A 54,783-nucleotide genomic window follows, 5' to 3' on the forward strand; every position below is an offset into this window, starting at 1 on the left:
CCCTCCGCTGCGACAACGGTGCCCGACGTGCACCTGAGCCAGCATCGCGGCGAAGGCGGGCCAAAAGCTCGCCGCAATATCCCAGCCCTCAACACAGCCCCAGCATCCCGCATGGGGCTTTTTCGTATTCTGCACTCGTTAGGCAATAGAATCGCCGCTCACCCGGGAGGCGCGGATGCCTGAACCGATCCGAATGCGCAACTCGGTTCTTGACGGTGCATCTGGCCGAGGATGCCTCAGCGCTTCGGTCGCTCACAACCAGAATACCCCGAGCGCGAAGATCGCCAGGACAAGCGCGGTCGCCGTCACGGGGCCACCCGCGATCACGAAGTCTCGGAAGCGATAGCCGCCGAGGCTCATGGCGAGTGTGTTGTTGTGGTGCCCGAAGGGCGTCATGAAATCGATGGAAGCGCCGATCGCCACTGCCATGAGCAGCGGCTCGGGCGCGGCACCTGTTCGCGCGCTGAGTTCGAGGGCGATGGGAGCGAGGATGATTGCTGTCGATGCGTTGTTGACGAAGGGCGTGATGATGACGGCGACGACGAGCATGGCGACGGACAGATAGAGGTCGTGTGTGCCCGGAAGCAGGTCGATGATGCCGGTAGCGATGAGATCGGCGGTGCCTGTCTCGTAGACGGCGTTGCCAAGCGGGATCATCGCTGCCAGCATGATCAGGATCGGCCAGTCAAGCTCCGCGAGCGCCGTGCGCAGATTGAGATGGCCGCCGATCAGCATGGCGAGGATCGTGCCGCCGAATGCGATTTCGGGCGGCACGAGGCCACTCACCGCACACGCGATGCCGGCAGCGAAAAGAACCAGGGGCATCATGGAGCCATCGGATGGGCCGGCCGATCGCCTCGCAGGCGCAATCAGCAGCGCTTCGGCCTCATCCACGGCAGACAGGATGGCGGCACGATCGCCCTCGACATAGAGAATGTCGCCCACCGACAGGCGCATGTCTGACAGGCGCCCCTCGACGCGCGTGCTGCGGGTCGCGATAGCCCGTACCGTGACGGAGAACTCTTCGAAGACGGCAGCGGTGCGCGGCAGCGACCCGACGAGGAGAGACCCCGGGGTCACCACCATCTCCGCCATCTCCTGCGCCCGGATGGAGCCCGTCCAGCCGACTTGGCCCGCGTCGATCATCCGCTCCAGGCGACTATGCGCGATGCGCAGGACGCAGAGATCGCCTGCAGCGAGACGGATCGTGTCCGGCCGTCCAAACACGTGCTGGCTGTCTCTGATGACGGCGAAGATCTGGACCTCGTGCGATGCCTGCAGATCGCGCAGTGTAGCTCCGATCAGTGTCGAGCCTGAGGGGATCGACACTTCCGTCGTCAAGGCCCGATCCACCGAGCCAAGCGCGGCCTGATCGATCCGAAACCTGGCGATACGCGGTGCCGACCAGAGCGCCACGACGACCAGACCCGCCAGAGCGACCGGCACGCCGACCCAGGCGAAGTCGAAAAAGGCAAAGCCGGCCCCCGTGTGCTCAAAGAGAGCGTTGCTGACAAGCAGGTTCGCCGGCGTGCCGATGACGGAACCGAGGCCGCCAAGAAGGGCGGCGAAGGAAATTGGCATGATCAATTGCCGCGGGTCCATGCCCGTCGAACGGGCGACGCTGAGCGCGATCGGCAGCACCATGACGAAAGCGCCAATATTGTTGACGAAGACCGAAATCGCCGCCGTGAGGGCGCAGAGCGCCATCGTGATCCGCAGCTTGCCGACCCCAAGGCGCTGAATGCGCGCAGCAAGCACTTCGATGAGCGGGGTCCGTCCGATGACCTGGACGATGATGAGGATCTCGATAACGGTGAGGACCGCCGGGTTGGAAAGACCGGAAAAGATCGTCTCGGCTGGAACGATACCGATGAGGAAGGCAAGGCCGAGGCCGCAGAGAGCGGTGACTTCGATCCTCGGCCGCTCCAGTGCAAAGCATCCGAGCATGCCAAGCAGGATGGCGATGATCCCGACCTGTTCAGAACTCATGCTTTCCCCTCGCTGCTGGCGGCGAGGGTTACAGGGCTTCAGGGCAACGGCAAGTCCTAATCGGCGTTCAGCGTGCCGACGGCATGGGACGCAATGATTGCCGCCATCGCGCGGGACTGGTCGACGATCTCGCGGATGCCGGTGATTTCCAGAAGCGCCCCCTGACCGAGCGGCCCAAGCGCGAAGAGGTCCGATTGTGGCCGCCCGTCTGCTGCGTGAACGCGCCCGTCGGGTGTGACATCGATCCCGGCACCGGCGCGCGGGCGGCGCGCCAGCCCGCCCTCCTGCAGGCTTTTCATCAGCGGCGTTCGCGCAGCCGATTGATGGCCGCTGCAATCGATGACGAGGTCCGCCGTCACGCGCCGGCTAGTGCCCGTCCGTTGATCCTTCAGGACGACCAGGTTTTCTGCGACCTCCATCACCGCGGCGCGACGAATGCGCGTGTCGTTCCGTGAAAGCTCCCGTTGCAGGCGTATGGCCGAGGCTGGGGGAAGACGATGGCGATGAGAAAAATAATAGGGCTTCAGATGCCGGAGAAACGCGTTCTGCTCTGCCGTGCCGAGCGCTTGCCATGTCTGTCGTGCAATCGGGCGAAATCCGTTCATCAGGCCTTGCCAGCTCTGACCTCGGGCAACGGCCTCGCGGGCTTGCCGGCGAAAGGCATGGAGGATGTCGCTCGGCCGATCGTCGTCGGCATCCGGCCTGAACGGGATGGCCTGAACGGCGCGCTCCGTGTGCGGCGCCGGCAGAATGCCGCGGCGAGACACGAGGTCGATCGTGCCTTGAAAGCCCATGTCGCGAAGCCGGAACAGCATGTCCACCATGGTCAGGCCAGTCCCGACGAGGACGGCGTGACAGCCATGGTCCAGATCATTTTCGTCAAGCTTTGAGAAGGCGGCTCGACCAAAGCGTGCCTTCGGGCTGAAGACGCCATAGCCGGTCGCGATGACGATGGCGTCGACACCTAATTGTTCGGAGCCGGCCGTCACGACGATGCGGCCATCCGCATTGCGTTCGACAGCGGTTGCCTGCGCCTGGATGAAGCGGCTCGCCAGCGGTGCGTGGCCGAGAGCCTTCATCGCCCGCTCCGAGACATAGTCGCCATAGGTCGCGCGGGGCATGAAGGTGTCGCCGAGCTGGTCCGGCGAAGGTGAGCCGACTGGATCGCGGGCACTGAGCCAGTTCAGAAAATCATCGGGCCGATCGGGAAACAGGCTCGCATCGCGGCTGCGCACATTGAGCAACTCGCCGGCCCGCGCCCGGCCATAGGCCAATCCCTTCCCGAAATCGGGCGACGGATCGATCACAAGCAACTCTGCCGGCGCAGTAATCGTATCGGCAATCGCAACGGCGGCGGCAGCGCCGGTGAAACCCCCACCGACGATCGCAACCCGGTAAGGGCTCGACGACGATCGGGAACCAGCTGCTGCGCCGCCGCTCATGCCGCTAATTGCCGCTTGCTCCATCATTGCGGTAGAGCCGCCACCGCTTTGGCTTGAAGGCCACGCGGCCCGTTTCGCCGATTGGGTAATCGGCAGGCACCTCGATTTCGACGCGCGTCCGGTCGCCGCCGATCTCCAGTTCCAGATGGCGCGTTCCAGCGACGCGCCGCTGCGCCGCGACGGGGCCGGCAAGACCGCCGCCGGGGGGGTCGGTCAATATCTCGATGTCCTGCGGACGGAAATACAGGGTCGCCGGTCCGTCGGCTTCGCCGGACACGTCAATACCGAGCGGCCGGTCTGCGAGCCATGCCTGACCGGTTTCGATCCGGATCGGCAGCGCATTGGATTCGCCGATGAAGGAAAACACGAAAGGCGACGTCGGTCGGTCGTAGATGTCGTCGGCGGTTCCCACCTGTTCGATCCGGCCCTGGCTCATCACCACGACGCGGTCGGCAAGTTCCAACGCTTCTTCCTGATCGTGCGTGACGAACACAGTTGTATGCCCGGTCTGGTCGTGGATCTCGCGAAGCCATTTGCGCAGGCCCTTGCGCACCTGGGCGTCGAGCGCACCGAATGGCTCGTCGAGCAACAGGACGCGGGGCTCGATAGCAAGCGCGCGCGCCAGTGCCACGCGCTGGCGCTGGCCGCCGGACAACTGGTTCGGATAGCGTTTCTCCAGTCCGGGCAGCTGGACGAGATCCAGGAGCTCGAGCACCCGCCGCTCGATCTCGCGCTTGGGCGGGCGGATCGCAGCAGGGCGCACATTGAGCCCGAAGGCGATGTTGTCGAGCACCGTCATGTGCCGGAAGAGCGCGTAATGCTGGAAGACGAAGCCCACATTGCGGTCCTGCACGGAGCGGTGCGAGGCATCCTCGTCGCCGAAGAAGATCGCGCCGTCCGTCGGCTGTTCCAGCCCGGCGATCAGACGCAGCAGGGTCGTCTTGCCTGATCCGGAGGGGCCGAGCAGTGCGATCAGTTCGCCAGATCGGATGTCGAGCGACGTTTCATGCAATGCAGGAAAGCGGTCGAATTCCTTCCGGACCTTGTCAATTCTCAGTTCCATGAATGCTGTTCCTTGTCGCGATGAGGCGTCAGTGGCCGACGCTGTCGCGGCTGTATCGAAGTTCGAGAAGGGCCTTGAGGACGAGCGTTACCAGCGCGAGCAGCGCAAGCAGCGAAGCCACGGCGAAGGCGGCCGAGAAATTATACTCGTTGTAGAGGATCTCGACATGAAGCGGCATCGTGTTGGTCTGGCCGCGCAGGCGCCCCGAAATGACCGACACGGCGCCGAATTCGCCCATCGCGCGGGCATTGCAGAGCAGAACGCCGTAGAGCAGGCCCCATTTGATGTTCGGCAGGGTCACCCGCCAGAAGGTCTGCCATCCATTGGCGCCAAGCGAGATCGCAGCCTCTTCCTCGCCCGTTCCCTGGTCCTGCATGAGCGGGATGAGCTCGCGCGCGACGAAGGGAAAGGTCACGAAGATCGTGGCCAGCACGATGCCGGGCACTGCAAAGAGGATTTGGACCCCGTAGGACTGAAGATAGGGGCCGAGAACGCTGCCTGCGCCGAACAGCAGGATGTAGATCAATCCGGCGATGACGGGTGAGACCGAGAAGGGCAGGTCGATCAGCGTGATGAGAAACGCCTTGCCCTTGAATTCGAACTTCGCGATTGCCCACGCTGCGGCGACGCCAAAGACGAGATTGAGCGGCACCGCAATGGCTGCGACGAGCAAGGTGAGCTTGATGGCCGCCAGCGCATCCGGCTCGCGAAGCGCCGCAAGCGCCGCACCGAGACCGTTGCGCAGCGCCTCGGTGAACACCGCGACCAGCGGGATCACCAAGACCAGCGCCAGGAAGCTGAGCGCGATCCCGATGAGGATTGCCCTGGCGATCGGCCGCTCCGCGACGGGATCGCTCCAGCCGCGGCGCCGATCTGCAGCGGCGGGGGTGATGTCAGTTGCCATAGCCGAACCGCCTCCTGCTCCAGGCTTGAATGAGATTGATCGCCAGAAGAACGGCAAAGGAGAAGATCAACATGATCAAGGCAATGGTGGTCGCACCGGCGTAGTTGTATTCCTCCAGCCGGATGACGATCAGCAGCGGTGCGATTTCCGAAACGTAGGGAATATTGCCCGCAATGAAGATGACCGAGCCATACTCGCCGACTGCCCGACCGAAGGCGAGCGCGAAGCCCGTCAGTATCGCGGGCGCGAGCCCAGGCAGGATGATGCGGCTGATCGTCTGGAAGCGGTTTGCGCCGAGCGTCGCGGCAGCTTCTTCGACTTCACGGCTGATTTCTTCCATCACCGGCTGAACGGTCCGCACCATGAAGGGCAGGCCGATGAAGATCAGCGCGATGACGATACCGGTCGGCGTGTAGGCCAGGCGGATGCCGTAGGGCGCAAGATACTGGCCGATCCATCCGTTGGGAGCATAGAGCGCTGTCAGCGCGATCCCCGCAACGGCCGTCGGCAGCGCAAAGGGCAGGTCGACGATCGCATCGAGGATGCGGCGGCCGGGGAAACGGTAGCGCACCAGAACCCATGCGACGATCACGCCGAAAACGGCGTTGATGAGCGCAGCGATGAGCGAGGTGCTGAAACTGACCCGCAGCGCCTGAACAACGCGTGGATCGGTTGCAATTGTCCAGATACCCGACCAGCCAAGGGCCGCGGACCGAACGCCGAGGCCCGCAAGCGGGATGAGGACGATGAGGGTTAGGTAGGTCAGCGTGAAGCCGAGCGTCAGACCAAATCCTGGGATGACGCTCGGCTGCTTGAACCTCCAACCGGATGCGGTTGCAGATAATGCCATCGTTGATTATTGGCCCGGACGATAGATTTCGTCGAAGACGCCGCCGTCACCGAAATAGAAGGGCTGCGCTTCACCCCAGCCGCCGAAATCCTCGATCGTGACCAGCTCGACGTCACCGAAGCGTTCGATGTCTTCGGCTGCTGCTGCCTCCGGACGGAAGGGGCGGTAGAAGTGCTTGGCGGCGAGCGCCTGGCCTTCGTCCGAATAGAGATAATCGAGATAGGCTTCTGCGAGTTCGCGGGTGCCTTTCTGGTCGACGTTGCCGTCGACGATCGCGACCGGTGGCTCGGCCAGGATGGAGATCGAAGGCGTCACTATATCGAAGGCGTCGGGGCCGAGTTCTTCGATCGCGAGATAAGCCTCGTTTTCCCAGGCGAGCAGAACGTCGCCGATCTGGCGCTGCACGAAGGTTGTCGTCGAACCGCGGGCACCGGTATCGAGAACAGGGACGTTGCGGTAGATCTGGCCGACAAACTCCTTTGCCTGGTCCTCATTGCCGAAATCGGCCCGCGCCCATGCCCAGGCCGCAAGGAAGTTCCAGCGCGCGCCGCCCGATGTCTTCGGGTTCGGGGTGATGACCTCGACGTCGTCGCGGATCAGATCGTCCCAGTCTTCGATGCCTTTCGGATTGCCCTTGCGCACGAGGAACACGATGGTCGACGTGTAGGGGGCATTGTTGTTTTCGAGCGTGCCGCGCCAATCGGCCGGAATCTTGCCGGACTCCTCGGCAATGGCGTTGATATCGGCTTCAAGCGCGAGCGTGACGACATCGGCGGCCAGTCCGTCGATCACCGTGCGGGCCTGAGCGCCGGAGCCACCATGCGACATCTGGATGGTGACGTCGTTGCCCGTGTCAGCCTTCCACTTCGCAATGAAAGCGGCGTTGAATTCGCGGTAGAGTTCGCGGGTAGGATCGTAGGAGACGTTGATCAGGGTCTCCTGCGAAAACGCCATGCCCAGCGCTCCGAACTGGACGGTGCCGGCCAAGAGGGCGGCAGTGAAGATCTTAGAAAACCGAGTGCGCATAGGAACCTCCGAGTGGATTGCCTTTAAACTCTATCGGTTTGGTCGTGTATAAGAACGCAGTTTTCCACTGTTGGCAATCTGCTGCGGGAAACGCTTTGCCGTTCAGGCGAGCTTTCGCGCAATGAATGTTTCGGCAGGCACGCTCAGGCTATCGGCGATGGTCGTGCTGTCCAGCACGCCACGCGTGGCAACCGCAACCTTCTCGAAAACGCGCCGAACTTCGCATGTGGCTTCGTCTTTGCAGTCGTCACAGCGCTGATAGGCGATACGGCTGAGGCACGGGAGCGGCGCGAGCGGTCCATCGATGATGCGCAGGACTTCGCCAAACGAAATCTCCGATGCGTCTCTCAGCAGCAGATACCCGCCCATCTTGCCGCGTCGGCTGACGACGATGCCGTGGTGTTTGAGGTCGAGCAGGATCTGCTCCAGGAATTTCTTCGGAATGTCCTGTTCCTCGGCGATCTGTCCGATCATCACGGGCTCGTCTGGCGCGGCCCGCGCCAGCGCCACCAGCGCCCGCAGCGCATATTTGGCTTTTTGAGAGATCATCGAAGGTCGCCTTTCGCCGTAGCTATAATGGATCGGGCGCGTTCGGCAAAGGCTCGGCGCGCAGAGTGTATTTGAGCCAACAACGAACCTCGTGAGTTGTCGGATTGGTCAGATGGAACATGCGGGTGGGCTGTTGGTTGGGTCGCAAATCGTCCAACCAGGAGTTTCACTGATGACCTATCGCTCGGACACAGTCATAGGCGACGATCTTCCCAGACAGGGAACGAACCGAATTGGTCAAAGAAGCGGCCCGATCTTCGAGGGCCAGGACATTGCCGGCGCGGCTGTGGCCACGCTGATGATGCTTGGTCCGCTGCTTGCCTATTCCATCGGCCTCTGATGCCTGAGCCGTTTTCGTCGCGACTGCGGTGTTTTGATTCTCCTTGGTACAAGGTGAAGGTCGAAGCCGCCGCCAGCCGAGCAAGCGGTAGCTTCGTCCGAACGGATACCCAAGCCCATGGGTAGACCGCTTGGCTCGTTCGACCCATGCCGGCCTCAACTGACGCCTGTCATCGCTATTCCCGCCCGAAACGAAGAGGCCAGGCTGCCGCGCGTGCTCGATGCGTTGGAGCGGCAGTGTCTGCCGACCGATGATCGGCTCCCGGTACTTCTCTTGATCAACAATTCGAGCGACGGCTCCTTCCAGCTTGCGACGAGGCTCGGCGCCCGACTAAAGCAGCTCGACCTGACCGTCCGAGCGGTAACCTTTGCGCCTGATGAGGCGACCGTGGGGATGGCCCGTAGGACTGCCATGGATCATGCGCTGGCCTTGGCGCCATCGGGATCCTCCGTTCTGCTCATGACCACGGATGCAGACGCGGAGCCGGACCCAGGCTGGGTCGCCGCAAATCTGAAAGCCGCACATGCGGGCGCTGATCTCGTGGCGGGGAGGATCGTAGCGGATCCATCGGAGGAAGCGCTGCTCGGGATCGGGCTGATCAGGCGCAGCCGTTCCTTCGACGCCTATTGCCGCACGCGCAGCCTTTTGGGCTCCCTTTTGGATCCGATCGATCACGATCCCTGGCCCCACCATCGCTTCGAAATGGCGGGCAGCTTAGCCGTTCGCGGCGATGTCTACGCTGCGGTCGGCGGGCTTGACCCGCTGGCTTACCGCGAAGACCTGGCCTTCGTCTCGAAGGTAAGGGCATCTGGGTATCGGGTCCGGCACAGCGTCGATGCGGTGGTGACGGTATCTGCGCGCACATGCGGCCGCGCACCGGAAGGCATGTCCCAGAGCCTGGCGCGCTGGAAGGTCGAGGCGGAACGCGGAGATCCGCTGCTCGTGGAGGATCCCGCCAAGACCGTGGCGCGTTTCCTGTTGCGCCGGGAATTGCGCGCCGCGGACAGGTTCGAGATCATCGCCTGCCTGCAGGCGGCCGGCATGACCCATGTGACCCTGCCCTCAGGCGAGCGCGCCGCAAGAGCCGTTGCCATTGAGCTGCTCGCAAAGGACGATCTCGATGCATGCGAAGTTCCGGTCGAAGTTGCCCTTATCGAGTTCGAGCGGGTCATGCGCGGATATGCCGAGTGCGCAGCAACCGAAGAGCTTGTGTATGCCGGTTGATCTGGCGGGCTTGGCCAAGGCGATCGGTGCCGGTTCGGCGGAATGCGATGCACAGGGCAGTTTTCCGGAAGCGGCATTCGCGGCACTGAAGGAAGCCGATCTTCTCGCGCGACCACCGGTGGACGCCGACGCGACGCCTGAACTGCTCAGGCTTCTGGCAGCTATTGGCCGCGGCGACCTGAGCACGGGCAGGCTTTACGAAGGGCATGTCAACGCGGTGATCCTTGCGCGCCAGTTTGCGCAACGCGCCGCGCTGGACAGGGCCAATCGGCTGCTTGCTTCGGGAGGCTGGTTCGGTGTGTGGAACACCGATGCGCCGCAGGATCCGTTGAAGATCGAAAACGGCATTCTATCCGGCAAGAAGAATTTCGCCTCCGGCGTGGAGCGATTGAGCCATGCGATCGTCACCACCGGCAGCATGGCGGAACGCATGATGTGGCTCGTGCCCGTGGAAGGTTTGCCGGTCGATCGTTCGTGGTGGAAGCCCCTGGGCATGCGATCGTCAGGCAGCCACGTGGTCGACTTCACCGGACTGCGGGTTCAGGACGACTGGGCGCTCGGATCGCTTGGCGACTATACGCGCGAACCCTGGATTTCGGCCGGCGCGATCCGCTTTGTGGCGGTCCAGGTGGGCGGCATGCACGCTGTTCTGGATGTTACGATCGACCACCTTCGGTGCTCGTCCCGCTCGGACGACCGCCTTCAGCAACAGCGCCTGGCGACGATGGCGACCGCTGTTGAGACCGGGTATCTGTGGCTCGATCGCGTAGGGCGCGAGTGGAGGCAGACAGGCTTTGCGGACACGGTGATCCCTGCCACGGCGGCGGCGCGCGGTGCGGTCGAAGCCGCAGCCATGCTCGTGCTCGACCTGGCTGAAAAATCCGTCGGCGCCGCAGGCATGATTGCCCCGCATCCGCTGGAGCGGCTGGTCCGCGACCTGCGCACCTATCTGAGACAGCCGAACCCAGACGGGGCGGCCGACATCCTCGGCAAAGCGGTCGCCGAACGGACGTGGGCACCAGGAAGCGGAGGTGTGGAGCCATGAGCCGATTTGCCGTGACCGATCTCGACGGGCCGATTCTCGTCGTCGCGCCCCACCCTGACGACGAAACGCTTGGCTGTGGCGGTCTGATCGCGCTGGCGACCGAGGCCGGAATGACAGTCCACACGCTGTTCGTTACCGATGGCAGCGCGTCGCATCCCGCGTCGCAGACATATCCACCGGATGTGATGGCCGAAATCCGTGCGGGGGAAGCGGAAGAGGCGCTCAAGCGGCTCGGCGCAGAGCACCAGCCGCGCTCATTCCTCAAGCTGCGCGATGGGCGGATGCCTTTTCCCGGCAAGGGTGCCTACCGCGATGCGGTGGATGTCGTTTCCGAACTCGTCTCGGGATCGAGGTTCAAGACCGTCGTGGTGCCATGGCGGCGCGACCCGCACACGGATCATCGCATCAGCTGGCGCATTGCGATGGATGCGGTTCGGGGCAATGGGATGGAGGTCACGCTGCTGGAATATCAAATCTGGCTCGCAGAAAACGGCCAGGCAGAAGACTGGCCGGGCGATGGAGAGGTCGCGGCTGCATCACTCGACATCTCCATGGTGATGGATCGCAAGCACCATGCGCTCGAAGCGCATCGGTCTCAATTGGGCCTGGTGGTCCATGACGATCCGAGCGGCTTTGCGCTGTCAGCAGAGACCATTGCGCGGCTGGTCGGCCAGACTGAGAACTATTGGGTCAGCCGATGGCCCGCCCCATAAACCTCGACGGCTTCGAAGACCTGTTCCAACGCGATCCGGATCCCTGGGACTACGAAACCTCGGCATTCGAAGCGCATAAGCGATCGGTGCTCTTGAGGTACGCCGGGCTTGGGCCGCGCGGTCGCGTGCTCGAGCTGGCCTGCGCGAACGGGGTCACGACGCAAGCACTCATGAATGTGGGCTTGCGCGTCACGGCGTTGGACGGATCGCAAACCGCGATCTCCCAGGCGCAAGCGCGGCTGGGCAAGATCAGTCGTCTGCGGCTGCTGCATGCAAATCTGCCGGAAGGCATGGCGAAAGAGCGCTTCGACCTGATCGTCGTTTCAGAGATCGTCTATTATCTCGGTAGCATCGCAGCCCGGCGCCTGGCCGCGAGCGTGGCAGATCGCGTCGCACCCGGAGGACGGGTGGTCGTGCTTCACCATCACCTCAACTTTCCAGATGCGTCGGTCAATCCGGAACACGCCCATCGGGATTTCGTCAGGCTGCTGCGAAAAAGGATGACGCTGATCCGCTCGGCCCGCACCGGGCGCTTCTGCGTCGCGGCGCTGGTGGCCGGACATCGCCATTGAGCGAGCGTGCTTCGGTCCCAAAAGAAAAAGGGCGGCATCTCTGCCGCCCTTTCGTGTGTCTTACGACTTGGACCAGTGGTCCCGCTTCAGATCGAAGCGATCCGCGTTCATGACCTTTGTCCAGGCCTTCACGAAGTCACGCACGAACTGATCTTTCGTATCCTCCTGCGCATAGTGCTCGGCGAGCGCGCGCAGCTGCGAGTTCGAACCGAAGATGAGATCCACGCGGGTACCTGTCCACTTGACCTCGTTCGACTTGCGATCGCGACCTTCGAAGACGTCCTGCGCTTCCGAAACAGCCTTCCAGGCCGTGTTCATGTCGAGCAGGTTGACGAAGAAGTCGTTCGAGAGCGTGCCGACCTGATCGGTGAAGACACCGTGCCTGGAGTTGCCGTGGTTTGCGCCGAGAACGCGCAGGCCACCAACGAGCACCGTCATCTCTGGCGCCGTCAGCGTCAGAAGCTGCGCACGGTCGATCAGGAGTTCCTCGGTCGGGATGGAGAAGTCGACCTCGAGGTAGTTGCGGAAGCCATCGGCCTTCGGTTCCATCGGCTCGAAGGACGCTGCATCGGTCTGCTCCTGCGACGCATCCATGCGGCCCGGCGTGAACGGCACGTCGACATCATGACCGCCATCGCGGGCTGCCTTCTCGACCGCTGCCACACCGGCCAGCACGATGAGGTCGGCGAGCGACACTTTCTTGCCACCCGTCTGCGACGCGTTGAACGACGACTGGATGCCTTCCAGCGCGCTCAGCACCTTGGTGAGCTGTTCCGGGTCGTTGACTTCCCAGTCCTTCTGCGGAGCCAGGCGAACGCGAGCGCCATTGGCGCCGCCGCGCTTGTCCGAGCCGCGGAAGGTGGAGGCCGATGCCCAGGCGGTCGAGACCAGCTCGGAAACCGTAAGACCCGTAGCAAGGATCTTCGACTTCAGGTCCGCGATGTCTGCATCATTGACCAGCTCATGGTCGACGTCCGGGATCGGATCCTGCCAGATCAGCACTTCCTGCGGCACTTCCTCGCCGAGGTAGCGCACGCGCGGACCCATGTCGCGGTGGGTGAGCTTGAACCAGGCACGCGCGAATGCGTCGGCGAACTGATCCGGGTTCTCATGGAAGCGCTTGGAGATCGGGCCGTAGATCGGGTCCATCTTCATCGCCATGTCTGCGGTCGACATCACAAGCTTGACGCGGTTGCCCGAACCATCGACCTGCGGTGCGTGATCCTTTTCGGCAAGATCGCGGGCATGCCACTGCCAGGCACCGGCCGGGCTCTTGTCGAGTTCCCATTCATAGCCGAACAGAACGTCGAAATAGCCGTTGTCCCACTGGATCGGGTTGGCCGTCCACGGGCCCTCGAGGCCGCTGGTGATCGTGTGGATGCCACGGCCGCTCTCGAACGTGCTCGTCCAGCCGAGACCCTGATCGGCAATGTCGGAGCCTTCCGGATCCTTGCCGACCAGCGAGGCATCGCCGGCGCCGTGCATTTTGCCGAAGGTGTGGCCACCCGCAACGAGTGCGACGGTCTCTTCGTCGTTCATGGCCATGCGGCCGAAGGTCTCGCGGATATCCTTGGCGGAAGCCAGCGGATCGGGACGGCCGTCCGGACCTTCCGGGTTCACGTAGATGAGGCCCATCTGAACGGCGGCCAGCGGGTTTGCGAGCTCGCGCTCACCGGAATAGCGGCTCTTTGCGGCATCAGAAGGCGCCAGCCACTCTTCTTCCGTGCCCCAGAAGATATCCTGCTCGGGCTCGAAGACGTCTTCGCGGCCACCTGCGAAACCAAACGTCTTGAAGCCCATGGATTCCAGGGCGACGTTGCCGGTCAGGATGAACAGGTCGGCCCAGGAGATCTTGTTGCCGTATTTCTGCTTGATCGGCCACAGGAGGCGGCGTGCCTTGTCCAGATTGGCGTTGTCCGGCCAGCTGTTCAGCGGTGCGAAGCGCTGCGTGCCGGAAGAGGAGCCGCCACGGCCATCGCCCGTGCGGTACGTGCCGGCGCTGTGCCATGCCATGCGAATGAAGAACGGGCCGTAATGGCCGTAATCGGCCGGCCACCAGTCCTGCGAGTCCGTCATAAGCGCCGTCAGATCCTGCTTCAGCGCCTTGTAGTCGAGCTTTTCGAACTTCTCGGCATAGTCGAACTTCTCGCCCATCGGATTTCCGAGCGGGGAGTTCTGGTGAAGGATGCTGAGGTTCAGCTGGTTCGGCCACCAGTCCCTAAGCGTCTTCGCCTGCGAGAGCGAGTGGATGACCGGGCATTTGCCGGCCTTATCGACTTTGGCGTCCATATTGTGCGTCCTTCCCTGAATGGCGTGAGCGTCTTACGTCTTGCGTGACACCGCTTGTGAGCGGCGCGTAAACGAGCGTTGCAGGATGTGCCTTCGGAGCCTGAGGCGATGGGCACGGTCCTTTCTCTGGTGGCAGCGTCGTACCAGAGAAGTTCGATCAAATAAATTTGGAATTTCTGATTGTTGCGATAATCTAGGGTTATGAAAAACCTCACGCTCAAGCAACTGCGCTATTTCGAGGCGCTCGCCCGGCACGGGCATTTCGGCCGTGCCGCCGATGCCTGTTCGATTTCCCAGCCGGCGCTCTCTGTCCAGATCAAGGAGCTTGAAGAGGGTGTCGGAGCCGAGCTTTTCGACCGCAGCGCGCGCCAGGTACGGCTGTCGCATGTCGGCAAGGCATTCGCGCTTCGCGTGCGCGACATTTTACGATCGGTGGATGAACTAGGCGACCTGGCGCGGGCATCTCAGGCGCAACTGGTGGGACAATTGCGGATCGGCATCATCCCGACGGTCGCGCCTTATTTGCTGCCGTCGGTCATGGAGCGCCTGTCCAGGCTGTACGAGGGGCTCGACATCCATGTGCGGGAAACGCTGACCACAACGCTGGTGCAGGACCTCGAAAACGGCAGCCTCGACACGGCGATCGTCGCGCTGCCCGTGTCCGAGCCCTCGCTGACGGAGGTCGCGCTCTTTTCAGAGAAATTCGTGCTGGTTCGGCCGCGGGCGGACGCGGACAAGCCTGTTCCCGATCGCGATGCTCTAAAGGAGATGCGACTGCTTCTTCTGGAGGAGGGGCATTGCTTCAGGGACCAGGCGCTCTCTTTCTGCAATCTGCATGCCGCCCCGCCGCGTGAACTGCTCGAAGTCGGCTCGTTGTCGACCCTGGTGCAGATGGTAAGCGCCGGCATCGGGGTGACGCTGATCCCGGAAATGGCTGTTTCCGTCGAGACGCGGTCGGCCGATGTGGCGATCAATCGCTTCGAAGGCCCGCAGCCCTCTCGAACGATCGGCATGGTTTGGCGCAAAACGAGTCCGCTCGGGCTTCAGTTGCAAAAGATCGCGGACATCGTACGTCTGGCCGGAAGTGACATTCAGCAGAGCGCTGAACAGAACGGCTAGGTGAGCGGCCCCATTGCCGAACTGGCAACCTAGGTTTGATCCAGTTCGGCAAGACGCTGCCTCACGGGCTCCAGAAGCAGTCTCATCTCCGCCGCATGCGCTGCGAAGTCGCCAAAAGCAGCTGTCGGTACTGCGCCCGGATCTTCCTGATGATCGACGGGGGGATAGGGCTCGTCCATTTCTCTCACGAGCTTTTCCAGTGCAGCGCGTTCGAAATCGAAATTCGCGAAGAGCCACAGCAGAAGACGCCGTTGTGCCTCGATCCGACCCATCAATGCGTCATGCGTTTCGATCATCGCCGCCACCTCGCTTCCGTGATGTGAAGAGAACTGCATGTGCGCGCGAGGGTTCCGCGCAACTCCCGATATGAAAAAGTCCATCCGGCTGGCTGACCGGATGGACTTCGATCGAATGGGAGGATCGCACCGTTTCCCGGGCGATCCGATGTCAAGGTCAGTTGCCTGAGAGCGTGCGTGGCGTCGGCGAGGGAGACGGCGTCGACGATGTCGTCGAAGTCACCTTCGGGCCGGACGTCTCATTGGATGCCTGAGGCGCGGTTGTCGACGAGGTAGCAGGCTTGTCGTCAGCCTTTGTGTCGACCTGCGACTTCACTTCCGCCTTTGCAGCGGAGTAGGCATCGTCGGCAACATGCTTGGCTTTTTCATAGCCTTCGCTCACCATGTCCTTGGCGCGATCCTGCGCTTTCTGGCTGGCGTCGCCTAAATACTGCTCCTCGGTGCGGGTCGTCGGTAACATAGCCGCGATCGCTGCACCGACGGCAAGGCCGATCGCGCCAAGCACGAGCGGCTCGCGGTCGAGGACGTCGACGAAATTGCGGCGCATGCGCATGCCAGCTTCGCTTACACGGTCGGCCGCATGAGACAGGCTCTCACCCGCATCGGATAGCCCGTGGCTTGCCGTATCGCGCACCGAGCCCCAGGCAGCCGAAGCGCTGTCGGCAGCATCATGGGCCGTGCGCCTTGCTGCGTCAGCCGATGCGCCGAGTGCGCCTGATGTCTTATCCAGTACACCCGACGAGGAATGGCTGCTGGCGGACGAATGCGTGCCGGTGCGGCCCACTGTGGAACCGCCTGTCGCGGAGCCGCTGAGGCTGCTCGCCGAAGACGTGTCGTAGTCGGTTGAGGAGAAATCGGTCGACGTGGGCCGGCCTGTGCCGCGGTAGCCCGTGTTGGATGAGCGCGACAGCGACGGTGTACCTGAACCCATCATGAGCCAGGCCAAGCCGCCACCAATCAGCCCGAGGGCGAGGGGATTGTCGCGGACCTGTCGCTTCAGGTTGCCCACGAACACATTGGCGTCGCCTGCCTTGAAGTAGTCGACGACCTCGTCCATCAGCTGGCCGGGCGAGACCTTGGCCTTCAGATGCTCAGCGGTGTTGGCGATCTCGGCGCGAACGCGCTCGGCGTCACGCTCGATATCGGCGGGTGAATTCGTGTTCATCGTGCTTGCTCCTGCGCCAGATCGGCGTCTTTGCGCAATTGATGCGCTGTGCGATTGGGGGCGAGTTCGGATGGCGACATGTTGGTCGAGCCGCGTTTGACGAGCATGGCGCCAACGGCCGCGACGAGCACCCCAACCAGAAGGGAAGCCCAGCCGACGCCGAGGCCGAGATTGGCCAGACCGACGATCAGCGCCTGCAGCAGCACGATCAGTGCAGCAAGCAGGAGGAGGGCACCCGCAGCGACTTCCATCGCTCCGTTGCCGACCTTGTGGGCGCTCTCGTTCAATTCACTGCGCAGCAGCCGACCCTCGGTCTGAACGAGCGTCGAGAGTTGCTGCACGAGATCGGACACGAGGGTCGCGATCGAACGGTTGTCTCTGTCGTCGATCATCGCTGAAACCTCTCGCTGCCGGTCGTAGACGTCATGCCGCCGGCCTGGCTGCCGTAACCCGTTGTCCGCGTATTGGAACCGGTGGTGCTGGTGTGGCTGTCGCTGGAGGGCGCGGCTGTGGCGAAGCGAACGAGCGCGAAGCCGGCGAGCATGGAACCCGCCAGAAATCCGATCGGATTTTCACGACCGAAGCGACGGACGGAATCGACCATTGCGCCAGTAGACTTGCCTTCAAGCGAGCGCGAAAGCTGCTCGAGACCGGAAGCCGCATGGGACACCATCTCGGCGGCCGGTCCGGCCTGCTTGTCCTTCAGTGTTTCGCTTGCGCTTTTCAGCGCGTCGGCAAAACCGTGCATGTGCGATGCCGCGTCGCCCTTGATCGACTCGGCCTTGTCTTCGGCAAGCGCGCGCGCTTTGTCGCCGACGGATGTCGCTTCGTCCTTGATCGTGTCCGTGGCCGACTTGAGCGACGACGGAGCCGCGGTTCCATGTCTGCTTGGGTTCATCGTGTTGCTGGACAGGCTTGGCCCGGCATTGCCGGAAATCTTGTCATTATCGTCCATTGTCTGCTCCTGCTTCTGGGGCGTCACGGCCGGCGGTTCCGAACGTGTGCGTCCTTTTCAGTGCAGGGCGAAGCTCTGGAGGCCGCGAATGTTCCCTTGCCGGTAACGAGTTTATTTTTGCGGGTTTGTGGAACGCAATTCGATCGACAGGAGCGTGCGGAGGGAGGAAAAAGATCATGCACCGCGTTGGGAGGACCGAAATGAACGTTAGCTGCTGTCGAGTGGTCTGGTTGATGACTGTCCTTGGCCTCGCGTCGGCTTCGACCGGAATAGCAATCGCCGACGGTATTTCGAAGGATGTTGCCGCGCCCTATCCCTTCATCGGGAAATGGGACTGCGAGGTTGCGGTCATGAGTTTCACCGAAACGACCTACAACAATGGCTCTGAGGATCTGCCGATCATCGAGATCCAGGAGGGGACGGACGGGTCCTACGCGCTTTTCATCGAGGACGATTATTTCATCTCCCTCTCAGGCTTCACGGGCGAAAGCATGGGTTGGCTGTCATCCGCGACCGGCGACAATTTCAACTGCGTGCGCATCGACTGACACTGCGACCAAAACCGCACTTCGCGCCCTGCGCCTTGACCCTGCTGCTCACGGGCGCGAAAACGCGTCTCGAAGATGTGGACCAGCAGGGAAGGACTGCAGCGGATGACGACGGATAGCCTCGAGCCTAGTGGCGGCAGTTCGCAATCGGACGGCGAGCGCCCGCTTTTTCGACGTGCCGATCTATCCGTTTTCCAGCCGAAGCCCGACCGCTTCTACGATGTCGCCTACTCGCAGACCATCCGCGCGATGGTGCAGGCCGTGCTCGAAGCGGAAGCACCGGTGCGCGACGACGTGCTTGCCCAGCGCATCGCACGCGCCCATGGCTGGCAGCGAACCGGAGCGGCGATCCGCAGCCACATCGAGCGCCACCTCAAGACTGTGGAATCCTCGACCGAAGAGGGTGGCCGCTTTCTATGGCGTGATGGTCAACAGAACGAGCCGATCGCCTATCGTCACCACGCCACTGAGGACGACAGGCGATCCGTCGGCGACATCGCGCTCGTCGAGCTCGCAGCGTTGGTGCGCGAGAACCCCAAGCTCGTCGAAACCGAAGATCCGGCATTGGCTTTTTCCCGCATGATCGGGTTGAGCCGGCTGACCGCGCCGAGCCGTGCGCGACTGGACGCGGCCATCGAACAGGCGCAAAGTCGGTAATCAAGAGGATACATACTGATATGCGCGCAGACGCTCGCCCGATCATCATCACTGCGCTGGACATTCAGGACAGGGGCGGAGAGATCGTGCTGAGTTGCGCGGCGGCGGATGGGCAGGACCTCGTGCTGCAACTGAACGACGAACTGGTGTCGAAGCTGGCTGCTGCCCTGGAGGCGCGGGACAGGGCGCGCGTTGCCGGGCAGGAATGCCTGCATCCCGGCGAGCTCAACGCTTCGAACGACGATTGATCGCTCAAACGGTCTGAACGCGGCCAAGCGGCTGGATGATGGTCCGGCCATCCACTTCGGCGATATGGGCGGTGATGCCATAGATGCTGCCGAGCATCTCGTGGCTCAGCACGTCTTCGGGCAGGCCGTCGGCCTTGATCGTCCCAGCGTCGACCAGAAGAATGCGGCTGCACCAGCGGGCGGCCAGCGCCAGATCGTGAATGCAGACGAGCACGGTCGTACCGGCTGTGGTCAGATCGGTCAGCACCTGCATGAGATCGATCTGATGCCCGGGATCGAGCCCGGCGGTCGGTTCGTCCACGAGAAGCAGCGGCGCCTCCTGGGCAAGCGCCCGAGCGATCAGCGCGCGGGCGCGCTCGCCGCCCGAAAGCTCGGTTGCCGGCACGGCGCGCAGATGTTCCACGTCCATCCGTGCCATCGCGCGATCAATCGCCTCGAGATCCGTATGTGCAAGCGGTGCGAAGGGCTTGCGGTGCGGGGTGCGACCGAGTGCGACGAGATCTGCGACGGCGATGGGCCAGGCGATCTCACGCTCCTGCGGAAGATAGGCAATGCGCCGGGCGCGTTCGCCGGCTTTCATGCGCCGCAGATCGACGCCATCGAACTCCATGCTGCCATCGCTGGGCAACAGGCCGACAAGGGCACGCAGAAGCGTCGATTTCCCCGCGCCATTGACGCCGACAAGCCCGATTAGTTCGCCCTTCGTTGCGGTGAAGGAGACGCCGTCGAGCACCGCCCGCCGTCCGAGCCGCACCGACAGGTTTTGAACGACAAGCCCGCTCATGCAGCGCTCCTGCGGTGCTTGATCACGAGCCAGAGGAAGAAGGGAGCACCGATGGCAGCGGTCAGCACACCGAGCTTCAAGTCGCGTTCAGGCGCGATCAGGCGCACGGCCACATCTGCCGCCAGAAGCAGGCATGCGCCGCCGAGCGCACTTGCCGGCAGCAAGCGTGATGGCTGCGAACCGACGAGAGGGCGCAGAAGGTGCGGGACGATGAGCCCGACGAAGCCGATTGCTCCGGCAACGGCCGCCGCCGCTCCAACGCTCAGCGCCGTGCCGAAGGTCGCGAGCACGCCCAGCCGACGCATGCTTGTTCCCATGCTCGCTGCAGTGTCCGGCCCAAGCGTCAGCGTGTCGAGCATGCGGCCAAGACCCGCGAGCAAGGCCCCGCCGGCCAGCATGAAGGGCGCTGCCAGATAGACATGGACCATCGATCGATCGGCAAGCGAGCCCAGCATCCAGAAGACGATTTCGAGCGCGGCGAACGGGTTGGACGAGAGATTGAGCACCAGCGAGGTCATCGCTCCCGCAAGGCTCGAAAGCGCGACGCCCGCCAGGATGACCGTCAGCGCGCTGCCGGTCCTGCCAGCAAACAGATGCAGCGCGAGGACGGAGGCGAGCGCGCCTAAAAGCGCCATCAGCGGCAAGGACAGCGCAAAGGCCGCTGCCAGGCCGCTATGGATCGCGATGACCGCGCCGAGCGAGGCCGACGCGCTGACGCCGAGCAGCCCGGGTTCGGCCAGCGGATTGCGCAGATAGCCCTGCAGCACCGCCCCGGAAAGCCCGAGCGAGGCACCGATCATCAGGCCGAGCAGCGCCCGTGGCAGGCGGATTTCCCACATGACCAGTGTCAGCGCGCTTTCGTCGGGCGAGACGAGCACGCGAAGGCTGTCGACCGGCGAGAGATCGGCCGGCCCCGTCAGAAGCGACAGGAAGAACAGCATGAGCACGAGCAGAGAGAGCCCGCCGAGCAGAACCTTGGTACCGGCAGCGCGTCTCATGGCCGGCCATCCGCGATGTCGGCTGCAGCATTCTGCAGGAGTTCGATCGCATCGAGGGTGAAGGGCCCGCCGCAGACCCAGTGCGGGCCGGGAAGCGAAAGCGTCCGGCTGGTCGCCGCCACGCGCCGGAAGGCGGGATGGGCGAAGTTTTCCTCGGCCCGCACGCGCACGCCATCGCCATCATCGGTCGTCACCAGAATGTCTGGCGCCTGCATGACCATGACTTCGAGCGGTACCCGCCCCATGCCTGTGACGCCGAGCGCATCGGCAACATTGGTGAGGCCGGCGGCCTCTACCACCGCATGCGCAAGCGTGCCGGGGCCAAGCGCGTAGCTGTCGGGTTCGTAGATGGCGACATCCAGATCCGACCGGTCACTGCCCAGTCCGGCAAGCCGCGTATCGAATGCGGCGACAAGCTCTGCGGCTTCGTCTTCCCGTCCAAGCAGCGAGCCCATGCGCTGAAGGTTCGACCGGATGTCATCGAGCGACGTTTCGGGTGCGAATTCCTCGACGTGGATGCCGAGCCGGCGGAGCATCGCAACTGTGCTGCGGGTGGTGAACGTTCCGGCCAGAACGAGATCCGGGCTCAGCTGATGGATTTCCTCGGCGCGCCCGTAATTGATCGGATAGGCTGCCGCATCTTCGGCCAGCATCGAATAATCCGCGTCGCGGGCAAGGCTTGAAACCGAGATCAACTGGCCGTCGGCGGCAAGCAGCATGGCCAGTTGATCGGTGCAGACATTCATCGACACCACGCGTTGCGGCATGGTTTCGGCGCTGGCTGTCGGCGCGGCGGCAAGGGCCACCACGCCGACAAGGCTCAGCAGAAAGCTGCGCGCGCCAAGCGTCAGAACGTTCCCCTCAATCCAACGAAGGCCGTCCGGCCTTGCGCGTTGTAGCCGAAGATTTCCTGGTAATCCTCGTCGAACAGGTTCTCCACCCGGCCATAGGCCTCGAACGTCTCGTTGAACCGGTAGCTGCCGCCGATATTGACCGTCTGGTAAGCGTCGAGCGTCACGCGGCTTGGCAGCGTCGGAACGAAGGCCACATCTTCCATTTCGCCGTTGAAGATCACTTCGCCGAAGAGCGACGCGCGCTCCTCCAGGAAGCGATAGGTAAGGCCGAGCGATCCCGAATGGCGAGGTCTGCGCACCTCGGCAAGACGTGGCCCGCCGCTCTGGCTCTGCTCGCTGGCATCGAGATAGGTGTAGCTGCCCCTGGCCGAGAGCCCTGATCCGAGGTCGAACGTCGCGGCAATCTCGATGCCCTGACGACGGCTTTCGCCCAGAAGGTTGATCGGCGTCGACGCATAGGTCGGCGCCGGCCCGAACACCGTTGCGATCTCGTTGGTCAGATCCTGGTTGAAATACGTGAGATCGACGATGAGTGCCCCGCCGAGGAAGCCCTGTTCGATGCCGATATCGAACCCGATGCTCTCTTCCGGCACGAGGTTGGGATTGCCGACGAAGCTATCCGGATCATAGCCGAACTGCTCAATGAAGGTGGGGTTGGTCACGCCCGTCCCGATCGAGGAATGGAGCCGCGTCAGCGTGCCCGGTACGGCCCAGGCGCCGCTCAGGCTGAACGTGGTGCTATCGGCGAACCGGTCGTTCAGATCGTGGCGGACCGCGCCATTGAGGAAGAACTGGCCGAGATATTCCCCGCGATACTCGGCCACGAACGAGTTTCCGTCACGGCTCTGGCGGTCGGCGAGGTGCGACGGCAGGTAGGTTTCCCGCTCGAACTCGTAGCCGCCCGTGATGGTGTGCGTGGCGTCGAGCAAATTCGGCGTGTCGAACGCATAGGTCGCCTGATAGGCAGCGGTGACGCGGTTGCCGTTGCTCGTCGTCGTTCGAACGCCATCGGTAAAGTTTTCGCGGTCGATGTCGTTTCCGGAAAGACGGAACTTCTGCGTCCAGGCGCCGTCCGCCGACTCATGCGTGAGACCGAGCGAGCCGACAAGCTCTTCCGTCGCCGTTTCCTCGTCGCCATCGACGACAAGGCCAACGAAGGGGCCGGGCAGGAAGTCCGGCGGTCCCAGCGTGTCGAAATTCTGCGGATCGAGTTCGCTGCGGCGATTGACGTAGCGCAGCGTGCCGTCGAGCGTCAGTCCCGGCATCAGGTCGTAGGCGAAGCGGCCGTTGAGCGTGGCGTTGCGATCGCCGTCCTTCTCTGAGCCGAACGGCGAGATGTTGTAGCCGTCGGTGCGCCGGAGCGTGGCACCGAGCGACAGACCGAAATCGTCGCGCCCACCACTCAGCGTCACGCCACCGAGAATGGTGCCATCCGTGCCGGTCTCGCTGCGCACATTCGTTCGCAAGCCGTTTCGCTCGCCGCGCTTGGTGATGACGTTGATGACGCCCGAAAGCGCGTTGGAGCCATAAAACGCGCTCTGCGGCCCGCGCAGGACCTCGATGCGTTCGATGTCGGACGTCATGAGGCTGCCGAAATCGAACTCGCCGGCTGCCGTGTCGCTGACGTCGACGCCGTCGATCATGACGATGACATGGTTGGCTTCCGCACCGCGCACCCGCACCTGTGTCTGCGCCCCGATCGATCCCATGCGGGAGACCGACAATCCAGGAACGGTGCGCAGGATATCGGCGACCGACGTCACCTGGCTTCGCTCGATATCTTCGGCGGTGATCACAGTGAAGGCACGGCCGGATTTTTCCTGAGCCACCGGCGTCAGTCCGTCGGTGACCAGCAGCCGGTCGAGAACGGTGGTGGTCTCGGATTCTTGAGCGCCGGCAACGCCGGCAGCAGCCAGCAGGATTACCCCTGCTGGAATGAACGCTTTAAACAATGGGTCTGCCCTTCGGGTCGTGGAACGGCACGGTGGCACGCTCCCGGTTTCATCAGAAACCGCAGACGGACGGACGGCAGAGGCGATATGCACAAAGGCTCACCAAAGGTCGCACCCGGCGTGCGGCAACACTCTTTCAAATGTCACCGCCACGGACGACCGCGCATGGACCACACCCCGTGTCCACGCATGGGTGACTGGAACAGGCAGGTCTCCTGACTTCCGCGTCAACGCTTCGTCTTCCGCCTTCCCGAATGTGCGAACACACCCAGTGGCATCATGGAAGGAAGCTCGGCGGCTACAGTTGCGGGGGCAGTTGCGGAATTGGCCGAATGGCCGAACCGCATTCCCTTTTCATCCACCCGAAAGTGAAACCCGTTCCGAGCACACGTGTAGGGGTGGGCGTTCCGCGGGTCAATCCACAGGCTCGCCCATGCTGGGAAATCTTCTCTCCGAAAGATATCTAAAGCGTCTCGATGGTTTTCAGGGCGCCATCCAGCGCCTTGCCTTCCTCATCGAGAAGGGCGGCTTCGCGCAGGCGCCGCAGCCAGTCGGCCGCATCTTCCCGGTGGCGGATCATTGGCAGGCCGTCCATCACGCGTCGATATTTCGACAGGCCGCGCTCATGCGTGTCGGAATAACCCTTGATCAGGCGTCGGCATTTCAGCACCTCGACGGCCAGGTCGTAATTGATGTCGCGGACCGACAGCGCCGTTTCCAGCCACTGCGCCATGTGCTTCATCTCCACCTCGTGCCGGAGCAGGCGGCGTCGCGCAGGCTTCAGCGTCGCAATCCCGTAGAGCATGCCGAAGCCGACGATGCCGTCGGTGCGGATGCGTCGGCCGCGGTTGAACACCTTGTCGAGCGCGCCGAAGACCCGTGGGCTGCTTTCGATCCAGCGTCCGAGGCGGACGGGCAGCGTGCCACAGATTTCCTGCATGCGCGGATGGAAATACTCCGTCACATGGGCGATGGCGTCGCCGCCGATCCCTTGTTCGCGCCGCAGCCGCGCTTCACGGCTGGCGCGGGTCTTCAGGTCTGCCACGCGGATGATGTCGTCGTAGACGAGCGCATTGGCGATGTACTTGGCCGCCTCGATCGACAGCCGCCATTCATGCGCGGCATCGTCGATGGCGATGACCTTCTTCAGATGGTCGAGATAGTCGCGGCCATAGGCGAGATCCTGGTAATCCACGACCTTGCGCAGACCACGGCCTGCCATGTCCTGCACGGGGGCGGGAAGATCGCCGACCATGGAGCGCAGTGCGCGCCATTCGGAGACGAGCGCTTCCGGGCCTTCCGGATCGCGCGCTTCGGCCTTGACCGCTTCGGGAACGGCAACAGCCGGCGTCTTTCCGCCCGCAAGGGCGAGGTCGCAGGCCGCATTGAACGCCCGCAAGCTCGCTTCGACGCCGCGGCCGGAGCGCCGGATGGTGGCCTCATAGGCTTCACGCTCGAAGGGCAGGGCGCCGCTGCCGGCCAGAGCCCCGAACAAGCTCGAGGAAATCACGCTGCCGGCATCCACGGCGACCTGCTCCATGTCGAAACAGACGAGGCGGTGTGCAGCGGCGGCAACGGCTTCCGTCACCCCGGGAGCATCGGCGCGGCCGTCGCCCGGTACGATCTTTTCCGAAACGGCGAGCACACGGTGCGCTGAGGCGATGAGGGTCGTGCGATCAGGCGTCACGAAGCCGCGCATGACGGCGCGCCCGGCTTCCATCAGCTCCGCGGCAATGAGGATGTCGACGTCGCCGGGAGCCGGGCTCAGCGAGAAGACCGGGTCGCGGCCGCCATCGGGGGTCATTTCCACATAGTAGATCGTCGCGCCCGTGCGCTGGGCAACGCCCGCGACAGATGTCGACTGCGCCCGATAGCCCGCATGTTCGGCGAGATCGATCACCCAATCGGTGAGCACGCCGCCGCCCTGGCCGCCAACGGCCAGGATCGCGATCTTGATGATCGACGTGGTGGCGTCGACGCCGTCGGTCGGAAGGTCGGGAAGGCGGTGAATGGTCATCTCAGTTCTCCGCGAAAACGAGGCGGCTGCGTTCGCGGCGGTTCTTGAGCCAGCCGATGACCTTGCGCCGCAGACGGTCGGCAAACCGGTCGACACTTGTCGGGTTCTGGATCAGGTCAGCGCGGTAGAAGGACGGGCAAAGAACGGCCGCATCGGCCACCTCGCCGCAATTGCCGCAACCCACACAGCTCTGGTCGATGCTGGCAACCGGATCGTCGCGCAGCGGATCGTCGAGTTGCTTGACCGAAAGCGAGGGGCAGCCCGAAAGCCGCATGCATGCGTGGTCGCCCGTGCAGACATCTTCGTCGACCCCGAAACGCGGCCGCACCACCCGTTCGCCGGCCTTAAGCGCCGCCTGCTTCAGCGGCTTTTCACGCCGCTGGCGGTTCAGCATGCATTCCGACGAGGCGATGATGACCTTTGGGCCACTTTCCTCGGTGGTCAGCGCTTCCTTCAGCGTGGCCTTGAGCTTGCCGACATCATAGGTGCGGTCGATCTGGCGCACCCATTCGACGCCCATGCCCTTCACGGCTTTGGCGATCGGGTGCTTGGTCGATTTGGAGCGGTTGTCGGCGCGCGACGACAGAACGTCCTGACCACCGGTCGCCGCCGAATAATAGTTGTCGACGATGACGATGACGCCGTCATTGCGGTTGAAGACCGCATTGCCGACCGAGGAGGTGAGGCCGTTGTGCCAAAAGCCGCCATCGCCGACGAAAGAGATCGAACGCCGTTCCGCGTTCTTGTCGTTGAAGGCGGAAGCCGACGCCGGGCCAAGGCCGTAACCCATCGTCGTCGCGCCGAGCTCGAACGGCGCGTTGATCGAAAACAGATGGCAGCCGATGTCCGAGGCGATGTGGTGCTTGCCGAGTTCCTGTTCGACGAGCTTGGTGGCGGCGAAGATCGGACGTTCCGGACAACCGGTGCAGAAACCCGGCGGCCGCATCGGCACTTTCGTCTGCAGTTGCTGGATGCTGTCGGTCGGCAGCGGCGTGTTCGGTGCCCGGCCCTTCGAAGGCAGGATGCCGCCGCCATGCTCGTCCAGGAAGGTGCGGATGCCGTCGAGCATGACCTGGCCGGTATATTCCCCAGCCATCGGGAAGGGGCCCTTGCCGATCAGCTTCGTCGTTCCGCCAGCCTTGTAGAGCATCGAGCCGAAGGCCTGCTCGATATAGTCTGGCTGGCCTTCCTCCACGACGAGCACCGCGTCCTTGCCGGCACAGAAATCCAGGAATTCGTCGTTCAGAAGCGGATAGACGCAGTTCAGGACATAAAGCGGAACCTTCGTCTCGCCGTAGATGTCCGCAAGGCCGATGCGCTGCAGGGCGCGGAGCACCGCGTTGTACATGCCGCCCTGCAGAACGATGCCGACTTTGGCTTCGTCCGGTCCGAAGAACTCGTTGACGTTGTTCTTGCGGATGTAGTCCATCGCCTGCGGCAGGCGCTTGTTGATCTTTTCCTGCTCGTGCAGGAACGAGGCGGGCGGCAGCACGATGCGGTTGGTGTCGCGGCGCGGATTCTCCAGCGCGTCACGCACGCTCATGCCCGGCCGCTTGTTGTCGGAAGCGGTAAAGCGTCCATGCACATGGCAGCCGCGAATGCGCACCTGCATCATGACCGGCGTGTTCGATGCCTCGGACAGTTCGAACCCGTGGCGAACGCTTTCGACGATCGACGGGAGGTTCGGGCGCGGGTCGAGCAGCCAGATCTGGCTCTTCATGGCGAAGGCATGGCTGCGCTCCTGCATGATCGAGGAGCCTTCCCCGTAATCCTCGCCGACGATGACGAGCGCGCCGCCGGTGACGCCGCCGGATGCAAGGTTTGCCAGCGCATCAGAAGCGACGTTGGTGCCAACCGTCGACTTGAAGGTGACCGCGCCTCGGATCGGATAATGCACCGATGCCGCCAGCATCGCAGCTGCCGTTGCCTCGGAAGCGCTCGCCTCGAAGTGCACGCCGAGCTCGCCGAGGATGTCCTGTGCGTCGGCCAGCACGTCCATCAGATGGCTGATCGGCGCGCCCTGATAGCCACCGACATAACCGACGCCATTTTCGAGAAGCGCTTTGGTGATGGCCAGAATGCCTTCGCCGTGGAACGTCTCGCCCGCACCCATGCGCAGCTTCTGCACTTCCTTGGCAAATGAACGCTCGGCCATTGAGGGTCAGTCCTTTTCGGCATGGGCAGCTGGAACAAGAAAATATGCAAATGCATATTCATGCGCGCGGCCCATGCCGTCAAGGGCAGTCTCCGTTCAAAAGTCGTGGCGGCGAATGTTCCTCAGAATTTTGTGCAACGTGGCGATGAAGACTTCGCGCTCCGACGGATCGATGCCGACGAACATCGCTTCATAGGCAGCCAGCATCGTCGGCCAAACGCCTGAGAAACGCTGGCGCCCTTCTTCGGTGATGAAGATGTTGCGCACGCGATTGTCGTCCGCCGCGTTTTCGCGGCGAATGAGTCCTTCGGATTCCATCTGATCCAGCGCGCGGCTGAGCGTCGATTGTTCGACCACCGCATAGACCGCAAGTTCGTTGATCCGCAGGCCGTCATTGATGGAAAGCACCGCAAGTGCACGCATTTTCGGCGTGGTGATGTTCGCCGCCGTCAGGTCTTCACGAAGCGCCTGGTTGTAGCGCCCCATGATGCGGTTCATCAGGTAGGGCGCGAAGCGCTGCAGGCCGATTTCACCGAGCGTCCTGCCGGACTCCATGTGTTCGACGGCATCATCGCGATCTTCCACACGCTCCGGTGCTTCCGTCTGCTCCATGGTGCTTCCCGACCCTTGGCGTCGCCGTCCTGATGGTCGGCGCATCGTTTTCGTTGCCGGGGCTTTCTAGTCAAGTTTGGAGCACGCCGCTACTGCAACGATAGTTTCCAGTTCATGCATCCGGATCGAGGACGGCTTTCAGAAACTCGCGGGTCCGTTCGCGCTTGGGGTCGGTGAAGAGCTCTTCGGGCGGTCCCTGTTCTTCGATCCGTCCCTTGTCGAAGAAACAGACACGGTCTGAGACTTGCCTGGCAAACTGCATTTCGTGCGTGACGAGCAGCATCGTCAACTCGTGCTCGTTGGCCAGCTGGCGGATGACCTTGAGCACCTCGCCGACAAGCTCCGGATCAAGCGCAGAGGTCGGTTCGTCGAACAGCATGATCTTCGGCCGCATCGCAAGCGCTCTCGCGATGCCCACGCGCTGCTGCTGCCCGCCCGAAAGCTGATGCGGGAACTTGCTTGCCTGATCGGAAAGACCGACCCGCTCGAGCAGTTCCTCCGCACGCTCGGTCGCATCCTTCTTGGACAGGCCGAGCACCTGCCGCGGCGCTTCTGTCAGATTGCGCAGCACCGTCATGTGCGGAAAGAGGTTGAACTGCTGGAACACCATGCCGAGCTTTTCGCGCATCTTGCGCAGATGCTTTTCGGATGCCGGAACGAGATCGCCATTCTTGCGCTCGTGCCACAGAGGCTCGCCCTCCACGGTCACGACGCCATCCTGGATCTGCTCCAGCGTCATCAGAATGCGGAGCACGGTCGACTTGCCCGATCCGGACGGCCCGATGATCGTCACCATCTCGCCCGGGTTCACCTCGAAATCGAGATGATCGAGTACGGTGTGGGACCCGAACCGTTTGACGACCTTGTCGAATTTGATGATGGGTTCGGTCATTTGAGCGCGATCCCTTTCTTGGGCAGGGTTTTGTCGAGATAGCGAACGCCGCCGGCAGCAATCAGCGTCATGATCAGGTAGATCAGTCCAACCAGCGACAGCGGCACGATATAGTTGAAGGTGCGGTCGCCAATGATCTTGGCGACGTTCAGAAGCTCCATGACGGTGACGACCGAAAGGATCGGTACGTCCTTCATGATCGAGACGAGATAGTTGCCGAGCGCGGGGATGATGCGCGGGATCGCCTGTGGCAGGACGACATGGGTGAAGGTGCGCGCGGACGAAAGATTGAGCGCGCGCGCTGCTTCGCGCTGGCCCCGCGCCACCGCTTCGATGCCGCCGCGATACACCTCCGCCATATAGGCCGAGTACTGGATGCCGAGCGCGAGCGCTCCGGTCATGAAGGCCGGCAGGAGCAGGCCATATTCGGGCAGCACATAGTAGAGAAAGAACAGCTGGATCAGGAGCGGCGTGTCGCGCACGAATTCCGCAACCCCATGGGCCGGCCATGAGATCAGCCGCGAGGGTGCAGCCTTGAGAACAGCAAGCACGAGCCCGAGCACCAGCGCGATGCCGAAGCCGAGCACGGCCGCCTGGATCGTGACAAGAACGCCCGTCAGGAGGATCGGCAGGATCGACCAGGCGAAAACCAGCGGGCCGGCGCTCGTATCCCATTCATATCCGAACAGCATCGCCTACGCCCTCGCTGTCTTCCAGCGCCCGACAGAGCGCTCGAGAAGCTTCATGATGGCCGTCAGAACCAGCGCCATGCCGAAATACATGAAGAGCACGATGGTGAAGATGGTCGTGCTGTCCTGGGTGAAATTGCGCAGCTGCTCGGCGCGAAACGCAAGATCCTGCAGCGTGATCAGGGAAACGAGGGCTGTGTCCTTGAGGTTCTGGACGGCGAGATTGCCGAATGTCGGCATCATCTCGGGGATCGCCTGGGGCAGGGCGATACGCCACAGCGCCTGGCGCGGCGTGAAGTTCAGCGCCCTGGCCGCTTCGTACTGGTCGTGTGACACGGACTGGATGGCGCCGCGCACCACCTCTGCGCCATAGGCGCCGATATTGAGCGACAGCGCCAGCACGCCGGCGACCACGGGCGACATGCGCAGATCGACGCCGATCGCCTGCCCTGCGACCGGCAGCGCGAAAAAGAGCCAGAACAGCTGGACGAGAAGCGACGTGCCGCGGAAAATCTCGATGTAGACGACGGAGATCCAGCGGGCGAAGCCGTTGCCGGAAACCTTGCCGATGCCAGCGGCGAACGACAGGATCGCGCCGAAGATCGTTGACCAGACGGTGAGCTGGATCGTAACCCATGCGCCGCGCATGAGGGGCGCGAAATACTCAGTCCATTCCATACCTGTCCTTTCGGTCGCCCGTCGAGAAGTGTGGTGCGGATAGCGCTTGCCCCGCCCGGTTTATCGCCGGACGGGGCAGGACGATGGTTCAGTCTGGATTATTCAGCGGCGCAGAGCTCTTCCGTCGTCGCATTGAAGGAACCCTCGATGTCGGCTTCCGTGAAGCCGTAGCCCGAGAGGATCGCGCGCCACTCGTCGGTCTCCTTGAACGTCAGCAGTGCTTCGTTCCAGGCATCGCGCAGGCCTTCGTTGTTCGATGCGAAGGTGAAGCCGCCCCAAGAGCGGACTTCCTCGCCATCGATGACCGGATCGACGAACTCAGCGGCTGCCTCGACCTGTTCGCTCTGGTTGTCGAGCTCGCCGACGGTCAGGCCGGTCGCGGCATAGGCATCGGCGCGGCCGGTGGAGACGGTGGAAATCGCATCGGAATTCGACTGGATCGTCACCATGCGGTCTTCTGGAACGCCAAGTGCCTGCAGCATCTCGAGCTGGTCGGCGCCGGCCATGATCGCGACGGTGATGTCGTCACGCTCGGCGAAATCGGCAAAGGAGTGCACGTCCGACGGGTTGCCGGCCGCGACCAGAAGGCCTTCGCCGTAAGAGGTGCTCGGCTCGGAATACACCACCTGCTGACAACGATCGGGCAGGATCGCCATTTCAGCGGCAACAACGTCGAACTGGTCTGCCTGAAGGCCGGGGATCAGGGACGAAAACTGCGTCGTCACCCACTCGATGTTCTCGATGCCAAGTTCCTCGGCGATCTTCTTGGCAACGTCCGGGCCGGCGCCCATCGCCTCACCATTCGGGTCGACATAGCCGTAGGGGATCTCGTTCGCGACTGCGATGCGGATCGTCCCGCTTTCCTGGATTTCTTCGAGCGATGCTGCCTGTGCTTGACCGGCTATTCCGAAAAGGGCGACGCCGGTGGCAAGCGTGGCGGCAAAGGCTTTGGAGAATGTCGACATGAATGTTGTCTCCCAACATGGTGGTTTTTGGTGATGAGCCCGAAAGTCGGACGTGCGGATGTGCTCCTGTCTGCGAAGCTGGTGAAAATGAAGCGGCTGTCTTGCAGCTAATATGGCAAGAATATCGGCCCCTTAATGCCTAACCTAACGCCCTTCGCGCTGGCGGATCAAGAGATGCGGCGAAATTTTGGCAGTTCATCGGTCTGCTCTGGTCGACAAGACTCGCGAGCGGCGCGCATCAATTCGCACGTAATTTGCCCATCCATTGATCGATGAAGCGCATCTTGTCGGCGACGCTTTCGTTGACCACGAAAGGATAGTAATCCTGATGACCTAGACTGCGGTTCATCGCGTTCATCAACAGCGCGGTGGACATCCAGCGTTGGAGCGTCAGCGCGAAGACGTCGCGGGCATAAGGGTCGAAGGGCTCGTCATCTTTCGCCTGGCGATAGGCCTCGACGGTCTCCACGCCGTCGACGATGTGCATGTAGTGCGCGAAGGTCTCGGCCCAGTCCTCCCAGGGATGTGCCGTGCAATAGGCGGAGATGTGTTTCTCCTGCCAGTCGGCCGGCGCTCCCTGCTTGTAATAGCGCTTCAGTGCTTCGCCATAATCCTCCCGCTCGTCTCCGAAGAGCGCGCGAAATTCCGTGTCGAAGCCCTCGATGAGCAGCAGTCTTTCCCAGAAATAGTGTCCGGACTCGTGGCGCATGTGGCCGAGCAGGGTTCGGTAGCGCTCGTCGAGTTCGGCACGCCGAAACTCGCGCAGATGCGCGTCGGCTTCCGTCGCGTCGATTGTGATCACGCCGTTCTGGTGCCCCATCGTCACATTTCCGGCGCCGCCATGTTCGGCATCGACGAGAATGCGGAACGACAGTCCCGTCGGGTCGTGGCGCTTGGGGTAGATCGGAATGTCCATGCGCATCACGCTGTAGAGAAAGCGCCGCTTCGACACCTCGACGTCTGCCCAGCGACGCCGCTGCTCCGGATCGTCGACCGGCGGGATCATCTCGTTGAGGTCGCAGGAAAGACAATAGCGCCCCGCGTCACGCACCGTCCAATTGCACCCCGAATGGATGTGGTTGGCGCAGAAGGACAGGCTGTCATGGTCGGCATCGACGCAGACGAAGCGGTTTTCTTCCGCCTCATATCCGATCGTCGATCCGCAGGCGGTGCAAAGCGTGTTTTCGAAAAACACCTGAGTTTGGCATGTCGGGCAGGGGAAGGGGCGCATGAGGCACTTTGCGTAGGGCGACACGGCCGGCGATGGAGATCGGGAGCGGCAGTCGCGAAATAAGGAAATACGGGACGTCGATGCCCGCAAGGTCCCTAATGCTTGGCACCGCGTTTGGTTGCGCGATCATCGCCCCTGTCTTCGATCGCCATATCTATTTGCGCAGCGCAGCACATTTTTTGATTTACGTACATCAGAAATCTCGCTACGTCGATTTTGGGAGGAATTCGAATGCGGCCGACGGTCCACGACATCGCTGAAAAAGCGGGCGTCAGCCTTGCCACGGTTGATCGCGTGCTGAACCGCCGCAAGGGCGTGCGCGCCGAAACTGTCCTGCGCGTCGAGCAGGTGATCGCCTCTCTCGGCTACCAGCGCGATCTCGCCGCAGCCAACCTCGCCAAATCCCGTGTCTACCCGCTCGTCTTCGTGGTTCCGGAAGGCGAAAACAGCTTCATGCGCGGGTTGGAAATGGCGGTGCACGAAGCGCGACGGCGCTCGTCCGTCGAGCGCACGGACATCAAGCTTTTAACGGTGCCGCCGTTCGATGAAGGCGCGTTGGCGGGTGCGCTCGATGGTCTGAGCGTCGAGGGCCTCGCAGGCGTTGCGCTCGTAGCGACGGAATCGCCCGCAGTGCGCCGTTCCGTGGCGCGGCTTGCCGATGCCGGTGTGCCGGTCGTGACGCTGGTATCCGATCTTCCGAGCGCGCGACGACGCCATTATGTGGGCATCGACAACGTTGCTGCCGGTCGCACCGCAGCGAGCCTTCTTGGTCGTTTCCTGTCTCATCGGCCCGGCAAAGTCGCGGTTCTGGCCGGCTCGATGCTGGTCCGAGATCATGTTGAGCGTCGCCTCGGCTTCGATCAGGTGATGCGTGCGGAATTCACGAACCTCGAAGTCCTGCCTGTCATCGAGGGTCGAGACGAGGCCGAGGCGGCGGAGCGGCTGGTCGGCGAAATGCTGGATCGCGAACGGGACGTCGTCGGCATCTACAGTCTCGGCGCCGGCAATCGCGGATTGATTTCAGCGCTGATGGCCCGGGGGCTCAACGGCAAGATCGAGGTCGTCGCGCACGAGTTGACCGACCACGCACGCCAGGCTTTGGCCGACGGCGTCTTCGCGGCCGTCATCAATCAGGATGCGGGCCATGAGGTGCGCAGCGCGATCCGCGTGATGAAGGCCTTGGCCGATGGCGTCGACCTGGTCGACGGACAGGAGCGCATCCGCATCGACATCTTTCTGCGGGACAATCTGCCGTGATCGATGGGCATCTCTCCGCACAAACTGCAATCGTTTCTGAGGTACGTAACGCATGTTTCTAGGGCTTGACCTCGGCACTTCGGGTGTGAAGGCGCTGCTGATCGAGGGCGACCAGCGGGTCGTGGCGTCGGCCAACGCGTCGCTCGATGTATCGCGGCCCCATCCCGGTTGGTCGGAGCAGGATCCTGCCAATTGGGTCGAGGCGACCCGGGTGGCGCTTCTGAGCCTGCGTGAAAGCCATCCGGCGGAAATCGGTGCGGTGCGCGGCATCGGCCTGTCCGGCCAGATGCACGGCGCGACGCTCATCGACGCGGCCGGCAAGGTGCTGCGCCCGGCGATCCTCTGGAACGACACGCGCAGTCATCGCGAAGCCGCCGTGCTCGATGCCGATCCACACTTCCGGCAATTGACGGGCAACATCGTCTTCCCCGGTTTCACCGCACCAAAGCTGTTGTGGGTCCGCGAAAACGAGCCGGAAATATTTGCGGCAACGGCAAAGATCCTGCTGCCAAAGGATTATCTGCGGTTCTGGCTGACGGGCGAATTCATCTCCGAAATGTCGGATGCGGCCGGCACCGCGTGGCTCGACGTCGCGCGCCGCGATTGGTCGGATGCGCTTCTCGCAGCATGCGGGCTCGACCGGTCGCACATGCCGTCGCTCGTGGAGGGCACCGCACCCGCCGGGCGGCTGCGCGGTGATCTCGCGGCAGAACTCGGTTTGCCGGCCGGCATCGTCGTGGCCGGAGGGGCAGGCGACAATGCGGCGTCCGCCTGCGGCATGGGCACGGTCGCCTCGGGCTCGGCCTTCCTGTCACTTGGAACGTCCGGTGTGCTGTTCGCGGCGACCGACAGCTACCGGCCGAATGCAGAGAGCGCGGTTCACACCTTCTGCCACGCGCTGCCGAACACTTGGCACCAGATGGGCGTCATCCTGTCCGCCACCGATGCGATGAACTGGCTGTCGTCGGTTGTTGGCGTCAAGCCTGCGGAGTTGACGGGGGCTGTTGGCGGCGCGCTTCAGGCGCCATCGTCGGTGCTCTTCCTGCCCTATCTCTCCGGCGAGCGCACGCCGCTGAACGATGCCGCGATCCGAGGCGCTTTCCTCGGGCTCGGCCATGAGAGCGATCGCGGCGTCATGACCCGCGCCGTCATGGAGGGTGTCGCCTACGCCTTCCGCGACAACCGGAATGCGCTGGAGGCCGCTGGCACCAAGCTTGATCGGGTGACCGCTATCGGCGGGGGATCGCGCTCCGACTACTGGCTGACGGTGCTCGCGACTGTACTCGGCGTTCCGGTCGATATCCCAGCCGATGGCGACTTCGGTGCGGCCTTCGGTGCTGCTCGTCTGGGCCTGATTGCGGCCGAGGGCGCCGACCCTGCATCCATCTGCCTGGCACCGGCGATCGCAAGGACGATCGAACCCGTCGCCAAGCTTCAATCCGCATTCGACGAGGGCTTCGCGCGCTACCGCAAGGCCTATCCCGCGATCAAAGGAGTGTTTCAGTGAGTACAGGTTTCTTCGGCGCGATCGACAAGATCCCCTTCGAGGGCAAGGACAGCACCAATCCCCTTGCGTTCCGCTTCTATGATCCGAGCGAAATGGTTCTCGGCAAGCGCATGGAAGACCATCTGCGCTTTGCGGTCTGCTACTGGCACTCCTTCGTCTGGCCGGGCGGCGATCCCTTCGGTGGCCAGACCTTCGAGCGTCCGTGGTTCGGCGACACCATGGAACTCGCCAGGAAGAAGGCCGATGTCGCTTTCGACATGTTCGAGGCGCTCGGCGTTCCCTATTTCACCTTCCACGATGCCGATGTGCGCCCGGAAGCGGACACCTTCACCGAAAGCCGCGACCGGCTGAACGCGATTGCCGACTACTTCCAGGAGAAGATGGATACTTCGGGCATCAAGCTGCTCTGGGGCACGGCCAATCTCTTTTCGCATCGCCGCTACATGGCGGGTGCCGCGACCAATCCCGACCCGGACGTCTTTGCCTATGCGGCAGCGACCGTGAAGAGCTGCATGGACGTGACCCAACGCCTCGGTGGCGAGAACTACGTGCTCTGGGGCGGACGTGAAGGCTACGAGACGCTGCTCAACACCGATATGGGCCGCGAACTCGACCAGATGGGCCGTTTCCTCTCCATGGTGGTCGATTACAAGCATCGCATCGGCTTCAAGGGCACGATCCTGATCGAGCCGAAGCCGCAGGAGCCGACCAAGCATCAGTACGACTACGATGTCGGCACGATCTACGGCTTCCTCAAGCGCTACGGCCTCGAGAACGAGGTGAAGACCAATATCGAGCAGGGCCACGCGATCCTCGCCGGCCACTCCTTCGAGCACGAACTTTCGCTTGCGGCAGCGCTCGGCATCTTCGGCTCCATCGACATGAACCGGAACGACTATCAGTCCGGCTGGGACACCGACCAGTTCCCCAACAACGTGCCGGAAATGGCGCTCGCCTATCTCGAAGTGCTGAAGGCTGGCGGCTTTACGACCGGCGGCACCAATTTCGACGCGAAGCTGCGCCGCCAGTCGCTCGATCCGGAAGACCTGCTGATCGCCCATATCGGCGGTATGGACTGCTGCGCCCGCGGCCTGAAGGCCGCTGCTCGAATGATCGAGGACAAGGCGCTCGCTGGGCCGCTTTCCGAACGCTACGCCGGCTGGGACAAGCCGCAAGCACAGTCGATGCTGGATGGATCGATGACGCTTGAATCCATCGAGAAGCGCGTGATCGACGAGAAGATCGATCCGCAGCCGCGGTCCGGTCGCCAGGAATATCTGGAGAACCTGGTGAACCGCTATGTCTGAGAACGCGCTGCGCCTGTCGGCTGAGAACCCATCAGCGAATGGGAGGTGCGCCCGTACTGTCGCGGCGCACCAGTTCGACCGTCAGGCGCACGCTGTCGACATCATCGCTGTTCCCGGAAAGCCGGGCAAGCAGCATGCGCGCAGCGGCCTCGCCGATAGCGGTGCGCGGCTGGTGGATCGTCGTGAGCTTCGGAATGAAATGCTGCGCGATTTCGATGTCGTCGAAGCCGACCACGGACACGTCTTCGGGAACGCGGACGCCGTGACTGTGCAGCTCAGCCATGAAGCCGCAGGCCATGGCATCGGACGAACAGAAGACGCCGGTCGGACGGTCGGAGGTGGCGAGCCAGGCGCGCGCTGCGACGACGCCGGAAGCCAGAGAGAAATCGCCTTCGAAGAACCAGTCGGGATCGACGGGAAACCCGGCGCCCTCCAGCGCCGCGATCGTGCCCTCACGGCGCTTGATTGTCAGCACGTTGTCGAGCGGGCCGAGCACATGGCCGATCTTGTGGTGTCCAAGTTCGATCAGATGGTTGACGGCGAGCACCGCGCCCTCGGCGTTGTCGATCGTAACCGACGGTTCGCCGAACCCCTCTACCCATTCACAGGCGAAGACGACCGGCGGACGCGAGCGGGTGCGCCGGTAATCGGCAAACAGGCTTTCCGGGATCGCGCCATCGAGCACGATCAGCCCATCGGCGCGGTTGTTGTGGAGATATTGTGCGATCTGAAGATCGGCACCCTTCGGCTGCTGCGTGTCGGCCACGAGCACGTTGAAACCCGCCTCCGACATGACGGCGGCGACACCCGACAGGATCTGCGAGAAGAACGGATTGGAGAGGTTCGGGACGAGCACGACGATGCCGCCCGTCTGCTGCCGGCGCAGGTTGCGGGCCGCGTGGTTCACGATGTAGCCGGTCTCGGCGATCGCCGCCATGACCGCCGCGCGCGTCGCTTCGGTGACCATGGCCGGGTTGGTGATGGCGCGGCTGACCGTCGCGGTCGACACGCCCGCTGCGCGCGCCACGTCGATGATCTTGGGGCTGAAGTTGGGGTCGTGGCGGTTCATGGATCTGTCGCGATTCCTGTCGTCCGTTCTCTGCGCGAATTTCTATCGAAGAGCAAACTTGACTCGCGTCGCGAGATCGGTGATCGTGCCTGTAATCGATTACATACGCGTTTGGATGCAATTGCAATCGATTACATGCGCAAGGAGCGGCATTCGCCAAAGGCGGGGTCGGCGCAGAGGAAATGGGGAGCTCCGGCTCCGGGAGGATCAGTCGCATGAAGACCATCAAGGGCCCCGCGCTCTTTCTTGCCCAATTCGCCGGTGACGAAGCACCGTTCGACTCATGGGAGTCCATCACCAAATGGGCCGCGGACTGCGGCTATAAGGGCGTGCAGGTTCCAAGTTGGGATGGCCGCCTCATCAACCTTGAGAAGGCCGCATCCTCCAAGGATTATTGCGACGAGTTCCAAGGCAAGGCGCGTGAAAACGGCGTCGAGGTCACCGAACTTTCAACCCACCTTCAAGGCCAGCTTGTCGCCGTTCACCCGGCTTTCGACGAGGGCTTCGATGGCTTTACGATCCCTGAGAAGCGCGGGAACCCCAAGGCGCGTCAGGAATGGGCCGTCGACCAGGTCAAGAAGGCTCTGACGGCGTCACACAATATGGGCCTGACGGCCATGGCGTCGTTCTCCGGCGCGCTTGCCTGGCCCTACATTTACCCGTGGCCGCAGCGTCCGGCGGGGCTGGTCGAAACGGCTTTCGACGAACTTGCCAAGCGCTGGAAGCCAATCCTCGACCATGCCGAGGAATGCGGCGTCGACGTCTGCTACGAGATCCATCCAGGCGAAGACCTGCATGACGGGATCACCTACGAGATGTTCCTGGAGCGCGTCGGCAACCATGCGCGCGCCAACATGCTCTACGATCCGTCGCACTACGTGCTGCAGTGCCTCGATTATCTCGACAATATCGACATCTATGCCGATCGCATCCGCATGTTCCACGTCAAGGATGCCGAGTTCAATCCGACCGGTCGGCAGGGCGTCTATGGTGGCTATCAGAGCTGGGTGAACCGTGCCGGCCGCTTCCGTTCGCTGGGCGACGGCCAGGTCGATTTCGGAGCCGTCTTCTCCAAGCTCACCGCAAACGACTTCGACGGCTGGGCCGTCGTCGAATGGGAATGCGCCTTGAAGCATCCTGAGGACGGAGCCCGCGAAGGCGCGGAATTCGTCAAGCATCACATCATCCGCGTCACCGAAAAGGCCTTCGACGACTTCGCCGATGGCGGCACCGACGAGGCGGCGAACCGCCGCATGCTTGGGCTGGATTGAGCCGCGAAGGGGAGGAGGCACGACAATGGTTTCGGGACGCAACGAAAAGATCGCCGGCAAGCTCAGGCTCGGCATGGTGGGCGGCGGCAAGGATGCCTTCATCGGCGGTGTCCACCGCATAGCCGCCCGCATCGACGGTGAATTCGAGCTCGTGGCCGGCGCGCTGTCGTCGACGCCGGAGCGCGCGTTGGAATCCGGCCGGGCACTCGGCCTCGACGAGAAGCGCATCTATGGTTCGTTCCAGGAAATGGCATCTCGCGAAGCGCGCCGGAAGGACGGCATCGATGCCGTCGCGATCGTCACACCCAACCACATGCACTACCCGGCTGCGCGCGAGTTCCTAAAGCGCGGCATCCATGTGATCTGCGACAAGCCACTGACCTCGACCATGGCGGATGCGAAGAAGCTGCAGAAGCTCGCCCATGACAGTGACGCACTCTTCATTCTGACCCACAATTACACTGGCTATCCGATGATAAGGCAGGCGCGCGAGATGATCGCGCGCGGCGATCTCGGCACGATCCGCGTGATCCAGGCCGAATACGCGCAGGACTGGCTGACCGAGGCGGTCGAGGAGACGGGATCCAAGCAAGCCTCCTGGCGGACCGACCCGGCCCAGTCTGGCGCCGGCGGTGCGCTCGGCGATATCGGCACGCATGCCTACAATCTCTTGAGCTTCGTCACCGGCCTCGAACTGAGCGAGTTGTCAGCCGACCTGCAGAGCTTCGTCAAAGGGCGCCGTCTCGATGACAACGCCCACGTGATGATGCGCTTTTCGAGCGGTGCCCGCGGCATGCTCTGGGCGAGCCAGGTGTCGCCCGGCAACGAGAACGGTCTGCGCTTGCGCATCTACGGAGACAAGGGCGGTCTCGAATGGGGCCAGGAAGATCCGAACTATCTGTGGTTCACCCCCTTTGGCGAGCCCAAGCGCCTGATCACCCGCAACGGGGCGGGGGCAGGGGCCGCGGCGGGACGCGTCAGTCGCGTCCCGCCCGGTCACCCGGAAGGCTACCTTGAAGGCTTCGCGACGATTTACGCCGAAGCCGCCCGCGCGATCCGCGCAAAGCAGGACAAGAAGTCGGTCGACAAGGATGTCATCTTCCCGACCGTCGACGATGGCGTCGCCGGCATCGCTTTTGTCGAGGCGTGCGTGAAGTCCGCCAAGAAGAACGGCGCCTGGGTGAAACCCGAGGGCAGGCAATGAGCCAAGCTGCGCGCCGCATCGAGGAAACCGTGCCCGTGCCGAAGGGGCAGACCGTGCTCGCCGCGCGCGCCGCGTCGCGGTCCTTCGGGCCGGTTCAGGTTCTCTTCGATGTGGATTTCGAGCTGAAGGCCGGCGAGGTTCATGCGCTGATCGGCGAAAACGGCGCCGGCAAGTCGACCCTGATGAAGATACTCTCGGGCTATCTCGCGCCGACCGGCGGGCATATCGAGCTGGACGGCAGGCGCGTCGATTTCGCCTCCAGCGACGAGGCCGAAGACGCCGGCGTGATCCTCATCCACCAGGAGTTCAATCTCGCCGAACAATTGAGCGTCGAGCAGAATGTCTTTCTTGGCCGCGAAATCCGCAAAGGCTTTTTCCTCGACCACAAGACGATGCGCGCGGAAACGCAGCGGCTCCTGGGCGAGCTGGAAACCAAGGTTTCGCCGACGGCAAAGATTTCCGAGATCTCCGTCTCCGACAAGCAGATGGTCGAGATCGCCAAGGCCCTGTCGCGCAACACCCGCGTGCTGATCATGGACGAACCGACGGCGGTTCTCACCAATCGCGAGGCAGAAATCCTCTTTCGCCAGATCGAGCGGCTCAAGGCAAACGGCACTGCCATTCTCTATACTTCGCACAAGCTCGACGAGATCGCGCGTCTTGCCGATCACATCACGGTCCTGCGCGATGGCCACCGCGTCGCCAATGTCGACGCGGGTACGATGAGCGAAGACCAGATGGCGCAGGCCATGGTCGGCCGCGAATTGTCGAACATTTTTCCGGTCAAACATGAGGTCGGCTCGGCCGAAACCGTGCTGTCGGTGCGCAACCTCACGGTCGGGTCGATCGTGCGCGACGCCTCCTTCGAGCTGAAGCGCGGCGAAGTTCTTGGCTTTGCAGGTCTCGTCGGCTCCGGCCGGACGGAACTGATGGAAGGTCTGATCGGCGTGCGCGACGCTGAGGGGACCGTCGAGGTCGGTGGCAAGCCCTTTCGTCTTGGCTCGGTCAAGGACGCACGACGCGCCGGGATCGTCTACCTGACTGAGGATCGCAAGGGCCGCGGCCTGATTCTGACACAGGGTATGCGCCCGAACCTGACGCTTCTGGCGCTCGATCGTTTCGGCAAGACGATGATCGATGGGAAAGCGGAAGAGGCGGCCCTCGACAAGGCGATCAAGGACTTCGACGTGCGTGCGCCGACGCGCTCGGTCCTCGTCGGCAATCTGTCGGGCGGCAATCAGCAGAAGCTGCTGCTCGCCAAGACGATGCTGGCCGAGCCGGATATCGTTATCATCGACGAGCCCACCCGCGGCATCGATATCGGCACCAAACAGCAGATCTATCAATTCATCCACGCGCTCGCCGGGCAAGGCAAAAGCGTCATCGTCATCTCATCGGAAATGGCTGAGATCATCGGGCTCGCCAACCGCGTCTACGTGATGCGCTCCGGCCGCATCACCGGCGAAGTCCAGGGCGCGGATGTGAACGAGGACGTGATCGTCCGTTACGCGATGGGCCTGGAAGGCAGAAAGTTCGACAGTCATGAGTGATCACGCCGCCACCCCCGCAAAGACGACGTCGTCGTCCGGCTTCAAGATCGATTTCCACATCTGGGGCCCGGTTATCGCTCTCGTTGTGCTCGTTATCGCCGGGGCGATGATGAACCCGAACTTTCTGAGCTACGGCAACGTGACGAACGTGCTCGCCCGCTCCGCCTTCATCGGCATCATTGCGGTCGGCATGACCTTCGTCATCACGTCAGGCGGGCTCGATCTTTCGGTCGGCTCCATGGCCGCGTTCATCGCAGGCGTGATGATCCTCATCATGAATGCGCTTGTGCCGTCGATGGGGGTGGGCATCGGCATCGTCCTCGTCGGCATGGCGAGCGCGCTTGTGGTCGGGCTGGCAGCGGGCCTCGTCAACGGGCTTTTGATCACGCAGGCGCGCATAGAAGCCTTCATCGTCACGCTCGGCACGATGGGCATCTTCCGCTCGCTGATTACCTGGCTTGCCGATGGCGGCACGCTGTCGCTCGACTACACGGTGCGCGAGCTCTATCGACCCGTCTATTATTCCGGCCTTTTCGGTGTGGCATGGCCCATCATCGTCTTCGCCGTCATCGCGATCATCGGCGAAATCGTCATGCGTCACACGGCGTTCGGCCGCCATTGCGCCGCCATCGGCTCCAACGAGCAGGTCGCGCGCTATTCGGCTGTCCATGTCGATCGCGTCCGTCTGATGACCTACGTGCTGCTTGGCATACTCGTCGGCATCGCGACCATCATGTACGTGCCGCGTCTCGGCTCGGCTTCGAGCTCGACGGGCGTGCTTTGGGAACTGGAAGCCATCGCAGCGGTGATCATCGGCGGAACCATGCTGAAGGGCGGCTTCGGCCGCGTCTGGGGCACGGTCGTCGGCGTGCTGATCCTCAGCCTCATCGACAATCTTTTGAACCTCACGGACCTTGTGAGCCCGTATCTGAACGGTGCGATTCAGGGCGTGATCATCATTCTGGCCGTCGTGTTGCAGCGACAGAAAAAAGCTCAACGCTGACGGCCAGTCATCGCTCTAATGAGAGCTCAACACGGGAGAGAGACCATGAACTTGAAGCATTTCGCAGGAGCGCTCGCGCTCAGCACCATGATGATGATGCCGCTTGGCGCAAGCGCACAGGACGCGGAAACGGCCGTGATCGGCGTTTCCATTCCCGCCGCGACCCACGGCTGGGCAGGCGGCATGAACTTCCATGCCCAGGCAACGATCGATGCGCTGGAAGAGCGTTACGAGAACCTCGATTTCGTCCTTTCGACGGCATCCGATCCAGGCCAGCAGGTTTCCGACATAGAAGACATGCTGGCGACCCGCGACATCGACGCCCTCGTCGTCCTGCCGTTCGAGTCCGAGCCGCTGACGGGCCCGGTTGCCCGCGTCAAGGAAGAAGGCAAGTGGGTCACGGTCGTCGACCGCGGTCTCGCCCAGGAGAACATCGAAGACCTCTATGTCGCCGGTGACAATCCGGGCTTCGGCCGCGTGGCCGGCGAGTTCTTCGTCGAGCGCATGCCGGAAGGCGGCAACATCGTCGTGCTGCGCGGTATTCCGACCACCATCGACAATGAGCGTGTCGAAGCGTTCGAAGCAGCGATCGAAGGCTCGGGCATCGAAATCCTCGGCATGGAGCACGGCAACTGGAACCGCGACGACTCCTTCGAAGTCATGCAGGACTTCCTGTCGCGCTACCCTGAAATCGATGCCGTCTGGGCTTCCGACGACGACATGGCCGTCGGCGCGCTGGAAGCCATTGCCCAGTCCGGCCGCGAAGCGGACATGTGGGTACTTGGCGGCGCCGGCATGAAGGAAATGATCCAGCGCGTGATGGAAGGCGATGAGCAGGTGCCGGCAAACGTCACCTATCCGCCTGCCATGATCGGCACCGCGATCGAACTGACGGCGTTGAACTTCGTCGGCAACGCACCGGTATCGGGCGATTTCATCATCGGCTCGGTCCTGATCACGCCGGAAAACGCCGAGCAGTACTACTACCCGGACAGCCCGTTCTGATCTGACGCAACGGCGGACCTGAACAGCCTGAGCGGCCCCGGAGACGGGGCCGCCTTGCGTTGTATGGCGCATCAGATGATGCTACTTTTGATGCCGAAGGAGATCCGTCATGCGCACAACGGTCACGATCGACGACGAGCTTCTCGAAAAGGCGCAGCGATATACCGGGATCACGGAAAAGTCCGCGCTTCTGCGCGAAGCGTTGAAGTCGCTGATCGCACGTGAAGCGGGGCGGAGATTGGCAGCTCTTGGGGGCAGCGATCCGTCTGCCGAGGCTGCGCCACGGCGTCGCTTTCCCGAAGATGGCAGCGAGGAGGAATGATCCTTGTCGACAGCTCGATTTGGATCGATCACCTGCACGTGCGGGATGAGCGCATCGCAAGCTTGGCAGCTGCGGAGATGCTCCTGGTTCACCCCTTTGTCATCGGCGAAGTGCTGCTAGGTAGTCTGCGGGAGCGAAAAACGGTTGTTGAATATCTGACAGGCCTTCCTGAGGCCGATCTTGCCGAAACATCTGAAGTTTTCGACTTCCTCGAGCGTAATCGATTGTTTGGCAGAGGCATCGGCTTTGTCGATTTGCATCTTCTGGTCTCGACGCGACTGACGCCGATGGCAAAGCTCTGGACCCGCGATAAGCGCCTTCTCGCAGCCGCCGAAGAACTCGGAATTTCCTATCGATCGGATCACTGAATTGACGCACCAGCCAAAATCCCTCGCTGCCCGTTTCCCCGATGACTTCCTCTTCGGCGTGGCAACCGCAGCATTTCAGATCGAAGGGGCGGCAAAGGCCGATGGGCGGGGGCCGTCCATCTGGGACGCGTTCTCGAAAATGCCGGGTCGCACCTTCGGTCGGCATGATGGCGATGTCGCTTGCGACCATTACAGCCGGCTGGATGCTGATCTCGATCTGATCCGCGATCTCGGTGTCGATGCCTATCGCTTCTCCATCGCCTGGCCCAGGATCTTTCCGGAAGGACGCGGCGCAGTGAACGAAAAGGGGCTGGAATTCTACGACCGTCTGGTCGATGGGCTGAAGGCGCGGGGCATCAAGGCCTTCGCGACGCTCTACCATTGGGATCTGCCCTTGGTACTCATGGGCGATGGCGGTTGGACGAGCCGAGACACGGCCTACGCTTTTGCCGATTATGCCGATGTCGTCGCCCGCCGCCTCGGTGACCGGTTGGACAGCGTCGCCACCTTCAACGAGCCCTGGTGTTCGGTGTGGCTCAGTCACCTTTACGGCGTCCATGCGCCGGGTGAGCGATCCATGGATGCGGCGCTTCATGCGCTGCACATGACCAATCTCGCGCACGGCTTCGGCGTTGCAGCCCTTCGTTCGGCAAGGCCTGATCTGCCCGTCGGCATCGTCATCAACGCCCATGCGACTTTGGCGCTGACGGACAGCGAAGTGGACCAAGAAGCCGCCGAGCGTGCTTTTTCGTTCCACAATGGCGTGTTTTTCGGCCCGCTCTTCGATGGCGCCTATCCGGACGATTTCATGGCGGCGCTTGGCGAGAGGATGCCGACGATCGAACCGGGCGACATGGATGCCATCTCCGCCCCGCTCGATTTCTGGGGGCTCAACTACTACACGCCGATGCGCGTGAAGCACGACGCGTCGAAGGGTGCCGAATTCCCTTCCGCCGTGTCTGTTGCGCCCGAGAACGTGTCGAAGACAGATATCGGCTGGGAGATCGATCCGTCGGCGCTCGCCTATATCATCCGTGAACTCAACCGGCGCTACGAGCTCCCCGATCTCTACATCACCGAGAACGGCGCCTGCTTCAATATGGGCGTCGAGAACGGCACGGTCGACGATCAGCCGCGCCTCGACTATATCGCGCGCCATTTGTCCGTGCTTGCCGATCTCATTGACGAAGGGTTCTCCATCAAGGGCTATTTCGCCTGGAGCCTGATGGACAATTTTGAATGGGCGGAAGGCTACCGTATGCGCTTCGGCATCGTGCATGTGGATTACGAGACGCAAATCCGCACCGTGAAGGCATCAGGCCATTGGTATGCCGAACTTGCCACGGCCCATAGCGGGCGCAATTAGCCGCCTGGCTCACTCACCCAGATGCCGCTCGCCACGCTTTTTGGCGAGTGCGATCTGGCGCTCCCGTTCGCGAAACCGCGCGCGGTCTTCCTCGCTGCGCACGTCGAAGCATTGCGGGCAGGAGACGCCGGCTTCATAGGTCGGCGCGGCCAAATCTTCGGGTGAAAGCGGATGCCGGCAGGCGCGGCAAAGCTTCAGGTCACCCTCGTCGAGCCCGTGGCCGACCGATACGCGCTCGTCGAAGACGAAGCACTGACCTTCCCAAAGGCTCTGCTCTTCCGGCACATCCTCCAGGTATTTCAGAATGCCGCCCTTGAGATGGTAGACCTCGCCAAAGCCCTCCTTCTTCATGAAGGCCGATGCCTTTTCGCAGCGGATCCCGCCGGTGCAGAACATGGCGATCTTGGTCTTGTCTTTCAGTTCCGGATGGGCGCGCACCCATTCCGGAAACTCGCGAAAAGACTTGGTCTTCGGATCGATCGCCTCGCGGAACGTGCCGATAGCGACCTCGTAGTCGTTGCGCGTGTCGATCACGATCGTATCGGGATCCGAGATGAGATCGTTCCATTCGGCCGGATCGACATAGGTCCCGGCGTCGCGCTGCGGATCGATGTCCGTCACGCCCATGGTGACGATCTCTTTCTTCAGCCGCACCTTGAGCCGCAGAAACGGCTGGGCGCTCGCCCGGCTTTCCTTGTGGATCAGACCTGAGAATTCCGGCTGCGCGCGCAGGTGATCCAGTACCGCGGCAATGCCGGCGTCCCTGCCTGCAATCGTGCCATTGATGCCCTCATGCGCCAGAAGCAACGTCCCGCGAATGCCATTTTCGCGGCAGATCGCTTCCAGTGGTTCGCGAAAGCTCTCGAAACGGGGAAAACTCACGAAGTGATAGAGCGCGGCGACAAGAAACGGCTTCGCGGCTTCCTCGGCAGGGATCAGGTTTTCGGGGCTTTTTGTGCTCATGGCGGCCAGATAGCGCTTCATTGCCGGTTTCGCAATTATCCTGGCGCGGTTGAAATTCACGCGCAGCGTACCCGTCACGAAAAACAGCCGCATCCTTGTCGGTTTGCTGATCGGCGATGGAGGGATGGCATGCTCATACAATCCGAAAAGGATGTGGTGAAACGTGAGGCGGAGCGGCTGCGCGTGGAGGCCGCCGCGTTGATGGCGATCATCGAGATCGAAAGCGGCGGCCGGACGCACGCGATCGTTTCCGGTCGCGCCGAACCGCTCATCCGGTTCGAAGGTCACTATTTCGATCGGCTCGTGAGCCCGGTCAACAGGGCAAAAGCCAGGGCGGAAGGTCTCGCTTCGCCTCGGGCCGGCGCAATTGCCAATCCCGTGTCGCAGGCCGCCAGGTGGGCGCTGCTGAACCGTGCGATGAAAATCGATCGCGATGCGGCCTATGCCTCCACCTCCTGGGGTCTCGGGCAGGTGATGGGCGAGCACTGGCGCTGGCTGGGCTACGCAAGCGTCGGTGCGCTCGTCGCCGAAGCACGCGCAGGCTTTGCGGGCCAATTGCGTCTCATGCTGAATTACATCGAGAAGGCGGGCCTCACGGATGCCGTGCGCAGGCGCGACTGGACCACCTTTGCCCGGGCCTATAACGGCCCTGCCTATGCCCGCCACGGCTATCACACGCGGTTGGCGGCTGCTTATGCACGGCTGGCAGGCTCGCCCGGTGAGGGGTTGCCCTCTCTGCGCCTGCTGAGGCTCGGCATGTCCGGCGCCGATGTCGCGACGCTGCAGCGCCATTTGCTGGCAACTTCGCCGGACCAGCGCGACGCGATCACCGTGGACGGGATCTTCGGTCCGCAGACGCTCGCTGCACTGAAGCGCTTTCAGTTGGAGGCTGGGCTGACACCCGACGGCGTTGCGGGTCCTCTGACATGGGCTGCGCTTGAGCGTGTCGCTCAAGTTCCGCCGAAGGACGATGCTGCGCAGCCCTTTTCCTGGCTGATGGCATTACTCAATCGATTGAACCCGTGGAATTGAAGCGTCAATGGACAAGGGGTGGCAAAATCGATAAGCCCTGAAGCCATTCTCGGCTTTCGAGACGCCATGAAACAGCCGAAACATGATCAGGGAAGACCCGACGCGATGAACGACAAGACCGATCGCCTTTTGGCAACGCTGAAGCTGCAGCCCGTCGTTCCGGTGCTGGTCATCGACGATGCGCGCGCGGCGGTTCCCCTTGCCCGCGCGCTTGTAGCGGGTGGGCTGAAGGCGATCGAGATCACGTTGCGCACGCCTGCCGCGCTCGAGGCGATCCGCCTGGTCGCTCAGGAGGTTGAAGGTGCGGTGACCGGCGCAGGCACCATCCTCAACGCGCGCAATTACGATGAAGCCGTCGATGCCGGTGCTCAGTTCATCGTGTCGCCGGGCACGACGCAGGAACTGCTGGATGCCGCGCGTTCATCCTCCGTGCCGCTCCTGCCGGGTGCTGCCACGCCCAGCGAAGTGATGGCGCTGCGCGAAGAAGGCTATGACGTCCTGAAATTCTTCCCGGCTGAGCAGGCCGGCGGTGCCGCCTATCTGAAGGCGCTGTCTTCGCCGCTGGCCGGAACCCTGTTCTGCCCGACGGGAGGCGTGTCGCCAGAGAATGCGCGCACCTATCTCTCGCTGCCGAACGTCGTCTGCGTCGGTGGCTCATGGGTCGCACCGAAAGCCATGGTCGAGGCCGGCGATTGGGACGGCATCACCCGTCTGGCATCCGAAGCGATGCTGCTCGCCCAATAGACGTTTGAATTCGGTCGGTGCGGTCCTTATCTGCTGAGCAACGCATATGCTCCGCAGAAGGTAGACGCCATGCTCGACCCCAAGAAGCTTCTCGAACAGTTCCTCGGCTCTTCCCGCGGGGGCTCCTCCTCCGGGTCCGATATCTTCGGCAAGCTCGGCGGGCTTACAGGGCAGGGAGGCGCGCTGGGCAAGCTCGGCGGCTTGGCAGGTCAGGGCGGCGGCGGACTTTCTGGCAGGGCGGGTCAGGTGGCCGACATGGCCCGAAACAATCCCATGGCGGCAAGCGCCGTCATGGCAGCGCTGCTTGGCACCAAGACCGGACGCAAGCTCGGCGGCTCGGCCTTGAAGGTCGGCGGCATGGCCGCGATCGCCGGCCTCGGCTATCTCGCCTATCGCAACTATCAAGCTGGAAAGGCTCCGGCGACGATCGCCGGACAGCCGCAGCAGGAAGTCTTGCCGCCACCGGCCGGAAGCGGTTTCGATCTGGATCCGCAGCAGACCACTGAAGATTTTGCTCTCGCCATGGTGCGCGCCATGATCGCCGCCGCCAAGGCCGATGGCCATATCGACGCCACCGAACGTGCTGCGATCGTCGGCAAGCTTTCCGAAGACGGGCTCGACGCCGAGGAACTCGCATTCCTGCAGAAGGAACTGGACGGTCCCGTCGATGTCGACGCGATCGTCGCAGCCGCAAAGACCGAGGAGCAGAAGGTGGAGATCTACACCGCCTCGCGCCTCGCCATCGATCCGGACACGCGCGCCGAGCGCGGATACCTGGATCTGCTCGCGGGCCGGCTTAGACTACCGGATGCCTTGGTGGATCACATCGAAGCGACCGTGTCCGGCGTTAAGACGGCCTGAGGCCTGATCGTTCCTGCGTCATGGTCGAGCTTCGGGCATGACGCGGGCGATGATACTTTCCAGCGCCGCATGGCGCTCGGTCTCCGAGAGCCCATCGAGCATGATCCGGCCGGAGATCATCAGATCAGATAGTCCATGGACCATTGCCCAAGCGGCGATGACATCGACATCGTTCGGCCGCGGAGGCGCTTTCGCATCCCCCCGCACTGCAGCCACGTCGGCGGCGAGCTGCAGGTAAGCCGCCTGCGCGCACGCAGCGAGATGGGCGTTGCTGTCATCGCGCCGCTCGGACGAAAACATCAGCCGAAACAGCGCCTGGTTCTCCCACGCAAATGTGAGATAGCCGATCCCGGCGGCCAGCAGATTGGCCCGCGCGTCGACAGGCTGTGCCGCTGCCTTCACCCGGTTTTGCGTCTCGATAAACCGTTCGAAGCCCTGTGCTGCGAGGGCAGTCAGCAAGCCGGCAGCATCGCCGAAATGGTGAGCGGGCGCCGCATGGGAAACGCCTGCGCGTTTGGCGCAGCCGCGCAACGTGAAGCCCTCGATGCCTTTTTCGGCAAGCTCCAGTTCGGCCGCTTCCAGCAGCGCCGCGCGCAGATCGCCGTGGTGATAGGGTTTAGCGGGGATGGGTTTCTCGGAAACGACAGTTCTCCTTCAGTGAGCAAGGTGACGCCTATCTTTACGGCGTCAAAATAAACTTGACAACAAAAAGATGCGTGCCATTCTTCAATCCTGACGCTGTCTAGATCAAAGGAGAGGCATGATGGTCGAGGGTGCGTTTTCAGCTGCCAGCACGTTGGCAATGACAGGGTGGGTGACGCTCGCCGCGTCCCATTTCGGCCGGCTGCGCTGGATCAGGCCCTATCCCGAAATTATCGTTCCGCTGCTTCTTTCGGCCGCCTACGCCGCGCTGATCCTGGCGTTCTGGACCAGCGCCGATGGCGGCTTCTCGTCCCTGGCCGACGTCGCGCTGCTCTTCCAGACCCCGGAAATACTGCTCGCCGGTTGGCTGCACTATCTCGCCTTCGACCTCCTGATCGGCGCCTGGATCGTGCGTGCCAATGAGGGTGAGGGCCTGCCCTTTGCACTGCTGTTGCCCATCCTCGCCCTGACCTTCCTGTTCGGGCCGGTCGGCTATCTCATGTTCCAGTCGCTGCGCCTGGCGCGGTTCCACAAACTCGGTCTTGCTTGAGAGGTCTCAGATGAACGCGTCCGTACTCGATCCGCAAATGCCAATGACGTCCTGGGCTCACGTCGCTTCCCTGTCCCGGCTGCGACGCGACGAGCCGCTGTTCACGGCCGCTTGTCTGTTCCTGCTCGCCCTCATGATCCCGACGGGCGCCGCGTTGCTGATCGACACGCGGGAATGGGCCGGCGTTCCGGGATGGATCAAGCCGCTCAAGTTCCAGTTCGCGCTCGGCGTCTACCTGCTGTCATTGGCATTCTTCGCTCGTTACCTGCCGGAAGGACTGACCGCGCGCCGCAGCTATCGCATCTATGCCGCAAGCATCGTCGCCGCGGTCATGGCGGAAATGGTCTGGGTGGGGGGAGCCGCGATGCTCGGCACGCGGTCCCATTTCCAGATCGAAGGCGTGGGCGGCATTCTCTACGGCGTAATGGGCATCCTCGCCCTCTGGCTGACGGGCGCTTCCGCCTATTACGCCTGGCAGATCGCCCGTGGATCGGCGCTTGGCGGTAACCGTGTGCTGAAGGAGGGGATCGTGCTCGGTCTCGCTATGGTGCTGCCCATGACAGCCATCACCGCCGGCTACATGAGCGGCACGGGTGGCCATTTCGTCGGCACGGGTACCGGCTCGATCAACCTTGCGGTCCTCGGATGGGCGCGCGACGGCGGTGACCTTCGGGTGCCGCATTTCTTCGCGACCCATGCCCTGCATTTCGTCCCGCTTGCCGGTCTTGCCATCTCTGCCTGGATGGGACCGAAGGCGGTTTGGGCACTCCGCTTGTCGGCACTGGTCTACATTGTCTTCGTTGTCTTCGTCTTCTGGCAGGCGCTCGAAGGCCGGCCCTTTCTGCCCTTCCTGGGTTAGCCTTCTGTCGCTCGGTAATGCTATGCGACAAACAGGGGGCGCGGTGGAACAGAACCGCTGTGCTTCCCGTTTGGCGGCGTTGCTTGAGGGGACTTCATGACCGCGTTCATCGTCGACTATCAGGCCTACATCGCGCTGGGCCTGCTTGCTTGCATGTTTGTCGGCTTCTTCATGGAACGCTATCCCCCCGATGTGATCGCGGCTGCAGGTGCGGTCGTCTTCGTCATCATCGGGTTCGTCTCGGCCGACGAACTGCTGGATGTCTTCTCCAATCCTGCACCGCTGACGATCGCTGCGATGTTCATCCTGTCCGGGGCGCTCGTCCGCACCGGCGTTCTGGAAACGATCTCCAATAAGGTCATCGCGCTGTCGGGAAAACGGCCGCTGCTGGCGCTGCTCCTTCTTCTTGCAATCGTTTCGGTTTCCTCGGCTTTCGTGAACAACACGCCGGTCGTCCTCGTCACCATTCCGATCATCATCAAGCTCGCATCCGCCATGAAGATCGCTTCGACGCGCCTTCTGATCCCGCTTTCCTACGCAGCGATCTTCGGTGGAACCGTCACCTTGATCGGCACCTCCACGAACCTGCTCGTTGATGGCGTCGCGCGCGAAAACGGGCTGGCACCGTTCTCGATCTTCGAGATCACGCCGGTCGGCATCGTCGTCGTCCTCGTAGGCTGGGCCGCGCTTCTCGTTCTCGGTCCCTGGCTTCTCCCGCATCGGGAAGGCAGCGGTGCCGAAACGGTCGAGTCGGCGGATCCGGTCTATCTGAGCGAAGTCATGATCACGGCCGCCGCCAAGATCGAGAACAAACCGCTCAGGGACATTGCTGCCCTCAACCGTGAGTCGATCCGGATCGTGTCTGTGATGCGCGGCGGGCAGAAGCTGAAGGACCTCGACGACGTCCTCCTGACGACAGGCGATCGCCTCGTCATTCAGGCCCCGGCCTCAGAAATCCTGACGCTGAACGAAGAGGACGGGTTTCGCGTTGGGCCTCGGCGCGGCATTCGCAGGATGGAAGACGGCGTGGTCGTGGAGGCTTTCGTGGCGCCGCGTCGTCACAGCGTGGGCCGGACGCTCGCTGAAATGGGTCTCGGCAGTCACTTCGGAGCGCGCGTGCTCGGCATCCACCGGCCGAACCACAATGCTGGCGCCGATATGGCGAGCGTGCGGCTGCGCCCCGCAGACCGGCTGCTGATCGAGGGACAGGAGGAGGGCATTTCGCGTCTTGCGGAAGAGGCGAACCTTGTCTCCATCACCGCCTCGGAAGAACGGTCCTTCCGCCGCAGCAAGGCGCCGATCGCCATTGCGGCACTGATGGCGGTCGTCGGCCTTGCTGCTTTCGACGTCATGCCCATCGAGGCGTTGGCTTTCATCGCCGTCGTCGTGATCCTGCTTTTGCGCTGCATCGATTCCGATGAGGCGTGGAGCGCTGTCGATGGCTCGATCCTGATCCTGATCTTCGCCATGCTGGCGATCGGTACAGGACTTCAGAACACCGGAGCCATCGAACTGGTCGTGTCCTTTATCTCACCCTGGATCGCGCAGATGTCGCCGATCGTCGCGCTTGTCGCGGTTTACGCGCTGACGTCGTTCCTGACCGAGGTGGCCAGCAACAACGCCGTCGCCGTGATCATCACGCCATTGGCCATCGGCCTTGCCGAAAGTCTCGGCATCGACCCCAGAGCATTCGTCGTTGCTGTCATGTTTGCGGCGAGCGCCAGCTTCGCCACGCCGATCGGCTACCAGACAAACACGCTCGTCTACGGTGCCGGCAATTACACCTTCGCAGACTTCCTGAAGATCGGCGTGCCGATGAACATCATCATCGGCGTCGCCACCTGCGCTGCGATCGTCGTGTTTTTCGGTCTTTGATCAGCGGCTGAGGAAATGACCGATGCGCTCCAGCGCGCGTTCGATGTTCTCGGCTGAATTGGCGTAGGAGAGGCGGATATAGCCTTCGCCGAGAATGCCGAAATCGGGTCCGCCGATGAGCGCGACACCGGCTTCGTCGAGCAGCGCTGCCGCCAGCTTCTTGGCCGGCCACCCGGTCGCCTTGACGTTCGGGAACGCGTAGAACGCGCCCTTCGGCGTGGCACAATCGATGCCGGGCAGGGCGCGCAAGCCATCCACCACGAGCTTGCGGCGCTGGTCGAAGGCGGCCATCATTTCGTCCACGGCGTCTTGCGGCCCGTCGATCGCGGCGATGCCTGCAAACTGGCTCGGCGCGTTGACGCAGGACCAGCAATTGACGGCGAGCTTGCGCACCTTGTCGTAAAGCCCGTTCGGCCAGATCGACCAGCCCATGCGCCAGCCGGTCATCGCCCAGGTCTTCGACCAGCCATTGAGCACGATCAGACGATCGCGGATCTCAGGAAACTCCAGGAGCGAGGTGTGCTTTTCGCCGTCATAGGTCATCACGTCGTAGATCTCGTCCGACATGATCGCCACATGCGGATGATCGGCGAGACCCTTGACCAGCTTCTCGATCTCGGCACGCGGCGTGATGCCGCCGGTCGGGTTGGCCGGCGAATTGAGGATGAGGAGCCGCGTCTTCGGCGTGATCAGCGACAGCGTCTCTTCTGCCGAAAATGCAAAGCCGGTTTCCTCGCGGATCGGAACCGGAATGGGCGTTGCACCGGTGAATTCGATCATGGAGCGATAGATGGGGAAGCCTGGATCCGGGTAGAGGATCTCGCTGCCCGGCTCGCCGAACATGACGATCGCGGCATACATGGTTGGCTTGCCGCCCGGCATGATCATGACATTTTCGGGCGACACCTCGACACCCGTCGTCGACAGCGTGCGGCGCGCAACCGCCTCGCGGGTCGCCAGCAACCCGGTCGCCGGTGTGTAGCCGTGATGGCCGTCACGCAATGCCTTGATTGCCGCTTCGACGATGTGCTCGGGCGTCTTGAAGTCCGGTTGGCCGATCCCGAGATTGATGATGTCGCGTCCCTCATTGGCAAGCGCGGTTGCCCGCGCGAGCACGGCAAAGGCATTTTCCTCGCCCATCCTGTCGAATGCGGGCACCGTTGCGATCATCTCAATCTCTCTCCCTGTCGGCGATCGTGTCGCGTTG

55 protein-coding genes and 1 riboswitch are annotated in these 54,783 nt (G+C 62.8%); of the genes, 27 read left to right on the forward strand and 28 right to left on the reverse strand.

The annotated features are described in order from the left end of the window. Positions 1-252 precede the first annotated feature (252 nt). The 7 genes from QQL76_RS07820 to QQL76_RS07850 form a co-directional block, all read right to left on the reverse strand. Positions 253-1,989 (reverse strand): SLC13 family permease, encoded by a 1,737-nt coding sequence (locus QQL76_RS07820; protein WP_499207147.1) that lies wholly within the window; start codon positions 1,987-1,989, stop codon positions 253-255. Between the two features lie 56 nt (positions 1,990-2,045). After that, positions 2,046-3,458: an FAD/NAD(P)-binding protein gene (locus tag QQL76_RS07825; RefSeq protein WP_499207148.1), complete on the reverse strand. Its 1,413-nt coding sequence runs from the start codon at positions 3,456-3,458 to the stop codon at positions 2,046-2,048. Then, a complete protein-coding gene (locus QQL76_RS07830) occupies positions 3,436-4,494 on the reverse strand; it encodes a sulfate/molybdate ABC transporter ATP-binding protein (protein ID WP_499207149.1) in 1,059 nt (352 codons plus the stop codon). The genes QQL76_RS07825 and QQL76_RS07830 overlap by 23 nt, the downstream gene beginning before the upstream one ends. Before the next feature lie 28 nt (positions 4,495-4,522). After that, entirely contained in the window at positions 4,523-5,398 is an 876-nt protein-coding gene (gene cysW / locus QQL76_RS07835) for a sulfate ABC transporter permease subunit CysW (RefSeq protein ID WP_126012059.1), read from the reverse strand. After that, positions 5,388-6,248 carry a sulfate ABC transporter permease subunit CysT gene (gene cysT / locus QQL76_RS07840; RefSeq protein WP_499207150.1) on the reverse strand — a complete coding sequence of 287 codons (861 nt, stop codon included), beginning with the start codon at positions 6,246-6,248 and terminating at the stop codon, positions 5,388-5,390. Before cysT ends, cysW begins: the two co-directional genes overlap by 11 nt. A gap of 6 nt (positions 6,249-6,254) precedes the next feature. Then, positions 6,255-7,274: a sulfate ABC transporter substrate-binding protein gene (locus tag QQL76_RS07845; RefSeq protein WP_499207151.1), complete on the reverse strand. Its 1,020-nt coding sequence runs from the start codon at positions 7,272-7,274 to the stop codon at positions 6,255-6,257. Positions 7,275-7,376: 102 nt separating this feature from the next. Further along, positions 7,377-7,823 (reverse strand): RrF2 family transcriptional regulator, encoded by a 447-nt coding sequence (locus tag QQL76_RS07850; RefSeq protein ID WP_499207152.1) that lies wholly within the window; start codon positions 7,821-7,823, stop codon positions 7,377-7,379. 172 nt (positions 7,824-7,995) lie between these two features. Here QQL76_RS07850 and QQL76_RS07855 point away from each other — a divergent pair, with 172 nt between their 5' ends. The 5 genes from QQL76_RS07855 to QQL76_RS07875 all read left to right on the forward strand — a co-directional run bounded on the left by QQL76_RS07855 (position 7,996) and on the right by QQL76_RS07875 (position 11,717). Continuing rightward, complete coding sequence (locus tag QQL76_RS07855) at positions 7,996-8,163, forward strand: hypothetical protein (protein WP_499207153.1); 168 nt, start codon at positions 7,996-7,998, stop codon at positions 8,161-8,163. A gap of 117 nt (positions 8,164-8,280) precedes the next feature. Beyond that, positions 8,281-9,387 (forward strand): glycosyltransferase family 2 protein, encoded by a 1,107-nt coding sequence (locus tag QQL76_RS07860; RefSeq protein ID WP_499207154.1) that lies wholly within the window; start codon positions 8,281-8,283, stop codon positions 9,385-9,387. Beyond that, the gene (locus tag QQL76_RS07865; protein WP_499207155.1) at positions 9,377-10,432 is read left to right on the forward strand and encodes an acyl-CoA dehydrogenase family protein; all 1,056 of its coding nucleotides are present in this window, start codon (positions 9,377-9,379) and stop codon (positions 10,430-10,432) included. Before QQL76_RS07860 ends, QQL76_RS07865 begins: the two co-directional genes overlap by 11 nt. Further along, positions 10,429-11,145, forward strand: a complete 717-nt coding sequence (locus tag QQL76_RS07870) for a PIG-L deacetylase family protein (protein ID WP_499207156.1) — start codon at positions 10,429-10,431, stop codon at positions 11,143-11,145. The genes QQL76_RS07865 and QQL76_RS07870 overlap by 4 nt, the downstream gene beginning before the upstream one ends. Next, positions 11,130-11,717, forward strand: coding sequence for a class I SAM-dependent DNA methyltransferase (locus QQL76_RS07875; RefSeq protein WP_499207157.1), 588 nt, complete (start codon positions 11,130-11,132; stop codon positions 11,715-11,717). Before QQL76_RS07870 ends, QQL76_RS07875 begins: the two co-directional genes overlap by 16 nt. Before the next feature lie 60 nt (positions 11,718-11,777). Here QQL76_RS07875 and katG read toward each other — a convergent pair whose 3' ends face one another. After that, positions 11,778-14,006: a catalase/peroxidase gene (gene katG, locus QQL76_RS07880; protein ID WP_499207158.1), complete on the reverse strand. Its 2,229-nt coding sequence runs from the start codon at positions 14,004-14,006 to the stop codon at positions 11,778-11,780. A 201-nt stretch (positions 14,007-14,207) separates the two neighbouring features. Here katG and QQL76_RS07885 point away from each other — a divergent pair, with 201 nt between their 5' ends. Next, a complete protein-coding gene (locus QQL76_RS07885; protein ID WP_499207159.1) occupies positions 14,208-15,125 on the forward strand; it encodes a hydrogen peroxide-inducible genes activator in 918 nt (305 codons plus the stop codon). Between the two features lie 29 nt (positions 15,126-15,154). Here QQL76_RS07885 and QQL76_RS07890 read toward each other — a convergent pair whose 3' ends face one another. From QQL76_RS07890 to QQL76_RS07905, 4 genes are all read right to left on the reverse strand, one after another. After that, a complete protein-coding gene (locus QQL76_RS07890) occupies positions 15,155-15,421 on the reverse strand; it encodes a hypothetical protein (RefSeq protein WP_499207160.1) in 267 nt (88 codons plus the stop codon). Positions 15,422-15,578: 157 nt separating this feature from the next. Continuing rightward, positions 15,579-16,586, reverse strand: coding sequence for a DUF3618 domain-containing protein (locus tag QQL76_RS07895; protein ID WP_499207161.1), 1,008 nt, complete (start codon positions 16,584-16,586; stop codon positions 15,579-15,581). Next, positions 16,583-16,978, reverse strand: a complete 396-nt coding sequence (locus QQL76_RS07900; protein WP_126012033.1) for a phage holin family protein — start codon at positions 16,976-16,978, stop codon at positions 16,583-16,585. Before QQL76_RS07900 ends, QQL76_RS07895 begins: the two co-directional genes overlap by 4 nt. Next, positions 16,975-17,541, reverse strand: a complete 567-nt coding sequence (locus QQL76_RS07905; protein ID WP_499207162.1) for a hypothetical protein — start codon at positions 17,539-17,541, stop codon at positions 16,975-16,977. Before QQL76_RS07905 ends, QQL76_RS07900 begins: the two co-directional genes overlap by 4 nt. Positions 17,542-17,774: 233 nt before the next feature. Between QQL76_RS07905 and QQL76_RS07910 the strand changes: the two genes are divergently transcribed. The 3 genes from QQL76_RS07910 to QQL76_RS07920 all read left to right on the forward strand — a co-directional run bounded on the left by QQL76_RS07910 (position 17,775) and on the right by QQL76_RS07920 (position 18,994). After that, positions 17,775-18,089 (forward strand): hypothetical protein, encoded by a 315-nt coding sequence (locus tag QQL76_RS07910; RefSeq protein ID WP_499207163.1) that lies wholly within the window; start codon positions 17,775-17,777, stop codon positions 18,087-18,089. A gap of 105 nt (positions 18,090-18,194) precedes the next feature. Further along, on the forward strand, positions 18,195-18,746 hold the full coding sequence (locus tag QQL76_RS07915) for a DUF3320 domain-containing protein (RefSeq protein WP_499207164.1): 552 nt from the start codon (positions 18,195-18,197) through the stop codon (positions 18,744-18,746). Positions 18,747-18,766: 20 nt separating this feature from the next. Beyond that, entirely contained in the window at positions 18,767-18,994 is a 228-nt protein-coding gene (locus QQL76_RS07920; RefSeq protein WP_499207165.1) for a hypothetical protein, read from the forward strand. Between the two features lie 4 nt (positions 18,995-18,998). Here QQL76_RS07920 and QQL76_RS07925 read toward each other — a convergent pair whose 3' ends face one another. The 12 genes from QQL76_RS07925 to QQL76_RS07980 form a co-directional block, all read right to left on the reverse strand. After that, on the reverse strand, positions 18,999-19,778 hold the full coding sequence (locus QQL76_RS07925) for an ABC transporter ATP-binding protein (protein WP_499207166.1): 780 nt from the start codon (positions 19,776-19,778) through the stop codon (positions 18,999-19,001). Beyond that, a complete protein-coding gene (locus QQL76_RS07930; RefSeq protein WP_499207167.1) occupies positions 19,775-20,776 on the reverse strand; it encodes a FecCD family ABC transporter permease in 1,002 nt (333 codons plus the stop codon). The genes QQL76_RS07925 and QQL76_RS07930 overlap by 4 nt, the downstream gene beginning before the upstream one ends. After that, positions 20,773-21,543, reverse strand: a complete 771-nt coding sequence (locus QQL76_RS07935) for an ABC transporter substrate-binding protein (RefSeq protein WP_499207168.1) — start codon at positions 21,541-21,543, stop codon at positions 20,773-20,775. The genes QQL76_RS07930 and QQL76_RS07935 overlap by 4 nt, the downstream gene beginning before the upstream one ends. 80 nt (positions 21,544-21,623) lie before the next feature. Continuing rightward, positions 21,624-23,582 carry a TonB-dependent receptor plug domain-containing protein gene (locus QQL76_RS07940; RefSeq protein WP_499207169.1) on the reverse strand — a complete coding sequence of 653 codons (1,959 nt, stop codon included), beginning with the start codon at positions 23,580-23,582 and terminating at the stop codon, positions 21,624-21,626. Positions 23,583-23,770: 188 nt separating this feature from the next. Then, positions 23,771-23,976, reverse strand: a riboswitch (cobalamin riboswitch). A gap of 69 nt (positions 23,977-24,045) precedes the next feature. Then, entirely contained in the window at positions 24,046-25,599 is a 1,554-nt protein-coding gene (locus QQL76_RS07945; RefSeq protein WP_499207170.1) for an indolepyruvate oxidoreductase subunit beta family protein, read from the reverse strand. Between the two features lies 1 nt (position 25,600). After that, positions 25,601-27,754, reverse strand: a complete 2,154-nt coding sequence (locus tag QQL76_RS07950) for an indolepyruvate ferredoxin oxidoreductase subunit alpha (RefSeq protein ID WP_499207171.1) — start codon at positions 27,752-27,754, stop codon at positions 25,601-25,603. Between the two features lie 96 nt (positions 27,755-27,850). Further along, the gene (locus QQL76_RS07955) at positions 27,851-28,309 is read right to left on the reverse strand and encodes a MarR family winged helix-turn-helix transcriptional regulator (protein WP_126013643.1); all 459 of its coding nucleotides are present in this window, start codon (positions 28,307-28,309) and stop codon (positions 27,851-27,853) included. A gap of 169 nt (positions 28,310-28,478) precedes the next feature. Next, positions 28,479-29,258, reverse strand: coding sequence for an amino acid ABC transporter ATP-binding protein (ehuA, locus tag QQL76_RS07960; protein WP_499207172.1), 780 nt, complete (start codon positions 29,256-29,258; stop codon positions 28,479-28,481). After that, positions 29,255-29,950, reverse strand: coding sequence for an ABC transporter permease (ehuD, locus tag QQL76_RS07965; protein WP_499207173.1), 696 nt, complete (start codon positions 29,948-29,950; stop codon positions 29,255-29,257). Before ehuD ends, ehuA begins: the two co-directional genes overlap by 4 nt. A 3-nt stretch (positions 29,951-29,953) precedes the next feature. After that, complete coding sequence (gene ehuC / locus QQL76_RS07970) at positions 29,954-30,625, reverse strand: ABC transporter permease family protein (protein WP_499207174.1); 672 nt, start codon at positions 30,623-30,625, stop codon at positions 29,954-29,956. Positions 30,626-30,723: 98 nt separating this feature from the next. Next, positions 30,724-31,590, reverse strand: coding sequence for a type 2 periplasmic-binding domain-containing protein (ehuB, locus tag QQL76_RS07975; RefSeq protein WP_499207175.1), 867 nt, complete (start codon positions 31,588-31,590; stop codon positions 30,724-30,726). Positions 31,591-31,828: 238 nt separating this feature from the next. Next, positions 31,829-32,821: a zinc-binding metallopeptidase family protein gene (locus QQL76_RS07980; RefSeq protein WP_499207176.1), complete on the reverse strand. Its 993-nt coding sequence runs from the start codon at positions 32,819-32,821 to the stop codon at positions 31,829-31,831. A 231-nt stretch (positions 32,822-33,052) separates the two neighbouring features. On the opposite strand from QQL76_RS07980, the gene QQL76_RS07985 reads away from it, so the two are divergent. Genes QQL76_RS07985 through xylA form a run of 3 tightly spaced genes read left to right on the forward strand, consistent with a single transcriptional unit; the run spans position 33,053 to position 36,892 of the window. Next, complete coding sequence (locus QQL76_RS07985; protein WP_499207177.1) at positions 33,053-34,078, forward strand: LacI family DNA-binding transcriptional regulator; 1,026 nt, start codon at positions 33,053-33,055, stop codon at positions 34,076-34,078. 52 nt (positions 34,079-34,130) lie between these two features. Further along, entirely contained in the window at positions 34,131-35,585 is a 1,455-nt protein-coding gene (gene xylB, locus QQL76_RS07990; RefSeq protein ID WP_499207178.1) for a xylulokinase, read from the forward strand. Then, positions 35,582-36,892, forward strand: a complete 1,311-nt coding sequence (xylA, locus tag QQL76_RS07995) for a xylose isomerase (protein ID WP_499207179.1) — start codon at positions 35,582-35,584, stop codon at positions 36,890-36,892. Before xylB ends, xylA begins: the two co-directional genes overlap by 4 nt. Before the next feature lie 31 nt (positions 36,893-36,923). On the opposite strand, the gene QQL76_RS08000 is transcribed toward xylA, so the two are convergent. After that, positions 36,924-37,961, reverse strand: coding sequence for a LacI family DNA-binding transcriptional regulator (locus QQL76_RS08000; protein WP_499207180.1), 1,038 nt, complete (start codon positions 37,959-37,961; stop codon positions 36,924-36,926). A 215-nt stretch (positions 37,962-38,176) separates the two neighbouring features. Between QQL76_RS08000 and QQL76_RS08005 the strand changes: the two genes are divergently transcribed. The 8 genes from QQL76_RS08005 to QQL76_RS08040 all read left to right on the forward strand — a co-directional run bounded on the left by QQL76_RS08005 (position 38,177) and on the right by QQL76_RS08040 (position 46,050). Then, the gene (locus QQL76_RS08005) at positions 38,177-39,232 is read left to right on the forward strand and encodes a sugar phosphate isomerase/epimerase family protein (protein WP_499207181.1); all 1,056 of its coding nucleotides are present in this window, start codon (positions 38,177-38,179) and stop codon (positions 39,230-39,232) included. Between the two features lie 25 nt (positions 39,233-39,257). Next, the gene (locus QQL76_RS08010; RefSeq protein ID WP_404862879.1) at positions 39,258-40,436 is read left to right on the forward strand and encodes a Gfo/Idh/MocA family protein; all 1,179 of its coding nucleotides are present in this window, start codon (positions 39,258-39,260) and stop codon (positions 40,434-40,436) included. Next, entirely contained in the window at positions 40,433-41,986 is a 1,554-nt protein-coding gene (locus tag QQL76_RS08015; protein WP_499207182.1) for a sugar ABC transporter ATP-binding protein, read from the forward strand. Before QQL76_RS08010 ends, QQL76_RS08015 begins: the two co-directional genes overlap by 4 nt. Then, positions 41,979-42,989 carry an ABC transporter permease gene (locus QQL76_RS08020; RefSeq protein ID WP_499207183.1) on the forward strand — a complete coding sequence of 337 codons (1,011 nt, stop codon included), beginning with the start codon at positions 41,979-41,981 and terminating at the stop codon, positions 42,987-42,989. The genes QQL76_RS08015 and QQL76_RS08020 overlap by 8 nt, the downstream gene beginning before the upstream one ends. A gap of 45 nt (positions 42,990-43,034) precedes the next feature. Beyond that, the gene (locus QQL76_RS08025; RefSeq protein ID WP_499207184.1) at positions 43,035-43,994 is read left to right on the forward strand and encodes an ABC transporter substrate-binding protein; all 960 of its coding nucleotides are present in this window, start codon (positions 43,035-43,037) and stop codon (positions 43,992-43,994) included. Between the two features lie 109 nt (positions 43,995-44,103). After that, positions 44,104-44,316 (forward strand): type II toxin-antitoxin system VapB family antitoxin, encoded by a 213-nt coding sequence (locus tag QQL76_RS08030; protein ID WP_499207185.1) that lies wholly within the window; start codon positions 44,104-44,106, stop codon positions 44,314-44,316. Further along, complete coding sequence (locus tag QQL76_RS08035; RefSeq protein WP_499207186.1) at positions 44,313-44,684, forward strand: type II toxin-antitoxin system VapC family toxin; 372 nt, start codon at positions 44,313-44,315, stop codon at positions 44,682-44,684. The genes QQL76_RS08030 and QQL76_RS08035 overlap by 4 nt, the downstream gene beginning before the upstream one ends. Position 44,685: 1 nt before the next feature. Further along, on the forward strand, positions 44,686-46,050 hold the full coding sequence (locus tag QQL76_RS08040; RefSeq protein ID WP_499207187.1) for a beta-glucosidase: 1,365 nt from the start codon (positions 44,686-44,688) through the stop codon (positions 46,048-46,050). Between the two features lie 9 nt (positions 46,051-46,059). Here QQL76_RS08040 and trhO read toward each other — a convergent pair whose 3' ends face one another. Continuing rightward, entirely contained in the window at positions 46,060-47,013 is a 954-nt protein-coding gene (gene trhO / locus QQL76_RS08045; protein WP_499208332.1) for an oxygen-dependent tRNA uridine(34) hydroxylase TrhO, read from the reverse strand. 129 nt (positions 47,014-47,142) lie between these two features. On the opposite strand from trhO, the gene QQL76_RS08050 reads away from it, so the two are divergent. From QQL76_RS08050 to QQL76_RS08060, 3 genes are all read left to right on the forward strand, one after another. Further along, positions 47,143-48,045: an N-acetylmuramidase domain-containing protein gene (locus QQL76_RS08050; RefSeq protein WP_499207188.1), complete on the forward strand. Its 903-nt coding sequence runs from the start codon at positions 47,143-47,145 to the stop codon at positions 48,043-48,045. Positions 48,046-48,150: 105 nt separating this feature from the next. Then, positions 48,151-48,789, forward strand: coding sequence for a beta/alpha barrel domain-containing protein (locus tag QQL76_RS08055; protein ID WP_499207189.1), 639 nt, complete (start codon positions 48,151-48,153; stop codon positions 48,787-48,789). Positions 48,790-48,858: 69 nt separating this feature from the next. Next, positions 48,859-49,650: a tellurite resistance TerB family protein gene (locus QQL76_RS08060; RefSeq protein WP_499207190.1), complete on the forward strand. Its 792-nt coding sequence runs from the start codon at positions 48,859-48,861 to the stop codon at positions 49,648-49,650. A gap of 18 nt (positions 49,651-49,668) precedes the next feature. Here the strand turns inward: QQL76_RS08060 and QQL76_RS08065 are convergent, their stop codons facing one another. After that, on the reverse strand, positions 49,669-50,181 hold the full coding sequence (locus tag QQL76_RS08065) for a TetR-like C-terminal domain-containing protein (RefSeq protein WP_499207191.1): 513 nt from the start codon (positions 50,179-50,181) through the stop codon (positions 49,669-49,671). Between QQL76_RS08065 and QQL76_RS08070 the strand changes: the two genes are divergently transcribed. The 4 genes from QQL76_RS08070 (at position 50,128) to QQL76_RS08085 (ending at position 53,576) form a co-directional block, all read left to right on the forward strand. Then, positions 50,128-50,346: a hypothetical protein gene (locus tag QQL76_RS08070; protein ID WP_499208398.1), complete on the forward strand. Its 219-nt coding sequence runs from the start codon at positions 50,128-50,130 to the stop codon at positions 50,344-50,346. The genes QQL76_RS08065 and QQL76_RS08070 overlap by 54 nt on opposite strands. A 67-nt stretch (positions 50,347-50,413) precedes the next feature. Then, positions 50,414-50,842 (forward strand): ABA4-like family protein, encoded by a 429-nt coding sequence (locus tag QQL76_RS08075; protein ID WP_499207192.1) that lies wholly within the window; start codon positions 50,414-50,416, stop codon positions 50,840-50,842. 10 nt (positions 50,843-50,852) lie between these two features. Continuing rightward, the gene (locus QQL76_RS08080; RefSeq protein ID WP_499207193.1) at positions 50,853-51,701 is read left to right on the forward strand and encodes a hypothetical protein; all 849 of its coding nucleotides are present in this window, start codon (positions 50,853-50,855) and stop codon (positions 51,699-51,701) included. A gap of 96 nt (positions 51,702-51,797) precedes the next feature. Next, a complete protein-coding gene (locus QQL76_RS08085) occupies positions 51,798-53,576 on the forward strand; it encodes an SLC13 family permease (protein ID WP_499207194.1) in 1,779 nt (592 codons plus the stop codon). Here the strand turns inward: QQL76_RS08085 and QQL76_RS08090 are convergent, their stop codons facing one another. Next, positions 53,577-54,746, reverse strand: coding sequence for a pyridoxal phosphate-dependent aminotransferase (locus QQL76_RS08090; protein ID WP_499207195.1), 1,170 nt, complete (start codon positions 54,744-54,746; stop codon positions 53,577-53,579). It lies immediately after the preceding gene. Positions 54,747-54,783 lie beyond the last annotated feature (37 nt).

It is taken from the genome of Rhizobium albus, from assembly GCA_030160035.1.
GTDB classification, from domain to species: Bacteria; Pseudomonadota; Alphaproteobacteria; order Rhizobiales; family Rhizobiaceae; genus Georhizobium; species Georhizobium albus.

Excerpts from the sequence above, each read along its gene's own strand:
- QQL76_RS07820 (WP_499207147.1), bottom strand. The coding sequence starts at position 1,989 with ATGAGTTCTGAACAGGTCGGGATCATCGCCATCCTGCTTGGCATGCTC.
- QQL76_RS07825 (WP_499207148.1), bottom strand. The coding sequence starts at position 3,458 with ATGATGGAGCAAGCGGCAATTAGCGGCATGAGCGGCGGCGCAGCAGCT.
- QQL76_RS07830 (WP_499207149.1), bottom strand. The coding sequence starts at position 4,494 with ATGGAACTGAGAATTGACAAGGTCCGGAAGGAATTCGACCGCTTTCCT.
- cysW (WP_126012059.1), bottom strand. The coding sequence starts at position 5,398 with ATGGCAACTGACATCACCCCCGCCGCTGCAGATCGGCGCCGCGGCTGG.
- cysT (WP_499207150.1), bottom strand. The coding sequence starts at position 6,248 with ATGGCATTATCTGCAACCGCATCCGGTTGGAGGTTCAAGCAGCCGAGC.
- QQL76_RS07845 (WP_499207151.1), bottom strand. The coding sequence starts at position 7,274 with ATGCGCACTCGGTTTTCTAAGATCTTCACTGCCGCCCTCTTGGCCGGC.
- QQL76_RS07850 (WP_499207152.1), bottom strand. The coding sequence starts at position 7,823 with ATGATCTCTCAAAAAGCCAAATATGCGCTGCGGGCGCTGGTGGCGCTG.
- QQL76_RS07855 (WP_499207153.1), top strand. The coding sequence starts at position 7,996 with ATGACCTATCGCTCGGACACAGTCATAGGCGACGATCTTCCCAGACAG.
- QQL76_RS07860 (WP_499207154.1), top strand. The coding sequence starts at position 8,281 with ATGGGTAGACCGCTTGGCTCGTTCGACCCATGCCGGCCTCAACTGACG.
- QQL76_RS07865 (WP_499207155.1), top strand. The coding sequence starts at position 9,377 with ATGCCGGTTGATCTGGCGGGCTTGGCCAAGGCGATCGGTGCCGGTTCG.
- QQL76_RS07870 (WP_499207156.1), top strand. The coding sequence starts at position 10,429 with ATGAGCCGATTTGCCGTGACCGATCTCGACGGGCCGATTCTCGTCGTC.
- QQL76_RS07875 (WP_499207157.1), top strand. The coding sequence starts at position 11,130 with ATGGCCCGCCCCATAAACCTCGACGGCTTCGAAGACCTGTTCCAACGC.
- katG (WP_499207158.1), bottom strand. The coding sequence starts at position 14,006 with ATGGACGCCAAAGTCGATAAGGCCGGCAAATGCCCGGTCATCCACTCG.
- QQL76_RS07885 (WP_499207159.1), top strand. The coding sequence starts at position 14,208 with ATGAAAAACCTCACGCTCAAGCAACTGCGCTATTTCGAGGCGCTCGCC.
- QQL76_RS07890 (WP_499207160.1), bottom strand. The coding sequence starts at position 15,421 with ATGATCGAAACGCATGACGCATTGATGGGTCGGATCGAGGCACAACGG.
- QQL76_RS07895 (WP_499207161.1), bottom strand. The coding sequence starts at position 16,586 with ATGAACACGAATTCACCCGCCGATATCGAGCGTGACGCCGAGCGCGTT.
- QQL76_RS07900 (WP_126012033.1), bottom strand. The coding sequence starts at position 16,978 with ATGATCGACGACAGAGACAACCGTTCGATCGCGACCCTCGTGTCCGAT.
- QQL76_RS07905 (WP_499207162.1), bottom strand. The coding sequence starts at position 17,541 with ATGGACGATAATGACAAGATTTCCGGCAATGCCGGGCCAAGCCTGTCC.
- QQL76_RS07910 (WP_499207163.1), top strand. The coding sequence starts at position 17,775 with ATGACTGTCCTTGGCCTCGCGTCGGCTTCGACCGGAATAGCAATCGCC.
- QQL76_RS07915 (WP_499207164.1), top strand. The coding sequence starts at position 18,195 with ATGACGACGGATAGCCTCGAGCCTAGTGGCGGCAGTTCGCAATCGGAC.
- QQL76_RS07920 (WP_499207165.1), top strand. The coding sequence starts at position 18,767 with ATGCGCGCAGACGCTCGCCCGATCATCATCACTGCGCTGGACATTCAG.
- QQL76_RS07925 (WP_499207166.1), bottom strand. The coding sequence starts at position 19,778 with ATGAGCGGGCTTGTCGTTCAAAACCTGTCGGTGCGGCTCGGACGGCGG.
- QQL76_RS07930 (WP_499207167.1), bottom strand. The coding sequence starts at position 20,776 with ATGAGACGCGCTGCCGGTACCAAGGTTCTGCTCGGCGGGCTCTCTCTG.
- QQL76_RS07935 (WP_499207168.1), bottom strand. The coding sequence starts at position 21,543 with ATGCCGCAACGCGTGGTGTCGATGAATGTCTGCACCGATCAACTGGCC.
- QQL76_RS07945 (WP_499207170.1), bottom strand. The coding sequence starts at position 25,599 with ATGACCATTCACCGCCTTCCCGACCTTCCGACCGACGGCGTCGACGCC.
- QQL76_RS07950 (WP_499207171.1), bottom strand. The coding sequence starts at position 27,754 with ATGGCCGAGCGTTCATTTGCCAAGGAAGTGCAGAAGCTGCGCATGGGT.
- QQL76_RS07955 (WP_126013643.1), bottom strand. The coding sequence starts at position 28,309 with ATGGAGTCCGGCAGGACGCTCGGTGAAATCGGCCTGCAGCGCTTCGCG.
- ehuA (WP_499207172.1), bottom strand. The coding sequence starts at position 29,258 with ATGACCGAACCCATCATCAAATTCGACAAGGTCGTCAAACGGTTCGGG.
- ehuD (WP_499207173.1), bottom strand. The coding sequence starts at position 29,950 with ATGCTGTTCGGATATGAATGGGATACGAGCGCCGGCCCGCTGGTTTTC.
- ehuC (WP_499207174.1), bottom strand. The coding sequence starts at position 30,625 with ATGGAATGGACTGAGTATTTCGCGCCCCTCATGCGCGGCGCATGGGTT.
- ehuB (WP_499207175.1), bottom strand. The coding sequence starts at position 31,590 with ATGTCGACATTCTCCAAAGCCTTTGCCGCCACGCTTGCCACCGGCGTC.
- QQL76_RS07980 (WP_499207176.1), bottom strand. The coding sequence starts at position 32,821 with ATGCGCCCCTTCCCCTGCCCGACATGCCAAACTCAGGTGTTTTTCGAA.
- QQL76_RS07985 (WP_499207177.1), top strand. The coding sequence starts at position 33,053 with ATGCGGCCGACGGTCCACGACATCGCTGAAAAAGCGGGCGTCAGCCTT.
- xylB (WP_499207178.1), top strand. The coding sequence starts at position 34,131 with ATGTTTCTAGGGCTTGACCTCGGCACTTCGGGTGTGAAGGCGCTGCTG.
- QQL76_RS08000 (WP_499207180.1), bottom strand. The coding sequence starts at position 37,961 with ATGAACCGCCACGACCCCAACTTCAGCCCCAAGATCATCGACGTGGCG.
- QQL76_RS08005 (WP_499207181.1), top strand. The coding sequence starts at position 38,177 with ATGAAGACCATCAAGGGCCCCGCGCTCTTTCTTGCCCAATTCGCCGGT.
- QQL76_RS08010 (WP_404862879.1), top strand. The coding sequence starts at position 39,258 with ATGGTTTCGGGACGCAACGAAAAGATCGCCGGCAAGCTCAGGCTCGGC.
- QQL76_RS08015 (WP_499207182.1), top strand. The coding sequence starts at position 40,433 with ATGAGCCAAGCTGCGCGCCGCATCGAGGAAACCGTGCCCGTGCCGAAG.
- QQL76_RS08020 (WP_499207183.1), top strand. The coding sequence starts at position 41,979 with ATGAGTGATCACGCCGCCACCCCCGCAAAGACGACGTCGTCGTCCGGC.
- QQL76_RS08025 (WP_499207184.1), top strand. The coding sequence starts at position 43,035 with ATGAACTTGAAGCATTTCGCAGGAGCGCTCGCGCTCAGCACCATGATG.
- QQL76_RS08030 (WP_499207185.1), top strand. The coding sequence starts at position 44,104 with ATGCGCACAACGGTCACGATCGACGACGAGCTTCTCGAAAAGGCGCAG.
- QQL76_RS08035 (WP_499207186.1), top strand. The coding sequence starts at position 44,313 with ATGATCCTTGTCGACAGCTCGATTTGGATCGATCACCTGCACGTGCGG.
- trhO (WP_499208332.1), bottom strand. The coding sequence starts at position 47,013 with ATGAGCACAAAAAGCCCCGAAAACCTGATCCCTGCCGAGGAAGCCGCG.
- QQL76_RS08050 (WP_499207188.1), top strand. The coding sequence starts at position 47,143 with ATGCTCATACAATCCGAAAAGGATGTGGTGAAACGTGAGGCGGAGCGG.
- QQL76_RS08055 (WP_499207189.1), top strand. The coding sequence starts at position 48,151 with ATGAACGACAAGACCGATCGCCTTTTGGCAACGCTGAAGCTGCAGCCC.
- QQL76_RS08060 (WP_499207190.1), top strand. The coding sequence starts at position 48,859 with ATGCTCGACCCCAAGAAGCTTCTCGAACAGTTCCTCGGCTCTTCCCGC.
- QQL76_RS08070 (WP_499208398.1), top strand. The coding sequence starts at position 50,128 with ATGGTGAGCGGGCGCCGCATGGGAAACGCCTGCGCGTTTGGCGCAGCC.
- QQL76_RS08075 (WP_499207192.1), top strand. The coding sequence starts at position 50,414 with ATGGTCGAGGGTGCGTTTTCAGCTGCCAGCACGTTGGCAATGACAGGG.
- QQL76_RS08080 (WP_499207193.1), top strand. The coding sequence starts at position 50,853 with ATGAACGCGTCCGTACTCGATCCGCAAATGCCAATGACGTCCTGGGCT.
- QQL76_RS08085 (WP_499207194.1), top strand. The coding sequence starts at position 51,798 with ATGACCGCGTTCATCGTCGACTATCAGGCCTACATCGCGCTGGGCCTG.
- QQL76_RS08090 (WP_499207195.1), bottom strand. The coding sequence starts at position 54,746 with ATGATCGCAACGGTGCCCGCATTCGACAGGATGGGCGAGGAAAATGCC.